The following is a 57,671-nucleotide window of genomic DNA, read 5'->3' on the forward strand; positions in this document are numbered from 1 at the left end:
CGATAATGAATTGACTGTGCCAAGTCTTTCGACTTGATTGGTCACTCAGTTCATTGAAAACCTAATTTGAAACCGAAATTTCTAATTTGATTATCATCAACGAGTGCCCACACAGATTGATAGGTCTATATTTTTAAAGAACATTTTCTAACTCTCAAGCCGCTTCGCGTCTCGTCGTTAGGGGTGCGTATCTTACGCTTCCCGTTTTGAGAGTCAAGCGTTTTTTTCAAACTTTCTTTTCTCTCTCAACCGGCTCCGCTTTGTGACTTTCGTCTCACTCCGTGTCGGTGAGGCGGCATTATAGAGATCACTCAAACTATGACAAGTGTTTTTTTGAATTTATTTTTCGCTCGCACAAAAAGCCATCGATACGGTGTTTTTTCGATAAAAATTCAACATTTGAAATACATCACACCAATTAATTGGAAAAATCACACTCAACTACGTAATATTCTTATATCTATTTGTTAACGATAGATGCCATTATTCGTAAATAAAAAAGTAGTACTTTAATATGGACTCCAATAAATCTCTTTTTCTGGTAGTAGCGATTGCTATATTAGGCGGTATTGTATTTTCTCAATTCGCTGACGTACCACCAGCTGTTGCTTTTGTCATCGGTGTAGTAGCCACCTTTTTTGTTGTTAAGTTTTCTACTGCTTCACCAACACCATCTGCAGAAACTACAAAGTCGACCAAAACTCTCTACGTCGGCAATCTTCCTTATAAAGCAAATGAATCTCACGTAAAGGAGCTCTTTGCTGAGCATGGTGAGGTATTTGCCGTTAGGTTAATGAAGGATAAACGCACAGGTAAACGACGTGGGTTTGGTTTTGTTGTGATGGCGAGCTCCGATGCAAAAGCGGCAATCAAAGCTCTAAATGAAAAGGATTATATGCAACGTACTTTGAAAGTGCGTATTGCTAATGATCCGAAGCACCCTGAATCGGCAACAACTGAACAGGAGTAAAACAGAGTTGTCGTAATGTTTTATTTAGTGCTTCTTCTTCAAAAGGAGGAGCACTACTAAACGCCTCCATGGCTCCTTGTCCCAAAGATGCCTCTTTTATCTCCAATAGACTTTCAACTCTTCTTGCAATTGCGGCTCCTGAATCAACTAATTCAACACAGTCTCCCAATACCAATGCTATTTCTTCCTTAATAAGAGGAAAGTGGGTACAGCCTAATACTGCTACATCAATTTTTCCTTTAATCGGAGAAAGTATGAGTTCCAACTCTTGAAGGTCGACCTGCTCATTCCTCAGCTTTTGCTCTGCCATTTCAACTAATCGGCTATCACCTATCAGCTTTACTTCTTTATCAGTAGCAAAGTTACGAATTAAGTCATGAGTATATTGGCGAGTAATCGTTGCTGGTGTAGCAATCAAGCCAACTGCTGTTTTAGAGAGTAGTGAAGCTGGCTTAATGGCAGGGACGACGCCAACCACAGGAATGTCTATTCGTTTTCTTAAATGAGGGAGCACAATAGTACTGGCCGTATTGCAAGCAATAACAACAATATCGACCGCTTTGCGCCGCATCATTTGTTGTATCAATGTACAGGTGCGGTTTACTAGTGTTTCCGGTGCCAATTCACCGTAGGGATAAGCCTCATTGTCGAATAGATAGATATAGTTTTCTTGAGGTAAGCGTTGGACTATTTCTTTAAATACAGAAAGTCCACCCACACCAGAGTCAAATATTAGTATATTTTTTCGATTCATTGATTAACGTATCACGCTCACTACTAACCTGTTCGCCAACATAATACTCATAACCCTATTATCGGTAAACTTATCCGCGAAGTTCTGACTCAACGCTGTATCTTAGATGACTGAATCTCGGCGCTGTCTCAATTTTAATCTGTTGAATGGAAATAGGGTGACTAAAATACCTCGAGTTACAGACTAAGGTATGGAATTCCCCATCTTCTCCACAAGGGTCAACGTTATTAGGTAATTCTTGAATAAGCTCGTCGGTATAAACTTTCCCACAGAATATTTCCGAAAGCACATTTCTATCGACGGTAACCAACACTGTCTCAATCCCTCTGGCAATAATCTCCTGTGCAAGCTTTGCGCTACTTTCACCAACCAAAGGAAAAACCGCTTCTAGCCCCGCTGGTTCGACATAGCTTTTTCTATATTCAACAATTCCATTACAGAACATGTCACCAAATGCTATCCCATCTACTGCTAAGCCAGAAGATTTTACCCCCTCAATAACGAGCGCTTGGTAAACATCGTTAGGTGGGAAAACTTCTGGTAGCTCTATCGTTACCAATGGCATCCCTAACCTATCTGCTTGCAATTGAACGACTTCTAATGGGGTTACTTGAAATGGAACCTCGCCTTTGACATGAGTAGTGTAAAGACCAACGACATTATAATCTGTAGATTCCATTAGTCGTTCGAATGTAAGGGTTGAATCTTTGCCAGATGACCAACTGATGATGATGTTTTTCATTTAGGACTACCTATTAAAAAGCGCCTCTTAATTGGAGGCGCTGTTTGCTATTAGAACTGATACATGGCATTCACGTAGTAATTACGTTCTGGTGTTTTATAGCCACTCACCGTTTCATACTCTTCATCGAATAAGTTGCCAACTTTCGCACCTAGACTTAGGCCGTTATCAAAGTAGTAGGTGCCGGCAATATCAACTAACGAATAAGGGTCTAATACTTGAGTATTGGCTGCATCATTATAGCGTTTCCCTTGATATAGGTAGCTTAGCTCGAATCTCCAAGAGGCAATATTATATGAGGCATTCCACTTCCCGCTATTGCGAGCTCGTCTTACTAAGTCCTTACCTGTGCTTTCATCTTTAGCATCTAGATAGTCGTACGACACCTCATGCTCAATCGCTCCGGTATCAAAACGAGTTACTAGTTCAATACCTTCAATCTTAGCTTTGTTTATATTGACATTCGTTGAACCATTACTGGCAATCATCTTATCCACATTACTGCGATAAGCGCCTAATCTAAATCCTAATAAAGCAAACTCACCCTCTAAAGCAATTTCAGAGGTAGCTGACTCTTCAGGGACCAGATTTGGATTACCTTCATAACAGCCCCATGGACCACACTCTTTAGGCCAATACAGTTCATTAAAAGTAGGTGCCTTAAATGCTGTTCCATGCATGGCTACAACCTTTAATTGCTCTGTGACATTCACACCACCACCTAACTGGTAAGTGGTGTAGTTTCCATAGGCACTATTGTCATCATGTCGAACATTAGCTTCTAGTGATAAGCGTTCTTGATTGTAGAGTGCACCTAAGAAGACGGCTCCATTGTCTCGAGTGTCTTTAGTCATAGCTTTAGTTGTGTTATCAACTTTATCTTTGTACCAATCAATGCCGCCCAAGAAACTCAATTCATCATTGATTTTTACGTTGTTATTCCAATTCACTGCAACGCGATTGGTCGAAATAGTCCCTTCTGGCTCTCCTTGACCATAAGATTTCGCTTTATCTTGATTCGTCGTCAGTGTCAGCGAAGAATCAAAGTTATTACGCATATAGTCACCAGCAACACTAAAACTGTACAAGTCACTATCTGACTTATCTACACCAGTCCAAGGGTTATCAAATTCAGTATTATGTTTTTGGTAATAACCATTGGCCTTTAGTTGCCAGTTTTGATCCAATCGTTTACCCATATCGAGGACTAGATATTGACTGGTATAGCCATCGTCATCCGCATCTATTGGATTAGTGCTGGTCGGCTGGACATTGTAGCCATTACTAGACTGATGAGTGGCTGTCAGATTGAGCCATCCATTCTCCGCATCACCTAACGATAATGTTCCACCAAGGTTGTAACTTCCAAAGCTTCCCGCTCCAGCTTTAACTCTACTTGGAGAGCCATTTTTATTAGTGGTGATAATATTAACCACACCGCTTACGGCATCAGAACCATATACCGCAGCACGGGCACCACGGATAATTTCGATACGTTGCACACCATCAAGAGGAATGGCTGACAGATTCGCAGCACCTGTTGTTGCACTCCCAATTCGAACACCGTTGATTAATACCAAAGTGTTCTTACTAGAGCGACCTCGAATATACAGTTCGGCATTTTGACCAATGCCACCTTGGTTTGCGATCTGTACGCCAGGTAAACGTCGTAATATCTCAGAAACTGATTTAGCTTGAATAGCGTCAATTTGCTCACGATCAACAACTTCAATTGGAGCAAGAACATCTTTCAGTTGCTGTTCAACACGGTTCGCTGTCACGACCATGGTTTCATTTGCGAGTTTGCTTTGTTCACTTGGGTTTGTTGCTTCTGCCAGTGAAAAAGAAGCATAAGAAGAGAGCGATGCAGCCACTGCTATCGCCAAAAATGATTTGTTCATTTGTTATGTTGTCCTAAATCGCGTAAGTCCTACCAAGCTAGCGTTGTTGGTTAACGAAGCTTGGCTGCTGGCAGGTATTCGGACTCAAGAGCGTAAGGATCACAGTGAACCTAAACCTACTGCCTCGACTTCCCGTAACTCGTACAGTGTCATTTGAGGGGTCGTTCTCTTTTACCGCTGCGCGTCAGTTCTGGATTTACACCAGATTCCCTTTTCAGTGAGATTCCTTTGTCATTCTCACACCAGCTAGGCGGAATGGTATTAACAACATGGTAATTTGTCTATAACAGATTGAACTAAGCTATAGATATCCAGCCATATTGAGAGACAATTCTGGGAAAAACTGGACAACGACGGGAGATTGAATAAAATCTGCCCTCCTTTTAAAAACTCATTACCGACGATAGGCAACCACAATGGCAAATCTCGACTTCACACCAGAAGGCTACCAAATTCAGCTCGACGAAAAATCTCAACGATTGATCGATATGATGGCGCCTTATTCTGCTCCTGAACTCGAAGTATTTACTTCTCCAGAGAAGCACTATCGCATGCGTGCAGAATTCCGCGTTTGGCACGAAGGAGAGGACATGTATTACATCATGTTCAATCAAGAAACTCGTGAAAAGTATCGCGTTGACCAATTTCCAGCAGCAAGCCGCCTCATCAACGATTTGATGCCATTGCTTATGGATGCAATGAAAGGTAATGACGTTCTGCGCAAGAAACTATTCCAAGTAGACTTTCTCTCTACACTCAGTGGTGAAATTCTGGTTTCGTTGCTGTATCACCGTCAATTAGATGATGCTTGGAAAGCAGAAGCAAAAGCCCTTAAGCAACGCCTTAATGATGAGGGGTTCAAACTCAACCTCATTGGCCGTGCTCGTAAAATGAAAATCGTCTTAGACCAAGACTATGTGCTAGAAACCTTGCATGTAAATGGTCAGCCATACCATTACCAACAAGTAGAGAATAGCTTCACTCAGCCAAATGGTCCCGTGGCTCAGAAAATGCTGGAATGGGCGGTGGACTGTACCCAAGAAAGCAAAGGTGACTTGTTGGAGCTTTACTGCGGTAATGGCAACTTTTCACTTGCATTGGCGCAAAACTTTGAACGCGTTCTCGCGACAGAGTTAGCCAAGCCTTCAGTTGACTCGGCACAATTCAATATCGCTGAAAACAAGATTGATAATGTACAAATTATTCGAATGTCTGCTGAAGAATTCACTGAAGCGATGGAAGGAAAGCGTGAATTTCGCCGTCTACAGCAACAGAATGTCGATTTGAAAAGCTATAACTGCAACACGATTTTTGTCGACCCACCGCGCGCAGGTATGGATATTGATACATGTAAAATGGTGCAAGGTTACCAACGTATTCTGTATATTTCGTGCAACCCAGAAACACTGAAAGACAATTTAGATGTACTAAGTGAAACTCACACTATTACTCGATTTGCGCTATTCGATCAGTTCCCGTTTACTCATCACATCGAAGCCGGTGTGTTGTTAGAACGTAAAGCGTAATCCGCCACAGCGTAAACAAAAAAACGAGCCCAAGCGGCTCGTTTTTTATTCGCGGACATTAATAATGCCTATTAGGCTTCTTTCATAATGTAGCCAAGTTTCTTACCAATCCAGAACAGTAGAACCAATACAACGATGATCGCGAAGAAGTTAGAGCCGGCATCTGGATACTGGGCCTTAGTGAAAGCCGAATGACCAAATGCGCCAACAAAAAACGCAGCCAAACCTACCATCGGGAAGTCTTCTGGAATTGGGTTCTTTAGGTACTCTTGATATAGCGCTTGAACAGATAGAACAAGAGCTATCAGAGGAAAAATAGAGAATGCAACTTCGCTAACAGTTAGCCAAGACAACATTGCATTACCACACATACCAGCAATCAGCGCTAGCACTAGAGTTTTCTTACCGCTATTACGGCTTTCGGAGGATACTTCATTGGACATTAGTTCAACCCTTCTTTTTGACGGTTTCTTTCACGTTCTTTGCGATACCAGTGTGCGCCTTTGGCAACTATCCTAAGTTGGACAATTAACCTCTCTGCCAGTTCATATCTTTCTTTCTTATTAAGATCGAGGGCTTCAGCACCAGAACTGAATACCAAGATAACCGAAGCTTCAGCTTGAGCGATCGCTTCATCACGGTCCATGCCCGTGCTCACAAGGTATTCGGTTAATTCTGCTGAAAAATGCTGGATCTCACGAGCGACTGCGGCTCGAAAGTCAAATGATGTACCCGAACGCTCTCGCAACAATAAGCGAAAAACGTTAGGACTACTTTCAATGAACTCCATAAAGGTTTCAACCGAAGTACGAATCACACTGCCTTCTTTGACAATACGTTGGCGCGCTTGTCGCATCAATTGTCTCAGCAACAAGCCTCCTTCATCTACCATGGTGAGTCCCAATTCATCCATGTCTTTGAAGTGACGATAAAAGGACGTTGGTGCAATACCAGCCTCTCGTGCCACTTCGCGTAAACTCAAATTTGAAAAGCTGCGATCAGCACTTAACTGGCTAAAAGCAGCATCGATCAATGAACGACGCGTTTTCTCTTTTTGTTGTGCACGGATACCCATTGATTTCATGTTTTACCTAGGTTTACTTGTTGACTACCATTCATACGGTAATTGAGGGAGTGCTGGTAATATAGCGCGAATAGCCTGTTTGTATAAGCCTATGCAATAGGATTTTTAATAAAACACTTTGTAAGTCTCACTTCACTTTGCAACTCAACATATTCTATAAAATTGGCAGCTTACAAAGGCTAAACCACGTAAGGTATGGCAACTTAAGACAAATCTCGTGATCTTTCACACCCTATCACGGCAACTTGGTTTACCAAGGTTAATAATCCGTTAGAATCTCGCTAACAAGAATTTAAGCAATGTTAACGCCGCAATGCCTGCTGTTGTGCCTAAATAGGCAAGCCTAACTGGAGGTCTTTTGCGTGATGCAGTTAGGTACAACGAGGATATACACTATGAGTCGCTCCAAACATTTTGATGCCATCGTGATAGGAAGTGGACCCGGTGGTGAAGGTGCTGCTATGGGACTGACTAAAGCAGGACTGAACGTTGCCATCATAGAAAAAGAAAGCAGCGTTGGTGGTGGATGTACTCACTGGGGCACTATCCCATCAAAGGCACTCAGACATGCGGTCAGCCGTATTATCGAGTTCAACAGCAACCCACTGTTCTGTGGCAATAACACCAGCCTCCACTCTACCTTCTCTAATATTCTTGGTCATGCCAAAACCGTGATAGATAAGCAAACTCGACTGCGCCAAGGGTTCTATGACCGAAATGAGTGTACGTTACTGTTTGGCACGGCTCGCTTCGTCGATTCAAATACTCTGGAAGTCACGAAAACCGACGGCACCGTCGATACCTACACGGCCGATAAATTTGTTATCGCGACAGGCTCTAGACCTTATCGCCCAGACGATGTTGACTTTACCCATCCTCGTATCTACGACAGCGACTCTATATTGTCACTAGAACATGACCCAAGGCACATCATTATTTACGGTGCGGGGGTTATTGGTTGTGAATACGCCTCGATCTTCCGTGGCTTAGATGTCAAAACAGACCTTATCAATACTCGCGAGCGTCTGCTTGCATTTTTAGATAATGAAATGTCTGACTCACTGTCGTACCACTTCTGGAACAGCGGCATGATGATTCGTAATGATGAAACCTACGCCAAAATAGAAGGGACCGAAGACGGCGTCATCATTCATCTGAACTCAGGGAAGAAAATGCGCGCTGACTGCTTACTGTATGCAAATGGCCGAACGGGTAATACTGACGCGTTGAACTTATCTGCAGTGGGCCTGAGTGCTGATTCTCGTGGGCAACTGAAAGTCGATAGTAACTATCAAACCGACGTTGACCACGTGTATGCCGTGGGTGATGTGATTGGTTACCCTAGCTTGGCAAGTGCAGCTTATGACCAAGGCCGTTTCGTCGCCCAAGCCATCACGCAAGGTGAAGCAGACGGTAAACTGATTGAAGACATTCCAACAGGTATCTACACCATTCCAGAAATCAGTTCAGTCGGTAAAACAGAGCAAGAACTTACCGAAGCAAAAGTCCCTTACGAAGTAGGGCGTTCATCGTTTAAACATCTTGCTCGAGCTCAGATTGCTGGCAAAGACGTAGGAAGCTTGAAGATTTTGTTCCATCGCGAAACCAAAGAAATCTTAGGTATCCACTGTTTCGGTGAGCGTGCTGCGGAAATCATCCACATCGGCCAAGCGATAATGGAGCAAAAAGGCGAAGCAAATACCATCGAGTACTTTGTTAACACTACCTTTAACTATCCAACCATGGCTGAAGCCTACCGCGTAGCGGCGCTTAATGGTTTGAATCGCTTATTCTAGTGTTTAACGAAAGTATAAAAAAAGGCGGCTTGATAGCCGCCCTTTTTATGCTTCGAGGAAGGTTTTGCTGCGCCATTGATGCAAAAAGATCATGGCTAACCCAAAGCCTCTTATTCCCATAAAACTCAGCATGGCTAACCAAAGTGCATGGTTACCCATTCCACTTGTTATATAGAAAATGGCAAAGAAGCTACAGGTCGCAACAAACATGCTGTTTCTCATATCTCGACCTTTGGTGGCCCCAATAAAGATGCCATCAAACAAGAAACACCACATCGACACCAAAGGCATAGCAATCAACCAAGGTAAGAACACCATCGCTTGTTGTTGGACATCGGGAATACTGGTAATTAAACCGATCAAATTACTGCCCCACGCCATAAAGACCACCGTCAGACCACTACAAATAATCAAACTCCAGAAGAAGGTAGCAAGCAGCGACTCGATTAGCGCCGTTCGACTCTTTGCACCGATCGCCTTACCGACCATGGCTTCCATCGCATAAGCAAAACCATCCATGCCATAAGAGATGATCATTAAAAAGCTCATCAACACAGCGTTAGCAGCCACAATGTCATCACCAAAAGCCGCACCTTGGAAGGTCATAAAGCTAAACGTCGCTTGTAGGCAAAGAGAGCGTAAGAAAATATCTCGGTTCAGTTTTACAAAACGACCAATATCACTTGCGACACCGGACAGCAATGAGCGTATAGCAGGCAACTGACGATGACTCCAAGTACGCCATACGCACCAAAGTCCGAAAGCACAACCCGAGTAATCGGCGATCACAGATGCTAACGCCGCCCCTTCGACTTTCCAGCCCAAGCAGATGACAAATAGAACATCAAGCACAATATTGACTACATTGGTGATGATTACCATCCACATCGGTGCTTTGGCATTTTGTGTACCCAGTAACCAACCCAGTAGTACAAAGTTGAGTAGTGACGCAGGCGCACTCCAAGCACGGATCGAAAAATACTGGTGACCATAGTATTTCACATCCTCACTAGCACTACTCAATGAGAAGACAAGGTCGGCGATGACGCTGTGCAGCAATAAAAATGCCAACGCAAAGCCCAACGCCATCAGTGTTCCCTGCAAAAATACTAAGGCGAGCTGCCGATTATCCTGAGCACCAAAAGATTGAGCTGTCAGCCCAGTTGTCGACATTCTAAGAAAGCCGAGTAACCAAAAGGTCACACTGATCATCGTGCTACCGAGTGCCACGCCTCCGAGATACCAAGAATGCTCTAAATGACCAATAACTGCGGCATCCACTAACCCCAGAAGCGGCACGGTAATATTCGAAAGCACCATGGGAATGGCTAATAGCAAGACACGGCGATGAAGTTCAATATTAGACAGAGTAGAGAAATATTGTCGAAACACGCAGACCCCAAAAACAACACCACCATAGAAACTATGGTGGTGGTTAAAAAATAGTTGGGACTATAGTAGCGTTAATTGACCTTAGGTTCCTACTCCTACCATTCAATATTGATCACGTTCGGTGTTAATCGATGCTTATAGAGTGGCAGCTTGGCGATAATACGTTGCCACTTAGACCAGCGCTGACAATGTTGGTCGATGGGTGAAAGGAGTGACACTTTATGAATCCACGGCAACCAATTCAGCAATTTCTGAGTTGGGCGGCGCAGACCATGTTGATAACGCTCGCCTCCCATCCTTTTACCCAACCGCGAGGTCGTCAAATCACCGGCCAACACCACACACGCCTGAGCATGTTGAAAATAGCAACCGATCGATTGGATAAAGTGTGCAATGCGGTTTTCTCTTCTTTCAAGTAGTGCTTGCTCACAAACCACTAGTACAGGTCTGTCATTTGGAACCGATAAAGATTGTAGCCAGCTCATATCATCAATAGATCCGCACCTTAATTGATAGCGTTCACTTTTATGGAACAATCGTTGTCGCCAAACAAGGTGTTCATTGGTATCCACTTCAACCCAATGACAACGACCATTATCAAGGCGATAGAATCGGGTATCGAGCCGAGCTCCAACGTTGATAACCCAGCCATCAGGGTTGGTTTCGAGAAAGCGTTTTACTTGAAGATCACAAATTTGTGTCAGAGTAGCATGGAGAAGCTGACTCTGATCTACATTACCGGTGAGGCAATCGGGAGCGAGATGACAACGACGGCAGGCATGAGCTGCTATAGGGTCATAAATAATGCCATCATCTAATAGGCTTTCGCGACTTCGAAACCAAAGAGGTCGAAGCAACTTAGTTGGCACATCAAAATGCTCTGACTCACGACTCGTTTGATTTTTCATTTCCCACCTCCGAAAGAGTGAAAATGATAATCGATATCAATTAACTTCACAAGACAAATGATAACTAATGTCATTTATCTTGTGAGCAGACGTAAAAAAAGCGACAGGAAGACCTGTCGCTTTCTATCGCCATACGGCGAAACTGTTAGCATCTTTTGATGCTTCACAAATATCCGTTTGTTATTTGTGCTTCCACTGCTAATTCTTGTTTGTCATCATCCTGATGCGTTTTCGCGTTCCCTAGCAAAGCCATTTGCGCGAGTTCTTCCTAAACCCTGTCCGTTTAAGTTCTCATCCTGAGAAAAGTTGACCATCCTTATCCGCCTGTACTCCTAGTACAAGCCAATCCGTTGTGTTTCTTTTAACCTTCCTAGTTAGACATCCTTGAAAACCATCTTGGTCTGAAATCCCTGTGTCTACTTCCTGTCGACAAGGAACAATTTACCCGAGCGAGGATTGAAAACAACCTGCAGAGCTCTTTTTTCATGTTGCCTTTACAGAAGAATGAATAAAAAATATTAATTTCAAATACTTAAATGTAGTTATTGGCAATTTAGTGACAGCAAGTATGGCAAATATCTCACAACCTCATCAGCCAAGTAGAACAATGAGAGCAACACGCTTAACGAGCAACTAGTGAGATAAGTCACCAAAAACAACAATGCCCCTTCATTCGAAGGGGCATTGTTCGCTCGGTTTGGCGTAAAGAAACTATTGTTGGGCTGCTAAGTTGTTGCAACGTTGAATTGGATTAGTGAAGACCACCTACATACTTAGATAGGGTGTCGATATCGTCATCATTCAGCTTCTTAGCGATATCACGCATCATAGCGTTCATATCGTTAGCACGGTCACCACTGCGGAATTTCTCTAACTGAGCTTTAACATATTCAGCGTGTTGACCAGAAATTTTAGGGAAACCAGAAAGTTCTGTACCGTTACCACGAGGGCCGTGACAAGCAATACAAGCCGTAATACCACGTTCTGCATCACCAGCCATGTAAAGTACTTTACCTTGGTCAACGACATTCTCAGGGGTACTATTTGGTGCTAGAGGCATTGAAGAGTAATACGCAGCAAGATCCGCCATATCTTGCTCAGATAGCGGCATAGCCATACCACTCATCACAGGATCGTAACGACCTTGTTTACCACTACTCGTCATACCGAGTTTCAGATCTTTTAGTTGTTTTTCAATATATTTGGCGTGTTGACCAGCAATGCTAGGGTACATGGTTAACTGACTGTTACCATCAGCTCCGTGACACGCAACACAGGTTTGGGATTTTGCTTTACCAGCTTCAATATCGCCTTGGGCCCATACTGAGCAGCTGACTACAAGACTCAAGATTAGCGCTAATTTTTTCATGACATTCCATTATAATTATCAAGCTTCCAGTACCACTACACGCCTCGCGAAACCCAACAGAATGGTGCCAAAAGGACAAAGTGAGGTAACACGGGCAATTAATACCGTTCATGGTACAATGTGTGGCCATATGCCGAGCACGGTTATTTTACACAATTTCACAAAAAAGTAATCAATCGACTACACAAAGTCGAGATGGAGTTAACAGTGAGCGTAAAAATTCATTATCAAAACACGCATTTCATAACAAGTGCACCTGATATTCGTCACTTGCCAGAAGATGAAGGAATCGAAATCGCGTTTGCAGGACGCTCCAATGCAGGTAAATCGAGTTCACTAAACCGTCTAACGAACCAAAGAGCTCTGGCTAAAACCAGTAAAACTCCAGGCCGTACTCAACTTATTAACTTATTTAAGGTTGATGAAGGTTGTCATATCGTTGACTTACCAGGATACGGCTTTGCTCAAGTACCCCTAGAAATGAAAAAGAAATGGCAAAAGTCACTGGGAGAGTACTTACAGAAGCGCAAATGTTTAAAAGGTCTTGTGGTCCTAATGGACATCAGACACCCAATGAAAGATCTCGACCAACAGCTTATTCAATGGGCGGTAGAATCTCATATTCCAGTACAAGTGCTACTGACTAAAGCAGACAAACTAAAGAGTGGTGCTCGTAAAGCGCAAGTGCTTAAAATTCGTGAAGCTGCACTGGCCTTTGGTGGCGATGTTCAAGTAGATGCGTTCTCTTCTTTGAAAGGAATTGGTGTCGACCAACTGCGCAGCAAACTTGATACTTGGTTTGCTCCAGCATTTGAAATGTTAGAAGACGATATCAACGACGATATCGAAGAGTAAGCCTTCAGAAACAAAACGCCCCGCCATCCTGGCAGGGCAATGGGAGAGAGAAGATTTAGTTATTGTTTGCAAAAAGAATCTATCAAGTCCGTTGATAATTCAATTGCCTACCACGCAAAATGTGAGCTAGTCTTCTCTACCACTCCAAATCCCTCTCGTAACAAAACCCACCTTAATCTTTACCTTTCAGATAGTTACACCTGAATTATAAACATCTAAATATGGCTTAGTTCTATGTGTAAATTATCAATACTGTGAAGGTCGTTAAATTACAAACTGGATGGTAAATGGGCGTCAAAACAGAAGAAAAATGACAAGGTGTCTAAGAGATGATGCGGTAGGGAAATTTTCTTTGCCACAAGAAAAAACGCCCCAGTCAAATACTGACTGGGGCGGCTGAATCAGCCTAATCCAATAACGTGAAACAAAAGGTCTGAAAGATAGAACATCTTACCTCTGTACCCTACGCGTTCTAATGTACAACAACTGATCAGAAAATGAAACCGTTTTTGTAGTTTTTTTTCATGAAAGTTTTGTTAATAGACATAACTGTTTTAGATATAAAAACTTTTTTAATGACAAAAAAAAGCCAACGACTGTGCGCTGGCTCATGTTAATTTGCTCAAATTGCTCAAAAATTGTCTAGTGAGCCTGATCCCAGTTGTCACCGTGACCAGCTTCCGCAACCAATGGAACATCAAGCTCTGCTGCTGATTCCATCAATTTTTGTATTTTACTTTCAATTTCGCTCAAAGATGACGATTCCACTTCAAATACCAGTTCATCGTGTACTTGCATAAGAAGCTTAACCTTACCCTCGCCTTCCGCTTGCACCCACTCATCAACGAGTAACATCGCTTTCTTGATGATATCTGCAGCAGTACCTTGCATAGGCGCGTTGATCGCCGCTCGCTCCGCTGCTTTACGACGCATACCATTACGCGATTTGATTTCTGGTAGATGTAGGCGACGACCAAAGATGGTTTCCACGTAACCTTTTTCAGCCGCCAACGAGCGCGTGTCTTCCATGTACTGCATCACTCCTGGATAACGCTCAAAATAGGTATCCATATATTGTTGCGCTTCACCACGAGGAATACCTAACTGCTTAGATAAGCCAAATGCACTCATGCCATAGATAAGACCAAAGTTAATCGCTTTTGCACGGCGACGTTGTTCACTGGTCACCTGATCAATATCGACACCAATGATCTCTGCCGCGGTTGCCGCGTGAATATCTTTGCCATTTTTGAACGCATCCAATAACGCTTTGTCACCAGACAGATGAGCCATGATTCGTAGTTCAATTTGAGAATAGTCGACTGCAAGAATCTTCCATCCATGCGGTGCAATAAACGCTTGTCGAATACGGCGTCCTTCTTCATTACGAATTGGAATATTCTGCAAGTTTGGATCAGTCGACGACAAACGGCCAGTCGCCGTTACGGCTTGGTGGTATGACGTATGAACACGGCCAGTCTCTGGATTGATCATCTTAGGAAGCTTGTCAGTATAAGTCGACTTCAGTTTAGCCAACCCACGATATTCCAAAATCAGCTTTGGTAATGGATAGTCTAGCGCTAGCTCTTGTAGCACTTCTTCATTAGTAGAAGGCGCACCGGATGGTGTTTTCTTGATTACAGGTAAGCCCATCTTCTCAAAGAAAATGGTTTGAAGCTGTTTTGGCGAGCTTAAGTTAAACTCTTGTCCGGCAATTTCAAACGCCTTTTGTTCCAGCTCATCCAGTCTTGCTGCAATTTCCTGAGACTGCGCGCCTAACAACATATCGTCAATCAGTACCCCCGTACGTTCAATACGAGACAGAACTGGCACCAGTGGTACTTCAATATCTTGGTAGATACGATTCAGCGCTTCATTCTTCTCAAGCTCTGCATTCAAACGCTGATGGAGTCGGAAGGTCACGTCAGCATCTTCTGCAGCATAAGGTGATGCTTGCTCAAGATCGATCTGGTTAAAAGTGAGCTGCGCTTTACCTTTACCTGCAATTTGTTCGAAAGAGATACAGCTATGTTGCAAGAAACGCAGAGCAAGGCTATCCATATCATGCTTGCCACCAACACTGTTGTAGACATAAGACGCTAGCATAGTGTCAAACTTGATGCCCTTAAGCTCAATATCGTAACGAGCTAGTACGCTGGCATCGTATTTTAGGTTTTGTCCAACCTTAGCAATAGCATCATCTTCTAATAGCGGCTTCAACTGTTCTAAAACCCACTGACGATCAAGCTGCTCAGGCGCACCAATATAGTCATGAGCTACAGGAACATATGCCGCCCCCCCTTCTTCAATCGCAAATGACAGACCAACAAGGTTCGCCACCATATAATCTAGGCTGTCGGTTTCAGTATCAAAAGCGATAACAGGAGCAGATTTCAGTTTCTCTAACCAACTGTTAAAGCTCTCTTCAGTCAGGATGGTTTCATAGGCACTGCGATCAATGGTGACTTGTGACGTGTCCATCTCAGATTGTTCATCACTTTGAGATGCACTGGTGGTTTTTCTTGCTGCGCTCTCCACTGCTTCAACTTCACCAGTACCACCTTCAAGTAGCTCATTTAACCATGACTTAAAGGTAAGCTGACCGTACAATTTTGTCAGTTCATCCACGTTCGGTTGCTGCTTTAAAAGAGACTCTGGCGTGCAGTCTAATTCGACATCAAGCTTAATCGTCGCTAACTCATAAGACAAAACTGCATTATCTTTATGCTCTGTAAGTTTCTTAGCCATGGTTTTAGAACCACGGAAACCAAGCGGTGCGATATCATCTAAGCGTTCATAAAGATCTTTGATCCCACCAATGCCTTGAAGCAATGCCGTCGCGGTTTTATCGCCGACGCCAGGGACACCTGGAATGTTATCCACTTTATCGCCCATTAGAGCGAGATAATCGATGATAAGCTCTGGAGGAATACCAAACTTCTCTACCACACCTTCTCGATCCATCACTACGTTGGTCATGGTATTGATCAGCGTAACATTATCATCCACAAGCTGAGCCATATCTTTATCACCCGTGCTAATAAGCACAGGCATACCTGCTTGCGATGCTTGATGTGCCAGCGTACCGATAACGTCATCCGCTTCCACGCCAGGTACACAGATCAATGGCAGACCCATTGCTTTAATCACATTATGCAGAGGCTCAATCTGACATCTCAAATCATCAGGCATTGGAGGACGGTTTGCCTTGTATTCCGGATACATATCATCACGGAAAGTTTTACCTTTCGCATCAAACACCACCGCAATTCGCTCAGAAGCAAATTGACGCATCATACTTCTCAGCATGTTCACTACACCGTAAACCGCATTGGTTGGTATTTCACCATTGCTCATCGTTTCTGGGTAGGCGTGGAAAGCTCGGTAAAGATAGGAAGATCCATCAATGAGAATCAGTGGGTTGTCTGGTATATGAGCCATGTCTAATTATCCAAGATTGCAGGTTATAAGCTATAAGAATGCCACGTCTCATGGCACTATGCCACGACCTTTCACTGGCTATATACACAGCTTAAGAATAATATTGGCGATTATGGCATCACCTTCTGTGGATAAGTCTGTTTATAGAGTTGTTTTAAATCGAAGTGGATAACTAAAAAAGAACAAAAACTTTATAATAAGCCTTTGTTTTATATGTAAATATATTCAGATCTACATGTATAACTATGATCCTTTCAGGATCAAGCCATGTGGAAAACCTTCTTTTACAGAAAGCAATCGTTGCAGAATTATGTTCTATTTATAACCGCTCAAATAATGCTCAATCACTAGGCAGAAAAAAAGCGACATCAAGGATGTCGCCTAGCAAAAATAGGAGGAGGTTATCTCATTATCTGAGTACATCTAACCGACCAAAAAGCTATAAATACACTGGAAGCAATGTGAGCAATGTCGTGTCAAAAAGAACCAAGCTTGATTGAAATCTGGTCACTAGTGCGACTGAAGTAATCAGAACCTTTTTCCTTAGGACAAGTTAATAGTAATCATTCTCATTTAAATCGTCAACAACTAATTGAGAATTTTTCTCATTAAATTTTTATCACCATCAGCCATCTTCTATTTGTTTATATTTTACAGATACTTAATAAAGTTAATTCTGGTTTCAATCACTAACGGCTTCGGCTCACAGTCATAGATAAAGTATCCATTTTTTATCAGCAGCCTTAACATGGATGGAAACTGATTACGCGATTTAACCGTAATGTGTTGGTAACCTTGTTGCTTCGCCCAGCGTTCTTGGTGCTCCATCAGAACTTGAGCAACACCCTGCTGTCTTGCCACAGGAGAGACTCCGCCGAACCAGCTGTAAAAATTAACCTCATCAATCTGATAGCCAATTTTAAAGCCCAGCAAGACTCCCGCTTTTTCTGCCACTAATATCAGGTGCTTGTGGCCATTCAAGCGTGCTTGCAGGCTTTCGATGGTTTCTTTGTGAGCAAATTCCTCGATAAGTTCAACGATACTCACCACCTCTTCAAGCGTTCCTTCACGAACCAACATATCATTCACTCCTAACTGTTATTGGCAAAACTAAAAAAGCCGGTTTATACAACCGGCTTTTCACACTCAAGAATGTCGCTAATCTAAGCTAACTATTTCAAGAAGGTCTTTGCTTGACCATTTTCTTCAGCTAGCCACTCCGCGACATCTTTAGCAAAGTAAGTAAGAATACCATCTGCGCCAGCACGCTTGAAGCAAAGCAAAGACTCTAAGACTGTCTCACGCTCTTTCAACCAGCCATTTTGAATCGCAGCTTTGTGCATCGCATATTCACCGGACACTTGATAAGCAAAAGTCGGTACTTGTAGCTCACTTCGTACACGACGTACTACATCCAAATAAGGCATACCTGGCTTCACCATCACCATATCTGCGCCTTCATTGATGTCCATTGCTACTTCATGCAAGGCTTCATCACTGTTAGCCGGATCCATTTGGTAGTTTTTCTTATTCCCGCCCTTCAAGTTCGATGCAGAACCAACGGCATCTCGGAATGGACCATAGTAATTTGACGCGTATTTTGCAGAGTAAGCCATGATTTGCGTATGAATATAGCCAGCTTCTTCAAGCGCTTCACGAATTCGACCAATACGTCCATCCATCATGTCAGACGGAGCAACTACGTCCGCCCCAGCCTCTGCATGAGATAGCGCCTGTTTGACTAGTACTTCTGTCGTCTCATCATTTTGCACGTAGCCGTCTTCATCGATGATGCCATCTTGACCATGCGTGGTAAACGGATCGAGCGCCACATCGGTAATCACACCCATTTGGGGTACATTCTGTTTTAGTAGGCGCACTGCACGTTGCACCAAACCTTCTGGGTTGTGTGCTTCAGCTGCACAAAGACTTTTCGCGTCTTGGGTGACGACTGGGAAAAGAGCAATGGCAGGAACACCAAGCTGAGCCAAATATTCCGCTTCTTCCAGCATCAAGTCTATAGATAGACGCTCAATACCCGGCATAGAATCTACCGTCTCTCTGCGGTTTTTCCCCATAAGAATAAACATTGGATAGATCAAATCATCCACCGACACTTTATTCTCCGCCATCAAACGTCGGCTGAAATCATGCTTGCGCATGCGGCGCATACGTCGTGCTGGGAATTGACCTTGAATCGATACAGACACCTTTCTCTCCTTGTCTGGACAAATGCGAAAACCAAGCATATCACTCTTGTTTCATCATGCTAGTAGTAAAATTGGAAAATGCTAAATCAGAAACGATATACTCAACCTATTATTTGATCAGTGAAACTACAATGACGCGACTATGATAGACACACACGCTCACATCTACGCTACAGAATTTGATAACGATCGCGACGAAGTCGTACAACGAGCTCGCGCTGCGGGCATCGAACATATCCTGTTACCCAACATTGATTTAGAGTCTATTGAGCCCATGCTGGCCACCGAAGCCGCCTACCCAGACATGTGTCGCTCAATGATGGGACTTCACCCTTGCTACGTGGATGGCGACGTCGAGCAGACCTTAAAAGCCATTTATTCTTGGTTTGATAAGCACAACTTTATCGCCGTTGGTGAAATAGGCATAGATCTATATTGGGACAAGACCTATAAAGCGGAACAAGAACGCGCTTTTATTACCCAGCTAAACTGGGCGAAAGAGGTCGACTTGCCAGTTGTTGTTCATACCCGAGACTCAATTGAAGAAACCCTAACTCTGCTAAAAGGTGAGCAAGATGGCAACCTTTCTGGCGTATTCCATTGTTTTGGCGGTAACTTGGATGAAGCCAAAGCCATAAATGACCTCGGCTTTCATCTCGGTCTTGGCGGCGTATCAACGTTCAAAAACTCCGGCATGGACAAAGTGATTCCAGAATTAGACTTAGACTGGGTGATTCTTGAGACAGATTGTCCTTACCTAGCGCCCGTCCCACATCGTGGTAAACGAAATGAACCAGCTTACACTGAGTTAGTCTTAAAGCGTATCGCAGACGTTCGAACTATGAGCGAACAGCAGATCTTGGACATCACGACACAAAATGCTAAATCACTATTTAGATTGTAAGTTTTTGTTTATTCATATCAAACTGTGATATTCCTCCAATTTTGATATGGTGTAGTTGCATATCAGGGAGTAGAATACGTGACCGTACTATATGCCAATGATTTGATAATAAAAAAGGCATATTCCCTAATACCAAGAACCTGGGGAGGTCGCTTATGTGTAAACATGGAAATTTACTACAACGACAAAAACGTACGCTATGGCAAAAGCTTAGGGGCATAAAAGAGATCTACGTATGCTCAAGGTGCGGACATATCGTCACGGTGAAATAAAAAATAGCGGCCAAAGTAGCCGCTATTTTTTATTGTTTTTGAATGGTTATGCGTCTTCTGCTTCAGACTCTTCCTCGTCATCTTTGCGAGTATAAAATCTTGCAAAGAACAACCCGACTTCAAACAGCAAACACATAGGTATAGCGAGCAAGGTTTGAGAAATCATATCTGGTGGCGTCAGCATCATACCGACAACAAACGCACCAACAATAATGTATGGTCGCTTCTGCTTGAGGCTGTCTACCGACGTCGCACCTGTCCAGCACAATAAGATAATCGCGACAGGCACTTCAAAGGCAATACCAAACGCCAAGAAGAGTGCAAGTACAAAGTCGAGATAGCTCGAAATGTCCGTCGCAAACTCTACCCCTCCTAAGGAAATGGCAGTAAAGAAGCCAAACACTAGTGGGAATACGACAAAATACGCAAATGCCACACCACAGTAAAACAGCAGCGAGCTTGAGAACATCAATGGCATCACCAGCCGTCTTTCATGCTTATACAAACCAGGGGCAACAAACGCCCATACTTGATAAAGGATGAAAGGAACCGCAATAAAGATGGACGCAATGAGCGTCAATTTCAGTGGCGTAAAAAATGGCGAAGCAACGTCAGTTGCTATCATCGTTGCACCTTCAGGTAGTCGCTCTACTAAAGGCTTAGAAACGAAATCGTATATATCGCCGGAGAAATAAACCAAAGCCAGAAAAACCACTAACACAGCCGTAATCGCGCGTAGTAGTCGATTTCTTAGCTCAAGCAGGTGACTGATCAAAGGCTGTGTCTGTTCGACGCTAGACATGAAAACCTCGAATAAAATAAAAGTGCTAAGAGAAGGTTTATCTCATTGGCACTTTCGGAATGAAAACGATAAGGGCTGAAGCTCAGCCCTTATTAAGATCTTTTTCTGGAGACTCATTCTCAACAGGCTTTGCCACTTCAGCAGCAGGTACTTCTGCACTGGCTTCCGATGTCGACGCTTTTGGTTTGTCACTCGCATAAGGACGAGTCACCTCTTGCGCGGCCTGTTTCAGTTCCTCCACCGAACTTTTCAGTTCAGGAGAGAGGTCTTCCATGCCCATTTTCTCAGCTTTTTTCAGGTTCTCTTGAAGCTCTTGCACCTTGAGTTCGTGTGAAAGCTCATCTTTGACATTATTTGCCATAGCCTTCGCAGAGCTGATAAAACGAGAAACACTTCGGATTGCAGTTGGTAGACGTTCTGGTCCTAGAACGACTAGACCAACTACTGAAATGAGTACCAGTTCCCAAAAACCGATATCAAACACGAATTATGCCTGCTCTTTATCTTTCTTCGCTTCTGTCGATGCGTCTGCTGTTTGCTTTTGCTCGATGTTCTTTGGCTCAAAATCAGCGTCTTTCGTGTCTGATTTCGCCGTTGTGTTGTCATCTTCACTCATAGCTTTCTTAAAGCCTTTCACCGCACCACCAAGATCGCCACCGATACCGCGTAATTTCTTAGTACCAAATAGCAAAACAACGATCACGGCAATAATAAGAAGTTGCCAAATACTAATACCACCCATTCTTTCTACCTCGGGTCTTGATTAACAAATAAAAAATTAATACGAGTTTATCGCTTAACGTCTGTAAGTACGCCAACTTAACAGCCAAAATGTGATACCAACAGCGCCTGACAATGCAGATAACTGCTGATATGGCCCTCCCAGTAATATGGCAGAGCATACGATTAAAGTTGCACCAACGCCAAACAAAAATTTACCTGTACCTTGTTGCCGTTTTGTTTCACGGTATCCTTGATACAGCATGTCCATGCGTTGATTCATAGCCTTACCTTGTTTAAGGCTATCGTACAGCAACTCTGGTAGTTCCGGTAACTTTTCTGCCCAAAACGGAGCGCGTTCTTTAATTCCGTTTATAACAGCTTGCGGCCCTACTTGGTTCGCCATCCATTTTTCTAAAAATGGTTTCGCCGTCTCCCATAAGTCTAGCTGCGGATAGAGCTGTCTGCCTAACCCCTCGACATAGAGCAAGGTCTTTTGCAGCAAGACAAGCTGGGGCTGTACTTCCATATTGAACCGGCGCGCGGTATTAAATAGATTCAGTAACACATGGCCGAAAGAGATTTCACACAAAGGTTTGGCAAAAATTGGCTCACACACCATGCGAATAGCAAACTCAAATTCATCGACGTTAGTATCGGTTGGTACCCAACCGGAGTCGACATGCAGCTCAGCCACTTTACGATAGTCACGGTTAAAGAAAGCAAGGAAGTTTTCCGCCAGATAACGTTTATCTTCGCTATTTAACGTGCCAACAATGCCGCAATCTAAACCAATCCAAAGTGGATTCTCTGGGTGCTCATAGCTAACAAACACATTGCCTGGATGCATATCGGCATGGAAAAAACTGTCACGAAACACCTGAGTAAAGAATACGCTCACACCACGTTCCGCTAACAGCTTCATATTAGTGCCATTCGCTTCAAGTGTCGGAATATCAGACACTTGAATACCGTAGATTCGCTCAGAGACCATTAAGCTTTCGCTACTAAAGTCCGGCATAACCTCAGGAACATAAAGCTCTTCACTGCCTTCGAAATTGCGACGCAATTGAATTGCATTGGCCGCTTCACGTCTTAAATCAAGCTCATCCAATAAGGTCTTTTCGTATTCGCGCACCACTTCAACAGGTTTTAACCTGCGAGCGTCCGGTAGAGCTTTCGACACTATCCTAGCCATGCGATACATCAGCTTAAGATCTGCATCAATAACAGGACGAATATCTGGACGAATCACTTTCAAGACGACTTCTTGCCCAGTGTCTTTCAGCTTAGCAGTATGAACCTGAGCAATTGAGGCCGATGCCAAGGGTTCAATATCAAAATCATCAAACCATTGTTCAATAGGGCCACCGAGAGCCAGTTCCATTTGCGACTTGGCTAAGTGTCCATCAAATGGCGACACTTGGTCTTGAAGTAGCGCAAGTTGATCAGCAATATGCGGAGGGAATAGATCCCGACGCGTTGACATCATTTGACCAAATTTAATCCATACTGGACCCAACTCTTGCAGTGCCAACCTAAGCCTTTCACCAAGCGGCTTGTCTGGATGTTTATTCTTCATCCAGAACAAAGATTTGCGCGCTAGCAACGGGGCTTTGGTGAGCTGATGCGTGGGCATCAACTCATCTAAGCCATACTCAAGCTGAACCTTTATGATTCGATAAAGACGTTTGATTTCACTTGGAGTCATGCGCGCTCCGCCGATGCATCATTAGAATCATCGCTTGATGTCGCTTCAATTAAACGCTCCAAACGCACACTCAGTCTATCTGCTTGGCTACGCACTTCATCAACGTCGTCACAAAATGCTGCTACCGCTAACGGTGGCGGAGCAATTTTCCACTCTTCCGTTAATACTTGACCAAAGTGGTCTTGGTGCTTTGCAGCTTGTGATGCGAAGAAAGAAAAGAGCCCTTTCGCTCCTTGAACCGCAGTATGTGCCACCACATCACCAGTTACACGGGATAACCACTCTTCTAGATCTGGTTTACAATCGGTTAGCAGAGCAGAAAACTTCTGAGCCAGCTGAATGTCGCCTTCCAATTGCAACTTATCCTGTTTGATAAGCTTGGTGATATTCGCCTGCTCTTTTAGTTCAGGAAGTACCGAAAGGTTTAAAGATAAATAACAGTCCGGCTCACCCTCATAATTGGAAAGAACATCCAACTGATGACTAAACACAAAAGTGAGTGACTTATTAAACTCACGCAAATGAACTTGAATAATCTGACCTTTAAGACGTGCAACGCGCTTAACCAACGCATCGTCATCTTTGATTAAGGTATTGAGCGTGGTTTCCACCACCGCGGTGACTAATGGGTCAAAGGGCATAGCTCAGTCCTTAGAATTTGTATCCACGGTGCAGCGCAACAATACCACCCGTTAGGTTGAAGTATTTGGTCTGCTCAAAGCCAGCGTCTTTCATCATGCCTTCCAGAGTCTCTTGATCTGGATGCATTCGAATAGATTCAGCAAGATAACGATAACTTTCTGCATCGTTCGCTACCAATTCACCCATTTTCGGCAACAGATGGAAAGAATACGCATCGTAAACTTTAGATAGAGGCTCAAGGATAGGTTTTGAAAACTCAAGTACCAGTAAGCGACCACCCGGCTTCAGTACGCGATACATAGAACGCAGCGCCTTATCTTTATCGGTCACGTTACGTAGACAGAAACTGATAGTAATACAGTCAAAGTAATTATCTGGGAATGGCAGCTCTTCAGCATTAGCCTGAACGTAATGAACGTTACCGACAATACCAGTATCACGCAATTTGTCGCGACCCACATTCAACATGGAGTTGTTGATGTCAGCGAGAATCACATGACCTTTGTCACCAACGATACGAGAAAACTTAGCCGTCAGGTCACCAGTACCACCACCAAGGTCAAGGATACGTTGACCCGGTCTCGCACCACTGCAATCAATAGTAAAGCGCTTCCATAAGCGGTGAACACCACCAGACATCAAATCGTTCATGATGTCGTATTTTGCTGCTACCGAGTGAAATACCTCAGCAACTTTTGTCACTTTTTCTTCTTTCGCGACTGTTGTGAAACCAAAGTGTGTAGTTTCGTCTTGTTGATTAAGCTGATTTGATTGCACGTTACTATCCGTCATTATTCTTCCTCTTAGGCGGCGCAACATCACCTACGCCGCAGACGGTCAGTTTACTTTATCCATGTCTGGTTGTCTTTCCACCAACGCATCATTTTGTGCAATTTCTGTCAGAGAAGGAGAAATGGAGCGTTTCACTTCCACACCAAGTTGCTTAAAACTCTCCGCTTGACGGATCGCATTGCCCCTTCCGGTGGCCAATTTGTTCATTGCACCTTGATAACTTTGGTTCGCTTTATCGAGTGCGCCGCCCAGCCCTTCCATATCATCAACAAACAAACGCAACTTGTCGTAAAGCTTGCTCGCCTTGTCAGCAATCACCTGTGCATTCTGATTCTGGCGGTCGTTGCGCCAAAGGTTATCAATAGTACGCAGCGCCACCAGCAAGGTGGTTGGACTGACCAAAATGATGTTGCTCTCCATCGCCTCTTTCACCAAACTCGGATCGGCTTGAATCGCCACTTGGAATGCAGGCTCTACCGGGATAAACATCAAGACATAATCGAGCGAACGGATACCTTTTAGTTGATGGTAATCTTTTTGCGACAATCCTCGAATATGATTACGTAGCGCAATCAGATGATCACTCAATGCACGATCGCGTTCGGCATCTGTCTCAGCATTAAAGTAGCGCTCATAAGCCACCAGCACCATTTTCGAGTCGATAACCACTTGCTTCTCTTGGGGAAGATGAACAATCACATCCGGCTGATATCGTTTACCCGCTTCATTTTGCAGGCTGACTTGGGTTTGATACTCGTGACCTTCACGCAGTCCTGATTCAGCCAACACGCGTGCCAGAACCACCTCACCCCAGTTGCCTTGCTGTTTATTATCACCTTTTAGCGCTTGGGTGAGGTTCATCGCCTCTTTGGTCATCTGATCGTTAAGACGTTGTAGGTTCTTTAGTTCATGAACCAAGGTATGGCGTTCTTTGGCTTCCTGACTGAAACTATCATTAACTTGCTTTTTAAACCCTTCCAACTGCTCTTTGAGTGGCGACAGGATGCCCTCTAAACTTTGTCGGTTTTGTGCGTCAACCTTAGCCGTTTTGGCTTCAAACACTTGGTTGGCTAGACGCTCAAACTGCTCTTTTAAGCGCAATTCAGATTGCTGTAGAAGCTCAAGCTTTTCTTGGTCAGAGCGCTGTTGTTGCTGATAAGTCGCTAACTGTTCACGCAGCTCGGCTTCAGACTGAGCCCGCTGCTGCTTCACATATTCAAGGTCAGTCGCATACTGCTGACGTTCTTGCTTCACTGCTTCAAAGTAACGCAGCTTTTCCATTGCAGCCATGACTTTGCCATGCGCTTGCTTAAGCTCAAACGCAGATTTATCTCGTTCGTCATCCAGTTCATCAAGCTCTTGCTTTGCGTCTTGAAGGTCGTGGCGTAAGCGTTCAATTTCTTGCTCTAAAGCGGTCTTTTCTAACTGCGCTTTTTGCTCAAACATCTGCTCCATCTGACGTGACTTAAAGTGCAGAATTGCAGCGGCGGAAAATCCGAGACAAGTTGAAATAGAAGTGATTGAAAGTAGGAGGGTTTGGTTATCAATTATCCATTGCATTGTATACGTGCCATCAGCCTAGGTTCTATAGCTAATGGTAATTTATACTGGATAAATGTCCAGATATTTACAAGGCACGCCGCTTGATACGTGAGTTGATGATATCTTCGATAAGCTTCTGTTCACGCTTTGCTTTTTCGTAGTTTTGTTTTTTACTCCAACGATCCAGCACTTGCTCTAGTCCGTGCACTCTTGCCGCTTTTTGTTGCAGCTGTTTCTGAACCGACTGACACTGTGCTTCCATCACCGCTTGCTCATGCTTTTGATGATTCAGCATTTTTTGCAGCATTTGGTCAACAAGGTTAAGGTTCATCAACCCCATGCTATTGGTTTGATTTGAGCCACTGTGATTTAATGTTTTCAGTTCAGACAATGCCAGTAGCTGCTTAGCCAAATGCTCATTTTGGTGGCGCATAGATTCCAAACGCGCACCAATCTGATCACGTCGTAATTCCTCTACTTGGGTTATTTTACCGACTGCACGAATTTTACTATCCATAGTTTTTGGTTAGCGTTTGGCTTCCTACTTAATTAGGGTTTTGAAATAGCTGCGCCAGCTCCGTTAACGATGTCTGAAAATCCACCGCATCATTGGCCGCTTGCAATAGATAGTTTTTGAGTTGAGGGTGCATCGCCACCGATTGGTCGAGTTCAGGGTCTTGGCCTGGCTGATAACCGCCTAAAGGAAGCAGCTCTTTCACTTGCAAATAGTTGGAATAAAGCTGACGAAATTGATTGGCTAGCGTACTGTGCGCTTCAGGAGTACATCCTGACATACAACGGCTGATCGATGCATTAATATCAATCGCCGGATAGTGTCCTTGCTCGGCCAATGAGCGAGAGAGCACCACATGACCATCTAGAATTGCGCGGGCAGAATCCACTACAGGATCTTGTTGGTCATCCCCTTCTGCTAAAACCGTGTAAATGGCAGTCAAACTGCCATCGGGATGCTCACTGTTACCGGCACGCTCCAACAGCTGAGGCAAGACACTGAAAACCGAAGGTGGATATCCTCTTGATGCCGGAGGTTCACCTAATGCTAACGCAATTTCACGCTGCGCCATGGCATAGCGAGTTAAAGAATCCATCAGCAACAACACATCGTTGCCTTTATCCCGAAAATACTCGGCAACTCGATGACAAAGTAATGTGGCTCGTAAGCGCATTAATGGTGACTCATCCGCAGGAGCCGCAATAATAATGGCTTTCTTACGCGCTTCTGGCGTCAAATTACGTTCGATAAACTCACGCACCTCACGGCCACGCTCACCAATCAAGCCAACAACAATGACATCAGCTTCGGTGTTTTGAGTAATCATCCCCATCAACACACTTTTACCCACACCACTACCTGCCATTAAACCAATGCGCTGACCCTTGCCGACAGTGAGTAAACCGTTGATCGCACGAACACCAACATCCAGTGGCGTATCAACGGGACGACGTTTTAATGGGTTTATTGGTTTCGGCTCTAAAGAGACACGATCGCCTCCTTTTAGCACCGCGCCATCATCCAATGCTTCACCAAGTCCATTCACCACACGCCCTAACCAATGGCTGCCCAAATTAACCGAGCTATCACCATCAAGCGGTATGACTTTGGCACCGGCAAATAATCCCCCCAACTGACGAACGGGCATGAGGTAGGCAATATTATGGTCAAAGCCCACCACTTGCGCTTCAATCATATCGCCTTCATCTGTCTCAACCAAACAACGTTGCTCAAGCTTAAATCGACAACCAACCGCTTGCAGCATTAAACCGTTTACCTTTACTAATCGACCTGTGACTCGCGCAACAGGTACTAGGTTAAGCGACGCAATCGCATCGTTTAGGCGGTCATGAAGTAGAGGGGAGGAAGCACTAGTCATCGTTACTCGCTAAATCAATAGGTGTCACTTCATCCAATAAGTGCTCTTTTACTGCATCCATACACGACTCCAATCGAGAGTCGCAACTGGCGTCAGCTTCAGCATCTTCTGTCACCAAATGACAGCCACCAACGGGCAGTTCTGGTTTGGCAACTAACTTCCAACCGTCAGCTAGCTCAGGGTTAATCTGGGTAATACGCTCAAGGTCTTGTGGGTTTAGGTGTACGGTGACCTTTTCGGTTTTACCCGGCATGGCCTCCAGGGTCTCATCGACTAATGCCAGAATTTGCTGAGGCATCAGCGTCAACTCAGCACGAATGACTTGCTGCGCCACTTTTTGCACCAACTCACAGATGATATGGCGTTGTTGCTGTTCTTTTTCTTCCTGCCAGCGAGACAGTGACACATAGATATCATTAACAGGTTTAACGGCATCAAGGAACGCTTGCTTGCCCGACTGTTCACCCGAGACAAAACCTTTTTGAAAGCCCTCTTTTTGACCTTCCAATAAACCCTGTTGCTTGCCTTGCTCAATTCCTTGGTTTAAGCCTTCTCGATGACCACGCTCTAGCCCTTGTTGAAAGCCTTCTTCAAGGCGTTCCTGCACGTCGATTTGTGTCGGTGCGTCATCCCAACTGAGTTCAGCGGTAAACTCATCCACTGCTGAAGGTTGTGCCAATGGCGGGAAGCGGTGCTGTCTATAACCACTAGGTGGCAAGGTAAATATCGCTTTTTCCTTCATGGCTTACTCCACCGTCTGCTCTTGGTATAGCGACAACTCGATCTCGCCTGCTTCCGATAGCTCTTTGATGATCTGCATAATGTCATTGCGAGCACGCTCAACCGCACTAACAGGCACTGCGCCGCGCAATTGCATATCGTCTTCCAGTGCTTTAACCATACGCTGTGGCATCGAACGTTTGATCGCTTGCTGCAAGGTAATTTCCGCCCCTTTTAACGCCACCGCCCAAAGCTCAATTGGTACTTGCTGAACCAACGTATCCATGGTGTCTTCACGCTGCCTACCTAGCACCATAAAGTCGAACATATTCTCTTCAATTTCACTGACGACGTCTTCATCATGCAGTTTGAGCATTTCCATCAACATTGCTCGGTCACCCGAGAAACGGTTGATGATGTCAGCCACTTGTTTAACGCCAGACATAGGTGCACTTTGACTTACTGATACCTGCTCAATACAGCGTTCTATTAATTCGTTAAGATCCGCTGCCACTTGATGGTCAATATCTTGTAAGCGAGCAATGCGATACAGCAACTCATCGTGATAATCTGCAGGAAGGTAACTCAGTACCGCAGAGGAGGTCTCTGGAGGTAAATAGGCTAAGAATATAGCCTGCATCTGAGGGTGCTCTTTCGCTACAAATCTCGACAAGATCTCCGCATCAACCCATTGCAATCGCTGCATGTTATTGCGAATTTCATCACCATACAGGTTATTAAGTAATCCCTTAGCTAAATCATTCCCCAGAGCTTTACGCAATGTGTTCGACAGGTATTCTTTTGAGGCACCACGAATACCACTGTGCTGTCTAAAGTCTTCGAAGAAGTGTTGAATCACCCCTTTGGCATTATCACTTTTGATGCCACTTAGGCGTGCCATCGCTCGGGTGACACGCTGTGTTTCATCGCGAGAGAAATGACGCAGCACCTGAGCAGCGGCGTCCTCCCCCATACCTAAGAGCACAAGAGCGGTTTTCTCAACATGACTAAGCGTTGCTGGCGTTGACTGTGCTGTTTTCATTCACATTTACCCATTGTTTAAGTACTTCCGCTACGCGCTCAGGCTCTTCATTGGCAATAAGCTGTAGATGTTTAAGTTGAATTTTCAACGGCGACCCTGGAGGGGGCAGCATGTCACTGCTAGCATCAAGACCTGAAGAGGTGGATTCTATGCCTTTCTCAGACAATCGACGATTCAGCATCTCTTCACGTTCGCGCTCTTCACGAGTCTGAATATTCTCTTGGTATTCCTCTTCTTGAGGCTCAGCGAATTCAAGTTCGTTGCCACGCTTGTCCGCTCCCGTTAGGTGCATAATCAATGGACGAAGTACAAAGAAGATCATCGCCATTCCGAGCATACCGCCAATGACATAACGCAGAGGCTGTTGCACTGTCGGGTCTTGCCACCACGGCATAGCCGGTGGCGCTTCGATTTCAATTGGGGTGAAGTTAAAGCTCATTAGACTCAAGCTGTCTCCACGATCGGCGGAGATACCTACAGCATCGGTGATCATCGTTGATATTTGTGCGCGTTCGGCTGGTGTCCATGCTGTACCATTTGGCGCAGCACTTTCATTAAGGAGTACAGAGACACTTAGCTTAGAGATTTGACCTTGCTGATATTGAGTACGGCGCACGCTGCTGCCTACCGCGTACTGACGATTTAGCTCACTGCGTGCATTGGTATTTTGACTATCATTGGTTGGCACTTCACCTGTCACTGGCGGTTGGTTACTCAGAGAGCCCGGAATACCAAGTGCTATTTTATCAATGGTATTGTTCTGAATGCTGTGCTCGTTGCGCACCACCGGATTAGTGTCGAGGATTTCTTGCGTTTCTTCCACTCGACTGAAGTCCATATCCGCCGCAACCTGGACACGATAGTTACTCGGACCTACAATCGGCGTAAGCATATCTGCCGCACGTTGAATGATCTGCTTTTCAACGTTCTTTTGATATTCCAGATATTTCGCATTGACCTTACCTGCTTCTGCCGAGCCAACATCGGCACTCAACAAACGGCCATATTGATCAATAACCGAAACAAACTCTGGTTTCATTCCCGTTACGCTACCCACTACCAAGTTGATGATGGCTTCGACTTGGTCAGGTTTCAGATCTTCGCCCGGCTTAAGCTCAATCATCACCGACGCCGACGGCTCTTCACCTTGTTGGCGAACAAACAATGTCTGTCTTGGAATGGCTAAGTGAACACGGGCATTAGAGATAGCATTAAGAGAAATGATGGTGCGTACTAGTTCACCTTCGAGTCCATGACGGTAACGGGCATTTTCCATGAACTGGCTCGTTCCCAAAGAACTGTCTTCTTTAAGTGAGTCCAATCCGGTTGGCAGCTGAGCTTTAACGCCCTTCGCCGCCAATAACATACGGATTTTCGCCACTTGACCTTCTGCGACTAACACTTGACCGTTCTGCTCTTGCAGTCGATAGGCAATACCTTCGGACTCTAATACCGAGACAATCTCACCAATATCAAAACGTTCTTGTTGGCTGTATAGCGGACGATAACTTTGCGAAGAACTCCACAGCGCCACCACAATAATGGCTGCAACAATAGCAGCCAGTACTGCTGACAATACCAAGTTACGCTGCGAGCTTGACCACAGCTGCTTCACCTTGGCGTTGATATCGTTCATATTCGATGAGTTTGCTGTTTTGGGGGCAACATCGATTGGTCCCGCTGCCGCCACAGTTTGAGGTGCTAATTCTGACATGTTCTACACCGGCATCTTCATAATATCTTCAAAGGAAGCAACTACCTTGTTGCGAACTTGCATTAGAGCAGAAAACGACAAGCTCGCTTTCTGGCTAGCAATCATGGCTCCAACAAGATCATCACTCTCCCCAGTCTCTACTGCTGTGATTTTCTGTGATGCCGTAGATTGATGCTGGTTCACCATATCAAGCACATTTTTCATTGCACCAGAAAATGCCATCGGTTCATTAACCTTGTTCACATCGATTGGGTTATTGGACACCACAAAATCAGGCTGCACGTGCTGCTGCATTACCTGCATTTTTGTCAGCATTAATTGCTCTGCGGATAACGCGTTATTTATAGGTTGCATCGCCATCAAATTTCTCCTTTACGCAGCCGAGCCAATGGCTGACTGTAGATCGATTCCTTGCTCTCGCATCGCAGCTAATTTGTAGCGCAGTGCTCGCGTAGAAACCCCTAGAGCGTCCGCCGTTTTAGTTCGGTTTCCGCCAAATTGACGTAGTTTTTCTAAGATAAATTGGAATTCCGCCTGCTTTTTGACTTCCACGTGTCCCATTAGGTTTTCATTGGACACCACAGGATTAAAAGCAGGTATCTCAATCGGCAACATCAAGTCGTGAGCCGTAATATAGTCGCCGTGGCGCATGACGAGCGCACGTTGAATCACGTTCTCTAATTCACGAATATTGCCGGGCCAGTGGTATTGACTAAGCGCTTGCTGCGCATCCTCAGATAAGTAGCAATTGGCTTGCTCTTTGTATTTATTAATAAAGAATTGGCTAATAGGTAGGATGTCATCTTTGCGATCACGAAGTGGCGGCCAATGCAGCGGCAATACGTCTAAGCGGTAATACAAGTCTTCTCTGAACGTCCCTTTTTGAACCTCTTCGCGAAGATCTTTATTAGTGGCCGCAATCACTCGAATATCTAAAGCAATCGACTTATGGCTACCCACACGCTCTACTTCTCTTTCCTGAAGCACTCGCAATAACTTAGCTTGAACGGCTGGTGACATTTCGCCAATTTCGTCTAACAAAATTGTGCCACCGTTAGCTTCTTCAAACTTACCGGTTTGTGAACCCGTCGCGCCGGTAAATGCTCCTTTCACATGACCAAACAGTACCGCTTCTAACATGGACTCAGGAATAGCGGCACAGTTAACGGCTACAAAAGGCTGCTGTGCGCGAGGCGATTGATCATGGACGTAACGAGCGAGTACTTCTTTGCCGGTACCCGATTCCCCAGTAATCAACACACTAGCACTGGTGCACGCCGCACGGTGCGCCAATTGCAAGACTTGTTTGCTTCGCCAAGACTCCGCCACAATATTGGCCATTGGTTTATCTAATGCCTCAACGCGACGAATCAAGTTAACCAGTTGCGCTGCTTCAAATGGACGCAGCAAGTAATCTGTCGCCCCCGCCTTCATCGCTTCTGCGGCTAATATACCTTGGTTTTGTTCGACGATGGCAATGGCTACACCAGGGTTAGCTTTTCGCTGATGACAGGCAATCCACTCACGAATACTCATATCGGGCAGATTGGAGCTGACTAAACTGATGGAGCTTGAAGCGGTTAACAACGCCGAACGACCAGTTCGAACATGATTTACGCTAAAGCCCTGCTCCGTTAATAGGTCGATAATAGGTTGAGCGTTTTGCTCACAAGGCTCAACGTAGAGAATATCCTTTTTCATTTACTGAACCTCCGTCTTCAGATCCGTTGAAGACGCTGTGTTGGTGGAAGGGTGACGAACCACTCGAACCGTAACTCGGCGGTTCTTAGCTTGACCAAACTCAGTCTCATTGCTGCTCACGGGGTAACGGGCGCCATGGGCTCGTACTTCGATCAGTTTGGCTGGCGTCCCTAACTCAGTGAGTACACTGGCGACGTCATCGGCGCGTACTCGTGACACCTGTAGGTTGCTCAATGACGAACCGACATTATCTGTGTGTCCATCCACCAGCACTTTTGATATGTGGCCATCTGCTTTGATATAGCTGGCTAATGATTGCAGTGTTTGACGCTGTTCACTGGTGACCACTCGTTGGCCAAAATCAAACTTCAACACCACATCTCTCGCTTGGCTGTAGTTCATTTCAGGTAATTTGGAGCGACACTGATTGAAGCTAAAGTACGCCGATTCAATTCGAGTGGAAGGTAAAACAAAGGCATCACCTACTTGATTGGCAGCTTGCATAGAACTCACTCTGATCCAAGCCCCACGAGTGGTGGCTGCTAATAAAGCATCAATATCCACATCAAAGATGGCGTAGCCACGCGTTGTTTTCGCAGCATCATCAATCATGGTGTGTTGCACTGGGGTATGCCATGGTGCTGATAACTGAAATAGCTGTGCTTGTTTGATGTTATTGTTAGGTAAATGAAGAACTGCCGACAGTTGGTTATTAGGTTCCGCGTGGAAATAAAACTTCCCCCTATTATTTGGCAAGGTCTGAACAAGCTGGCACTCAAATTCTCCCTCTACAAATTGCCAATTAACCAAATCCATCGGAATATTTACTTCCGCTGCGTGTGAGATCTTAATCCCAAAAAACATCCCCATTAATAACACCAATGGGTACATCTTATTAACAGCGAAAGTGTGAATTTGTATTTTACATTCTCTTGACCGAGAAAAATCTCGACATAATGAGAAATAATATTTTTTAACTAAGCCATAGATCATATTGCTGTCCATCTATATCTCTTTCACATAATACATAGAAGCCTACTTTCATATGAGAGAGACGTTTTATAAAATTCCTTGATAGGCGTTATAAAACATAAATTTAGATAAAATACTCACTCTGATTGTTGCTATATAAGGGCTGTGCGCATTATTTAGTCGCTATTTTGCCCATGAAATATAATTATTATTTAATTAAGCTACCTGTATTTATTTTATATTTAAAGATGCTTTATATAGCGAAAACAAACATATGAACCAAGTTCACAAATTTACATTAGAGGGCTAAAAATAAATAAAAAAACCAGAGTAGACTGACGAAAAATGACGTTTTGTTATTAAATAGCAACACATAATTACAAATGAAACCCCACTCAGATTACGTTTGGTAAAGATATGGATATGCAAAAAACAGAGATGCCTGAACAGGTGCAAACTCTTAATGTGGAATTATTAGGTAAACCCATTCATATCATTCGCAATAAGCTCGAAGAGCTATTGATTAACTCATGCCAACAGCTAAGCCTTGAACTACAAGCTTGGTTAAAAACACAACAAGTGTTAGTCGAATTGGACCATGTTTCGCTTACGGAACTACCGCAAACCAACGTAGATGTCACCAGTGTTTCAGTGCTCAAACATAGCGACGACGGCATGCTCTATGTGTCGATGGAGTCCACCATGCTAATGCGCTTATCTGACCAATTTTATAGCACTAGCATGGAACGCAGCGGTGGGGAGCTCACCAATAGCGACTTGCGACTATTACAGCGCATTGCCAAGTGCACCTCGCAATGGATAGCGCCAGAAACCGCATGGAAACAACATGAATTTGAGGTTATTCCGGGTATTGGCATTACTGCCACGCTATCCATTCATGTGCGTAACCAACAAGCTCTATTAGCCATCACACTAGACAGTGCCCTGATTCAGACGCTAATCGACGAACTGGAATTAACACCCAATCCACATATGGCAAGTGACTTCAATCATGCCTTGCATAAAACCCCAGTCCGATTGAATGTTCAATTGAGTAAGACCGTGTTGCCTTTAACACAAGTACTCAAACTCAAAGCCGACGACATTCTCCCTATTGAACTGCTCAATAACGCTCCAGTGAACATTGGTAAAGAGACCCTATTCACAGGGCGCGTGGCAGAACAAGAAGGACAACTCGTTTTAATTTTAAATGATGATAAGGAAACCAACCGATGAGCGATTCGCCAGAACAAAGTGTCTTCGACGGTGACGAACTGCGCTTCGATGACTTTCAACTTGAGGACTTTGATACCGACGCCCCTACGGCCGCTCCAGTTCAATCTGAGCGAGATCTTAGCTTCTTCAAAAATATTCCCGTCACCGTGACGCTTGAAGTCGCCAGCAAAGAGGTTGCACTAGGCGATCTGATGTCTGCCGGTGAAGGCAGTATTATCGAACTTGATAAGCTAAATGGCGAACCGTTGGATGTGAAGGTTAATGGTTCTCTAATGGGGCATGCCGAAGTCGTCGTCGTCAACGAAAAGTACGGCCTGAGACTGATTGATGTCGTTGATTCTGCGCTCACTTCTATGGGTAAGTAGCTCGTGAAACTGCGTTTAGCTGGTATCGCTTATCCTTCGAACCTACGCCTGCTCCTCATAGGCTTGGTCATCGTCATGCTCGGTTTGTTTGCTCATCCCGCTTTAGCGGATAACGGGCTGACTTTTCTAACCGTTAACGATGGTCAATCAGAACAAGAATACAGCGTAAAGCTGCAAATCTTGCTCTTGATGACAGCTTTGAGCTTTTTACCTGCGTTCATTTTGATGGCCACCAGCTTCACTCGCATCATTGTCGTGTTAGCGATTTTGCGTCAGGCTTTGGGCTTACAACAAAGTCCCCCCAACCGAGTATTAATCGGTATTGCACTCAGTCTGAGCATCCTCATCATGCGGCCCGTTTGGAGCGATGTGTATGAGCACGCTTTCGTTCCTTATGACCAAGGCGAAATCACTTTGATGCAAGCTTTTGCTACCGCAGAAAAGCCGGTACGCAATTTTATGCTCGCCCAAACTCAACGTAATTCACTCGAACAAATGCTGCGCATTGCCAACGAACCGGTGGATTCAAAGGTGGAGGATATTTCCTTTGCTATTGTTCTTCCAGCCTTTGTGATCAGTGAGCTAAAAACCGCGTTTCAGATCGGCTTCATGTTGTTTATTCCTTTTTTAATCATAGATTTGGTAGTCGCAAGTGTCTTGATGGCAATGGGTATGATGATGCTTTCGCCATTGATTGTCTCATTACCATTTAAATTGGTGGTATTCGTTTTGGTTGATGGTTGGGCGATGACAGTCGGAACCCTATCCGCCAGCTTTGGCAGTGGATGAGAGCGTGAATCATGACTCCAGAACTGACCGTTACTCTGTTTTCAAACGCCGTCTGGCTCATCATCAGCATCGTGATGGTACTGGTAGTGCCAGGACTGCTTGTGGGTTTGGTTATCGCGGTTTTTCAAGCTGCAACTCAAATCCAAGAACAAACACTCAGCTTTTTACCCAAATTATTGGCCACCCTGTTGATGGTCATTTTTGCCGGGCATTGGATGCTACGCAAAATCATGGAGCTGTTCGACTTCTTGTTCCATAACATTCCAGGGATGATTGGTTAATGCAAATTACGTTCGCCGAAATATCTCAATGGTTAGGTCAGTTATGGTGGCCCTTTTTCAGGATTGGGGCTGCCTTTCTGGCCATGCCATTTTTCGGTGATGCGTTAATTCCAGTATGGGTCAGAGCCCTACTTGCCTTATCGATTGTGGTGATCACGGCACCGCTTATGCCTGCAATGCCTGCCGTTGATTTGCTGTCGATGACCTCTCTGTTTTTGGCCTTTGAACAGGCTATGTGGGGACTTTTTTTCGGACTCATACTGCACCTTTTTTTCACCATTTTCACCATGCTAGGGCAAATCGTCTCGCTACAAATGGGGCTTGGTATGGCGATCATGAACGACCCAGTCAATGGACTCTCCGTTGCCATTTTGGGACGAATTTTCTTGCTGCTGTGTACGCTATTATTCCTTGCACTCGAAGGGCATCTTCTGGTCATTGATATTTTGGTGCAGAGCTTTGTGGTATGGCCGGTCGGCTCTGGCATCACTATCGCCTCTTTAGACAATATCGTTTCTTTGTTTGGTTGGATGTTTGCTTCAGCCTTAGCCTTGGCGTTGCCAGCCATCGTCTCCATGCTATTGGCGAACATCAGTTTTGGTGTCATGAACCGAGCGGCACCCAGCCTAAACGTTTACGCCCTTGGCTTCCCAATGACCATGTTGCTTGGTTTGTTTAGTATCTTGCTGACCGTTAGTGGCATTCCTAGCCGCTATACCGCGCTGGTACACGAAACATTGAGTCAACTTAACCTGTTTATGGTGGGGGGGGCATGAGCGAGCAGTCCAGCCAAGATAAAACCGAAAAGGCCTCGCCCCAGAAGATCAAAAAGGCGAGGCAGGAAGGTCAAATTCCTCGCGCCAAAGAGTTCACTACTGCGGTGCTATTTCTGATTGTTGCCATCTATTTTTATAGCCAAATCGGTCGTATTTGGGAGCACATTTCTGGTGTATTTCGTTTCAATATGGCACTAACACGTCAGGACCTAGAAAACCCTAAACAAATGATTGAGCAACTGGGTCAAAGCCTTGGCATCATCATCGAATTACTACTACCCATGTTTATGGTTATCGTCATTGCCGCTATCGGCAGTAGCATGATACTTGGCGGTTGGATGTTTCGCCCAGCGAATATCCAACCCAAGTTGAGTAAGCTCAACCCCATTTCCGGTGTTGGACGTATGTTTTCAACACGTTCATTGGTTGAATTGCTGAAGTCCTCGCTCAAGGTCACGGTGATTTTTGCCTTGCTGTATACCTATTTGGATAGCAACTTTTCTCAGCTACTTGGCATGCAAAAGCTCACCCTATCGCAGGGCATCACTATGGTGATGACGATTTTATTTGAAGGTTTGTTACTGATGGGTGTGGCTCTGCTTATCTTTGGCGTGATTGATATTCCTTACCAACGTTGGGAGCACCTCAAGCAGCTCAAAATGACCAAGCAAGAGCTGAAAGAAGAGTACAAAAATAACGAAGGGCGTCCGGAAGTAAAACAGCGTATTCGTCAGATTCAACAGCAGTTTGCACGCCGAAAAATCGACAAAGCCGTCCCCAAGGCTGATGTAGTGATCACCAACCCAACGCACTACGCCGTGGCTCTAAAATACGACACCTCTTTATCAGATGCGCCATTTGTGGTGGCAAAAGGTATCGATGAAACAGCGATGCACATTCAACGTATTGCCCGCGAAAATCAGGTGGAAATATTACACTCGCCGCCATTAACGCGCTCTATCTACTACACCACCGCCATAGAGCAAGCGATCCCAAGCCAGCTCTACATCGCCGTGGCACATATTTTAACTTACGTGATGCAATTAAAGGCGTTTCGCCAAGGCTCGGGAGACAAACCGCTACCACTTCCCGTGTTCTCAATACCTAAACAATTGCAACACTAACGGATAACTAGAACAAGTAACAAAGGAACTCTCATGTTGAATCGTCTTAAACAATTTAGACGCTCAGGAAAAGGCTATATTGGCATCCCTATTGTGTTGCTGATGATTTTGGCGATGGTAATTTTACCATTGCCGCCTTTGCTACTCGATGCGTTGTTCACGTTCAATATTGTTCTGGCTATTTTGGTGTTACTGGTCAGTACCACCGCCAAAAGACCGCTCGACTTTTCCATCTTCCCAACTATTTTGCTTATCGCAACCCTAATGCGACTCACCTTGAACGTGGCCTCGACTCGTATTGTTCTACTCGAAGGTCATAATGGTGGAGACGCGGCTGGTAAAGTTATCCAAGCCTTCGGTGAAGTCGTGATTGGTGGTAACTACGTCGTAGGTATGGTGGTCTTCATCATCTTGATGATCATTAACTTTGTGGTGATCACCAAAGGTGGTGAACGTATTTCTGAAGTTTCGGCTCGATTTACCCTTGATGCGCTACCAGGCAAACAGATGGCGATCGATGCAGACTTAAATGCGGGACTGATTGACCAAGAAGCGGCAAGACAAAGACGTAAAGAAGTCGCCAACGAAGCTGATTTCCATGGCTCAATGGATGGTGCCTCTAAGTTTGTGCGTGGCGATGCTATCGCAGGCTTAATGATTCTGTTTATCAACATTATCGGCGGTATCAGTATCGGTGTGTTTGAACACGGCTTACCCGCTTCTGAAGCATTCAAGACTTATGCACTACTGACCATCGGTGATGGCTTGGTGGCACAGATTCCATCACTGTTACTGGCAACAGCAGCGGCCATCATTGTTACTCGCATCAATGACAGCGATAACGATATGACCGATACCATGCATAAGCAGTTATTGGCGACGCCAGCAACGTTATACACGGTTGCCGCCATTATGCTGATTATTGGCCTAGTGCCAGGTATGCCACATCTCGCCTTCTTCACGTTTTCTGGTGTATTAGCGTTTGCAGGCTGGCGTCAATCCAAAGCTCCTGTTAGCAATCCGCAGCTTGATGAAGTTGAAGCGATTTCTGCTGCCATGCAAGCAGACAATGAGCAACCGCTATCTTGGGATGATATCCCACATGTACACAGCTTATCGCTAGCCTTGGGTTATCGATTGGTTCACCTAGTGAATAAAGAGCAAGGTGCGCCGCTGACACAGCGTATTCGAGGGGTACGTAAAAATCTTTCCGAACAAGTGGGCTTCTTAGTTCCAGAGGTGAGTATTCGAGACAACCTGAGTCTTAAACCTAACCAGTACACCTTATCGCTTAACGGTGAAATCATCGAAGAAGGCTTTATCGAACCCGATCGTCTGATGGCTATCGCTGTTGGTGAAACTTATGGCGAAGTGGATGGTATCTTAGGCAGTGACCCTGCTTATCATTTGCCGGCGGTTTGGATCGAACATAAAGACAAAGCCAAAGCACTTAATATGGGCTATCAAGTCGTCGATGATGGCACCGTTATCGCCACACACATTAGTAAGGTGATGAAGTCGCATCTCGCGGAGTTATTTACTCATGATGACGTGGATGCAATGAATCTGCGCTTAACCCAGCAAGCGCCTAAACTTTCCGAAGCGCTCGGTGCAGCTTTAAACCCAGCACAACAGTTAAAGGTGTACAGGCAACTACTGCTCGATCAGGTCCCTCTTAAGGACATTCGCACCATTGCTAATACCATGCTGGAATCAGCAGAAAATACTAAGGATCCTATTCTTATTGCTGCCGACGTGCGTTGTGCACTGCGCCGCACCTTAGTTAATCTTGTGGCTGGACAACGTAAAGAGCTAAGCGTGTACGCACTTTCTGATGAGCTCGAACAGATGTTGATGACGTCACTACAACAAGCTCAAGCCAATGGCAGCGTCATGCTAGATAGCTTCCCAATTGAGCCAAATATCCTAAGTCAATTCCAGCAAAACTTACCGCTGATAAAACAGCAGCTTAAACAACAAGGGCTGGCGCCTATCTTATTGGTCATGCCCCAGCTAAGACCTTTGATCGCTCGATATGCCCGCACCTTCTCGCAAGGATTGGCGGTACTGTCTTATAACGAAATCCCAGAAAACAAACAGATAAACGTGGTAGGAAACCTTGGATAACCTAACTTCAAACCAAGCGCTGTATCGCTACCTACATCAGCTAGTGGAGCAGCATGTCGTTACGGAAGACGACCAGATTATTTTTGACGCTTTTGAACAAAATGATATTCGCCATGCCTGTCAGGCCATTCGCGACACCAAAAACGGGGAAGTCGAGTTTCAGCATTTGACGCTGCGATTCGGCAGCCAAAGTGAGCAAAGCGTCTACCAGTTTGACCTTTCTGAAACGATGCGCTTTTGTCTCGATTTGTACAGTTTGTATCTCGCCTTGCGCCAAACCAAGTTCCAAATAGAGACCTTTCACCCAGATCTCACCAGTAATGTCGTCGTGCCTATTAGTAGTGATGCCCTGCTGTGGGAATCGGGTGAGCACTTTCTCAAACAAGTGATTCGATACCACGCAGGCGCGTTCTACCATATTACCCCTTCACTGCAACTGGGTGAGACCACCCCTTTGCATGAGCGGGTTAATGCATTAACCGAAACCCTCAAAGAGCAAGCTTTCGCATTATGGTTCGACGTTGACCCGAGCCAAGGTATGTTCGAACAGTTACTACCCTTCGAGCCCGATGCGCTCAAAGTAGCAGCAACGTTAGAAAACAAACAAGACCGAACACGGTTATTACCTTTGGTGAAATTCTGTCGTAATCATAAGTTAGCTTGGGTAGCAGGACGAATCAGTAATCAAGATGAACTCACCCAATTTAAGCGCCTTGGTGCCAGTCATTACTTTGGCTACTTCAGTGATATTCCGACCTCAATGTCATTTAAGTCATTCGGTGATGCCGGTAATGATGAGTACTAACCAAGCGCTTATTTAAACCACATCGGCGCCTCTCCTTTCACTCTTTCTAGCAGAAAAGAGAGGCCAACTTCCCTAACAAAATCGCTGTTTTTCGGAATAAACCTCACACTTTCACACCCAAAATCAATAATTTCCAAGTTTTTTTCATTTTCCAATTAATCCTAGAAATTAACCGACCGCCTCTTGTTAGTGAGCGGGGCGAATGTCCCACATTGATATAGATTCAAGGAGAATGACAATGGCTTTATCGATGCACACTAACTACGCTTCGCTAGTTACACAAAACACTCTGAACAACACAAACGGTCTGCTAAACACAGCAATGGAGCGTTTGAGCACAGGTTACCGCATTAACTCTGCAGCAGATGATGCGGCAGGTCTTCAAATCTCTACTCGTTTAGAATCTCAAACTCGCGGTATGAACGTTGCAATGCGTAATGCACAAGACGGTATCTCAATGATGCAAACTGCTGAGGGTGCGATGGACGAGATGACAAACATCGTTTACCGCATGAACGACCTAGCAACTCAAGCATCAAACGGTTCTGCTTCTACAGCTGACAAAACTGCACTGAACAAAGAGTTCCAACAGCTTAACGAAGAGCTAGTGAACATCATGGATTCAACTAACTTCGGTGGCCAGAAGCTGTTTAACACGACTGGTTTCGCTGCGGGTGCAGTTAACTTACAAATCGGTACTAATGCTGGTGAGCAACTAGCAGTTGACGTATCTACAGACATCACAGCGTTAAACACAGCAATCGGTGCGGCTAAAGGCTTTGCTCTGGGTGATATCTCGACAGAGGCTGGTGCTCAGACTGCACTTACTACTCTAACAGGTGCAACAGGTGACGCAGGTCTTCTTGCTGATATCGGTACTACACGTTCAAGCTTTGGTGCGAACATCAACCGTCTAGAGCACACTATCGTTAACCTTGGCAACATGGTTGAGAACACATCGGCTGCGAAAGGTCGTATCACTGACGCTGACTTCGCTGTTGAGTCTTCAAACATGACGAAGAACCAAATGCTAATGCAAGCGGGTACAACAGTTCTATCGCAAACTAACCAGCTACCTGGTATGGCGATGTCACTACTTCGCTAATAAAGCAAGCATCCTTAATAATTGGTGCGGTGATCGCTACCAGCCAACCGCATCGGTTATTTTTGGATATGATGAATTTTCCTTCGTTAACTATTCATCCGTCCTTTTAGCCTCCTTCGGGAGGTTTTTTCATTACTAGGTCGTGCTTGATGGGATGTGAAGAGATGAGAACAGAACCAACTCTGAACCCAGATCTCATATTGCCACTTATCTTATCACCAACGATTAATACCTCTCACCATCAAGTCGCCTTAAGCCTCTGAGTAATAGGCAGTTTACTGGTGGAAAAGCGGAACTAGCACAATGGAAACCCCGCTTCCGCCCACGAGACAAAATTAGCCTAACCAATTGAATTTTAATGTTTTAAATCATGGCATATATCTTGATTTAACCCACTAAGAATACTGTGCTGTCCATCCCTATTACACGGCGAGCAGCAAAACTAAGGAGCACTCCAATGAGTTCGTTTGACCCAATCACTATGGCGACCAACCTTGCCACTTATGATGTGCAGCCATTTCAGCAGCGCTACCAAATGCAAGCGGATAAGTATCAGGCTCAAATTACTGCGCTAGGTAAAGTGGAATCAGCATTGCGTGAGTTCCGAACTGCCGTAACCAACATGAACAGCAGTAGCTCGAACATCATTAAGAATACGGCAACGGTTTCACAAGAGGGTTTCCTTTCTGCGACGGCCAATGCCAGTGCCATGGCGGGCAGCTATCAGGTGTTTGTGGAACAAGTTGCCACCGCACACCAACTCTCAACGGGTATGCCAGCCGACCTAGATGCCAATACTGAGATTCCAACAACAGGCACGCTCGATTTAACAGTTGACGGTAAAACCCTATCACTCGATCTATCAACAGTTGATACCGACGGCGATGGCAAAGCAACCATGGCCGATCTGGTTTCCGCTATTAATAATGACCCTGATAACCCAGGCGTCAATGCCACTCTGGTTCGTTCCAATGGTCAGACGCACTTTATGTTATCAAGTACTGAAACGGGTGTTGCCAATAGCGTAAACGTGTCAGCTTCAGGCACTGGGGCATCCTGGTTTGAAGATGCCTTTACTAACACCAGCAATATCAGTACACCGCAAGATGCCGTCATTTGGCTAGGCGCTGAGGGTAGCGGCCTAAAACTGACCAACAGTAGCAATACCTTTACTGGCGTTATTGATGGTGTTGACCTGACGGTCAGTAAGGCGCAGGTCTCGGGAGAGCAACCGCTGACGCTGACTATTGGTGCCGATGATGAAGCGACAAAAGAACAAGTTAACGCCTTCATTGACGCTTACAACACTCTGATGTCTACCATGGATGAATACACTGGTATCGGCGGGGAGGATAAAGCACGTGGCGTGTTAGCGAGTGACCCAACGCTTCGCTCTATTGAAAGCCAACTCACCAGCATTATTCGTGGTGAATACAACGGAATGCGCCTAAGTGAAGTGGGTATTGAGATTGATCGCAGCGGAAAGATGACACTGGATGCCACCAAGTTCGAAGAGGCGCAAAAAAATAACAGTGCCGCGCTAGAAGCCATGTTTAACGGCGACGGTAATCTTCTGGATTCCATCGACACCATGGTTGAGCCATTTTTGAAGTCGACCACCGGTCTTTTCAAAACCCGTAAAGACTCCTTACAACAGAACATTTCGCGCATTGACGACAAACAAGCAACGTTAGAGCGCAAGTACGACATGGCGTACAGCCGCTACCTCAAACAATTCACTCAAATGAACACCTTAATGACACAAATGAACCAAACCATGAGCATGTTTGGTTAGGGCTAGGAGTACAAAATTATGCTAATGGATTCAGGCTACGACTCATATCAGCAGGTCGATTTAGATGCCCAAGCAGCAGCCGCAAACCCACATCAACTAGTGGTGATGCTGATCGACGGTTTACTTAATGAAATTGAACGTGTGCGCGGTCATATAGGCGCAGGGCGCTTAGCCGAAAAGGGTGATGGTATCAGCAAGTGTATGAACATTCTTGTCGGCCTCGATAGCGCACTTGATGATGAAAATGGTGGCGAAATCGCCGAGAACTTGCACCAACTTTATGACTTCTGCCAAATCGAACTCTATCAAGCCAGTATTCACAATGACGTGGAAAAACTCGCCGGTGTAGAGCGTGTGATGGGCAATATCAGAGAAGGATGGTTGAATTTTGGCAATCAAGCATAAGGTGTCCCCTGAGCGATTCCGACACCTCAGTAAACTTATTGAAATCGCGACAAAAACGGAAGATTGGCACGCACTAAAACGCTACGACGTACAGCTTCGTGAGCTTTTGGACACCCATAGACCTTACTTAAAGGATCCTAGGTTAGTGCCCGAAATTCGACATGCTAGACAGACTCATTTAGCGGCGTACGAAGCGTTGTCCGTTGCAACCAGTGAACTCAAAAAACGCCTCCACAGTGTGAGCGAGGAAAAAGAGCGAACGGTGGCTTATCAACTTGCGATGACATTGGAGTAACCCCATGCTAACCATGACCAATATTCAAAGTGGTGACAGTTCGGCGCGTGTTAGTGATGGTTCATCAAACCAGAGCATTAATGCAGCAAGTACCTCATCACCTAAGGACGCTGCTGTCCCTTTTGGCCAGCTCGTTAAAGCGCCAAAACAACACGATCAATCCGTGGTTGATGACCCTTTGTTAACCAACGAGGCAGATAACGCTGACGAAAGTGCTGTGCACGCTACACTAGCGACACTGATTACCGAGCCAGAGTTGCCTCAAGGTTCTGCCGTTGCAACAAGCCAAACACCTGCAACCTCACTGCAGCAACAAGCTTCCGAGCTACTTAGTCAGTTTGTGGTCAATGCCAATACACGCCATTCCGCGGCACCTCAAGTTGAGGCACATGTCGCTCACCCATCAATAGCGATAGGTAAAGAAAACTCACCACGTAGCTCGGTCAACTCGGCTCTGCTGGTGACACAAGCAGCTCCAGACAACACCGTCTCTCGCCCCATTAATGCAGAGATAGCTAACTCACTAACAAACTTAAGTAGCCAGCCAGTGACAGCCCAACAAACTCAAGGTCACCAGACTACTCCTGCGCCAGTATCCACCACACCTTCCACAACAGAATGGGCACCGGTTCGAGTGGACACTCAAGCAGGTAAATGGGGGGAGCAAATGCTGCAAGTGCTCAACGACCGAGTCACTCTACAAGCTCAACAAAACTTGCAAGAGGCTCGGATCAGATTAGATCCGCCTGATCTTGGCAAATTGGATCTTATGGTTCGTGTTGAAGGCGATCGCTTAAGTGTGCAAATCAATGCCAATGCCGCTGCTACACGCGAGGCATTAATGCAGGTCTCAGAACGTCTTCGATTTGAACTGCAAAATCAGAACTTTATGCATGTTGACGTTCAGGTCGGTACTGGAGAAGGCCAACACGAATCACCGCAGCATAGTCAGGAGGAAGAGTCGACGGTTCTCGCCTCTCGTCGCTTTAATGATGACTCTTCATTTCAATCCACCTTTACCACTGCTGAACACTGGCTCAGTACGCAAGCCTAGTGCTATGCACTAAGTACCTCATAGGAAATAAATTATGACTAAACCGCAACTCTTCGCCATGTTCATCGCCATGATAGTGACCAGTGCCTTGGTCTCTGCTGCTACTGTGTTTGGTGCAGCCTGGTATTTAAAGCAAGCGGGCGATGACCGCAGCATGATTGAAGACACTCCACTGTCGTTTTTGACCCAAGACAACCAAAGTAGCCAAGGCCCAAGCTTTCAATCATTGGACAAGGTAGTACTGAGTGTCAGAGGCAAGAAGCAAACTCACTTTGTAATGATCGAGCTAGCGGTAGAAACTCGCCGCCCAGATCGACTGCAGAACATCAATGACTACATGCCCATTGTCCGCAATGCCATGCTCAACTTGTTCAGCCAAAAAACTTATGAAGACCTTCATGGCGAACAAGCCCTTGCATCGCTACAGGACGAAGTAAAAAACACTGTGATGATGGCGTTTGCTAAAACTGAGGTGATACGCGATATCGACGATGTACTGCTTACCAAGTACGTCGTGCAGTAGAGGCCGCCTATGTTGGATATGAATTACACGGACAGTTATGGTGTCGCCGACGAAGTGAATTCGCCAACGACACCCATTGATGAAAATCGTCTTCTGAGCCAACACCAGATTTTGGTGAAACGAGTGGTCAATCAACTGCGTAACCATGCTACGACCCATTGCAGCATCGAAGACATGCAGCAAATAGGATTGATAGGGTTACTGGAAGCAGGGCGTCGCTATGGCAATATCGATGACCCCAACTTCCCTGCATTTGCTGTGTGTCGTATTCGAGGCTCTATTTTGGATGAGCTACGCCGACTTGATTGGCGTTCACGTAAAACACGCCAGCAAGCGCATGAGCTCAACGATATCACCCGCGATCTCACCAAAGCACTGAAACGAATGCCGACGGAGCAAGAGATCATTAAAGCCCTTGGCACCGATCAAGCGGATTATCACACTCGGCTCAGCGCCTCAATGGCTGGCGAGATGCAAAGTCTCGATCAGTTGATAGAAAAAGGGGCGGAAGGTCAGGTAGATAGTGCCTATGAAGGCATGAGCCATGAGCATATTCGCCGCAGTCTAGAGGTCGCTCTCGCAAAATTGCCAAAACGAGAACAACTGCTGATGACACTGTTTTATCAGCACGAACTCAACCTACATGAAATTGCCTTGGTACTCGAACTGACACCACCACGGATCTGTCAGCTCCACAAACAAGCGCTAAAACAACTCAACCAATTACTATCTTCTTAGGAGTCACATATGCAAAAGTTTATGGGCGCGATCATTATTCTGATGTGTGTCTTCGGCGGTTACGTTTGGGCCGGGGGAAGCATGATGGCCATTTGGCAGCCAGCCGAATTTCTGATCATCATAGGTGCCACAGTCGGTTCATTGATCATAGGTAACCCTCCGCAAGTCTTGAAGGAAATGCGCAGCCAGCTTCGCTCTATTATGTCACCTCACAAGGACGAGCAAGCGTTCTACATGGAATTAATGGCATTACTACAAGTCTTGTTAGAAACCGTTCGCAGTGGTGGCTTCAAAGCACTCGATAAACATATCGAGAACCCTGAACAAAGCCCGATTTTCAACCGTTACCCACTGGTTAGCCGTGATTATCGTCTTGTTTCTTTCATTACCGACAATTTGCGTTTAATGGCAATGGGACAAATGTCGCCTCATGAATTAGAGGGACTACTAGAGCAAGAGATTGAAGCGATTGAATCAGACCTGCTGCTTCCATCTCGCTCAATGCAACGTACGGCAGAAGCTCTACCCGGTTTTGGGATATTGGCAGCCGTTGGCGGGATCATCATCACCATGCAAGCTATTGATGGTTCCATCGCCTTGATTGGCTATCACGTCGCCGCCGCTCTAGTAGGTACATTTTTAGGTATTTTTGGTTGTTACTGCTGTTTAGACCCAGCCAGTAATGCCATGGCTCAACGCGTTAAGCGTGATATGTCAGCCTTCGATTGCATCCGCGCGACACTGGTCGCCTATGTAGCGAAGAAGCCGACATTGCTCGCGATTGATGCTGGCCGCAAACACATTCAGCTCGACATCAAACCAACCTTTAATCAAATGGAGAGGTGGCTAGCTGAACAGGAGGGATAATGCAAAAACAAGAGCAAGTCGTCTTTAAGCGTTCAGGACGCCGCCATGACCATGAGTACCATGGCGGTGCTTGGAAAGTCGCCTTAGCCGACTTTATGATCGCGTTAATGGCTCTGTTCCTCGTGTTATGGGTAATGCAAGTGGTCGACAAAGAAGAGCGCAAAGCGATTGTCGCCCACCTACAAATGGCCAGTGTTTTTGATAAGAGCACTGGCAGCCTTTTCGATACTTCACAAAGTATCTCCCCTATTGATCTTGCCTCCGACTCATCGGTGACCAGCCATCATGACTCAGTGCATACCGTGACCTCTTTTTTCCAGGGTGATCGCGATGGACCAGAGTCGGACTCGCTGATCAACGGCACCTTTGATACCCAAGAGCGCTTAGAAGCCTTGGCGAAAGTGGTCAATGAAATGATGCGCCAGATTAATGCTGATGGGAACGTTGACGTCACGGTCACCCCACAAGGCTTAAGAATCGTGCTGCAAGATGACTACAAACAAAACATGTTCCGACGAGGAGGTTCAACACTTACCCCTTTCTTTGAAGACCTGTTATTGGCATTAGCACCGGTATTCCAGCGTGTTGAAAACCCGATGATCATCAGCGGACACACCGACGCAACGCAATACCGCAAAGCGTTCAGTAGCTCCTCAAACTGGGAACTGTCCTCGTCTCGAGCCAATAGCGCCCGACAAACCTTGGTCGCTGGCGGAATGCCTGAGCAAAGAGTGCTACAAGTCACCGGAATGTCTGACCGAGCGCTGCTCAATCAACAGGACCCTAAATCGAGTGAGAACCGCCGTATTGAACTGTTTATCTTGACCACTCCAGCTGCCGAAGTGATCAGCACCTTATTTGGCGAACAGCCGACTAACGAGGTCGAAAAGGCACGTGAGAAGGCTCAGTTTAATCAACCTGTGTTCCGAACCGATACCATTCGCTTTGAGTCGGAAGGCACCTCTTCCGTCGAGCCACAAGCACTTTAGCTTGCGCGCTTAATCAAGTGTTCTATGCTTAGGTAGAACACCTAAATATGCTAATAATTTCTTATTGATTTCATCGAAGTAGAGCGTGTTATGCGTCAAACTCATCCTCACATTGCAGACAGCAAATCTGACCCGCTTCAAAAAGCATTTTTGTGGCTGATCATTATTGATTACGCGTTGCTTGCTCTGTTTTTAAGTCAGTTATCCACGCTGTCTTTAAAAGGAGGAACGGGGATCAGCTTGCTGCTCGTAGTCTATAACGGCCTACTGACTTTCCTCTGCTTCCGCCGAACCAATAAGCGCGACGCCTACATCATCTACCCCACTCTTTCAGCGACGCTGTTAGCGTTTATCTGCTTTTTGTATTTTTTCTTTTTGGTGTGACTTAAACCCTATTTAATAAGTCATTTACCTCAGGTGTCATCCCCCCCCCTAAAAAAACGTTCATCATTCCCTTGAAAAAGGGAGTCTCATACAGTGCATCTCAAACCTAAATAACATGACTTACTCTCTAATTTTCAGTCATCTACGCGAATTAGAAATTCTTCGTTGTCACGAAGATGACGGTCTATTTGAGATTGCAGGAGACAGGATGCTGCCGTGACAATTTTTCTTTTCACGGGCAGCTGCAAATCCTCACACCCGAGAGGAGAATGATTTGTTTCCGAGGTTTTTCGAAGGGATTATTTAAGCAAGGCAACTACAGTATGACGACGAACATTCGCTTGTGCGTTGAGGGCTTTAAATGTAGTGGTGAAGTCTTGAGAGAGCTGAGTGAAGTCATTGAGCTTTTGGGAAACTTGTTCTGAAGATGGCACATTAGACTGGCTTTGAATGCGCGTCATTTGGGTATTCAATTGAGATTGAAATTGTCTGGCTTCGTTTAAGCTTACTTGTGCTTGCTGTAGATGTTGATTGACCTTAGCAATGGACTGTTTGATTCCATCTCGAGACGCTAAGTCGAATTTTAACTCCGCCATGCCATCAGGCTCAGCTTGAATATTGAATGCGTTCGCTTGTCCGGCAGGGAAACGGTGTCCTTGCCCAGTGACCAGAACTTGTTGCTGCATGGCCGCATAAGCAGATTCATGGACATCAAACAAAATGCTGCCATCCTGCGATAAAGAGGCTCGCATACCCATAGGTATTAAGCTGCGATCGAGCTGTTTCACCGTTCGAACACCATCAGATTGGCCATCAAACTGCAACACAACCGAACCGCCACTTGGGAAATCCAGTCGAATTTGCTCGGCTCTTTCGCTCATACGATGGACGTTGAGTCCTGGAATAGAAAAACGGCGCACATCGGCGGTATCGAGCTTAAGATTAAGCTCATTATCTACCACTCGCTTGCCATCAAACCTCGCTTGATTCAATGTCGCTTCAATCGTGGCTTTAGAGCGTGCCAAAGAATCAGGCATGTTACTGTTAACACCATGCGAAAGCGCTTGGGTCAGTTGGCGTTTAACTTGGGTGAGCTCTTTACCGACACCTTGCAGTGCCTTAGTGGCAATCTGCACTGAAGTAGCGTGTTGCTGACCTTGTGTAAGCAACACGCCTGAAAGTGAATAAGCTGACGTAATGTCAGCTTGAGGTCTTAGCAGGCGCTTTGACAGTGAGGTACTGGTATCAGTGGACGCTTGTGAGGGCGCGATACTGGCCGCTTCTTGCCCTGTTAGCTTGATACTATGCGGTCTAACTTCAACCGTACTTACTGCCATAACACCTTTCCTTGTTAACTAATTCTTAGACCTAAATACGGTCGAAAAGCGAGAGATCGTTAATTTTTACATAGCTGGCTTGAGTTGCTTGTAATGCTGCCATGTAGTTGCTGAGACGAACGGATGCTTCACCATAATCCAACGCAGAAATATCACTGGTCACTTTATCAACGAATAGCTTGTTTTCACCGTGTGCGCCATCCATCAAATCAAGGTTATTGTGGCGACCACCGATCTCTGTCATCGCCCCAAGCACGTTACCCAAGGTATCATCTATGGCGTTCAGGCTAGCATCAACTTCAGCTTGGAAATTTGGACTCGGGTTCTTAAATTCAACAATCAACGCATCGATTTGATTAAGTACGTTGTTTCCTCCACCAAGTTCAAGAATATCCTTGGCCGTCATGTTCGACTCCATGGTGACGCCTTTAGCAACCGTCACCACTCGCTTATCGCTGTTACCATCCACGACATAACCTGCCCCAGAGTTTGACAGTGCTGGCGTATCAGTTTTGGTGCCTGAGAACAAATAGTGGCCTTCTTCATCCTGAGCATTAAACGAAGACTCAATGGAATCACGTAGACTTTCCAGCTCGGTGATCATGCCGTCGCGGTCTTCGTCCGTTAGCGTGCCATTAGAACCCCACAGCACCAATTCACGCATACTTTTTAAACTCTCATTGACCGAATCGAGATAAACCTCTTGGCTTGATAGCGTGGTTTTCACATTAGCAATATTGCGTTGATATTGATTAATTGCGCTGCCTTCACGGTCGAGGTTCAACAACTGAATCGAGGCCATTGGGTCATCAGACAATTTAGTTAACCGATCACCGGTCGCCATTTGTTGTAGCACTTTGCCAAGCCCAGCATTATTGGTCTGCAAGCTTTGCAGCATCATCTGGCTAAATTGAGTATCACTGATTCTCATACTAACTCCTTAAAATAACTGCAAAACGGAATCAAACAGCTGGTTAGCCGTACTGATCACCTTCATATTGGCATTGTGCGCATTGGCAAAGGTCATTAGGTTTGCTGCTTCTTCATCACTATTAACGGCACTGACGTTATCGCGCGCTGCCACCGACTGTTCAAACATTGACTGTTTCGCTTGGTAATCTGAATCCGCTTGGCGGGCTTTGATTGCCGTTTCTCCGACCATCGCAGTAAACGCGTCATTCAGCGACAGGGAACCAAAGCCAGTAATGGTCACTGGTTTGTTACTGATGGCAATCAAGTCCTTGAGGTTATCACTGTTACCTGGGTTACCATCGCTCGAAAATGCTAACTCATCCGACTTAATATCCGTGATAGTTAAGCTGGCAGCTGGGTTAGCTGGGTCGTAGCTAAATAAGGCTTTACCCGCATTGCTATTAAGATCCTGTCCTGCTGCCAAGACCGCATTCACTTCATCCGCCAAGCTACGCGCCATATCATCAATGGCATCTTGATAGGGTTTGAGTACATCCACTTGATAGTCATGAAGTGAGCCCAACTTACCGCCAAGGTCACCTTTAGCCGCAAAGGTTTGATTGCCAAACTCAATATGGATGTCGGCAAGATATGGATCGCTTGGGTCAGGAATCGCTTTAATCACACTGGCATCGCTGCCCATTACTAAAGGCTGCCCTGAAGCCAATGAGACTTGAATACTGCCATCCGCTTGATCGGTGGTCTTCACTTCCATCACTTTGGAAAGTTCTCCCACAAGCGCATCACGCGTGTCCATCAACTGCGCAGGGTTACCACCCGTGCCTTGCATTTCAACAATTTGCTTATTCACTTCCGCGATATTGGACATCAAGCTATTTGCATGAGAAATGGCGGCGTTACGCTGGTCATGTACATCTTTATGTTGATTGTGCAGCGATTCGGTCAAAGTATTGAAGCGGCGAGCTAAGGCCTCCGACTCATTAATCACCTGTTGACGCAGTGGGGTTGATTCAGGCTTTGTCGTTGCATCGTTCAGTGCTGCAAATAGAGAATCTAAGCCCGCCGATAAGCTAAAGCCATCAGCCCCTAACATGTTTTCCAACTGACTCATGGCGCTGGTATAACCCGATGCGTAGTTAGCGGCACTGGCCGTTGACCACGTTTGCTTCACCAAATATTGATCGGTCACTCGGCGAATACTGGTCACTTCCACCCCCATTCCGGGGTTAGTTTTATCGTATTTCCCCCCAGCCAACGACGCCATCACCGCTTGCTGACGGCTGTATCCCGGCGTATTAATATTGGCGACGTTTTGAGCGGTCACATCCAATGCCACTCGGTTGGCATTCATGCCTGAAAGCGCAATATTGACGAGGTTCATAACTAGAGCTCCGTTGTTCTAATAAGAGGCTGAGAAAACGCCATGGTCGTGGCCGCCTCGCTTGGGGACTGAATAGTGAAGGCGACGGAATGATCGATGCCATTAATCACATCGTCACTGTGAAGCGAAGCTGTTGTGCTAACCTGTGAAGTTGCTTCCATATCGTTAGCCGACCCTAGGGTGCGTGTTAAGCTAGGGTCGAACTGCACCTCGAGGTTCGAGGCTGACGCTTGAGTAGGGCTTAGCTGTTTCACCAGCATATCGGCAATGCCAGAATTCTGCTTTTTGGCAAGTTCGATAGCCAATTGTCCATCATGCATATCTCGAAACACGCCATGTTGCTGCGACGAGAAAGGGCTGTCTTCATCTGCCAGTACGTCACTACTGCTGCGCATTTGGCGCAGTACCATTTGCAAGAACATGGCTTCGAACTGCCCTGCGACTTCTTTTAGTGCACCTTGCTCATCGGCACTGTGTTTAATGTTGGTCAGAGCGGCATTATCGTGATAGAGCATGCTATTAATTCTCGTGCTGTCATTCATCGCGTCTATTTTCATCACACTCTCCTAGATCACTACCAACTCAGCATTGAGCGCACCCGCTTCATGCAAGGCCTGTAGAATGGACATCAAATCGGTTGGGGTTGCCCCTAAGCTGTTGACTGCATTCACAATGGTGTTGAGCTCTGTCCCTTCAGGCCAGATCACCATTTGCGCTTGGTCTTCACTGATATCAATTTTCGATTGATCGACCACAACCGTGTCACCGTCAGCGAAAGCATTCGGTTGGCTCACTTGTTGAGACTCAGTAATCGATACCGTTAGGTTGCCATGGCTTACCGCTGCTTCTGTCACTTTTACGTTTTGTCCTACGACAACCGTGCCGGTACGCGAGTTAAAGACGATTCGAGCAGGTTTGCGTCCCTCTACAACACTCATTTCTTCTAGCATCGACATCATGGTCACACGCTGCTGAGTATCTTTTGGCGCGCGCATATCGACACGCACTTTGTTGATGGCAATGGCCACATCTGGACCAAACGTACCATTGATTTCACGAGCGATATTTTTTGCCGTGGTGAAGCTGGCTTTACGCAGATTCAACGTGATTTGAGAACGAGAGTTAAAGTCCGACGGGATCTCACGTTCCAAGGTTGCGCCATTAGGCACTCGTCCCGCGGTGGGCGTATTTACTGCGATTTTAGAACCGCTGCGTCCTTCAGCAGACACTCCTCCAACCACCACATTACCCTGAGCGACTGCATAGACTTCACCATCCACACCTCGCAATGGCGTTAAGAGTAACGTGCCTCCACGTAAACTTTTGGCATCACCAATTGACGAGACCACTATATCCAACATTTGCCCAGGGCCTGCCATCGGGTCCACCGAAGCAGTGACACTCACCGAGGCGACGTTACGCAATTTTGGATTCGCATCATCACCGATTTGTACCCCAAATTGGCGCAGCATATTGGTGATAGACTGAGCGGTAAACTTCACTTGGTTTCGGTCACCTTGGCCGTCGAGACCCACAACCAAACCATAACCAACAAGCTGGTTAGTGCGCACACCCTGTACGTCCACCAGATCCATAATTGGGATTTCTACCTCGGCTCTGGCTGATGACATCATACCGAGAGCAAATGCCAGTAGAATTGAAGTAAAGAAATAGCGTTGTTGAGTCATTAGAACGGCATCCATTGGCTGGTAAAGAACTGAGTGAGCCAACCAGCAGAGTTGCTGTCAGCTAAAGCACCACGTCCAGAGTAGGTGATGCGCGCATCCCCTATGCGATGAGAAAACACTTGGTTGTAACGGTCCACATCGTCGGCACGAATAATGCCCGTGACGCGAATAAATTCATCGCCTTGGTTAAGACGAATCCATTTCTCACCGCTAATTTTAAGTACGCCATTGGGCATCACTTCATGTACCGTGACCGTAATAGCGCCTTCTAACTTATTACCTTGGGAGCTAGCGGCACTGCCATCAAAAGCTCGGCTGCCATTAAGACCCACCGCCGTCTCGTCAAAGGTGTTTCCACCAACGGTTGCCGCACCAAAATCCACTTTAGACGTCTTGCCGAATTTGGTATCCGCTTTCTTGCTCGATTGCGTTTCTTCCACCAGCAAAATCGTCAGTACATCACCCACTCGGTACGCCCGACGGTCTTGGAATAAGGTTAAGTTATATTGATGGCGATAGAGGCTTCCTCCCGTTGCTTGTGGCAGCGCGTAATTGAGCTCAGGCGGTGCATACTTTTGTTCATCCGGCTCTGGTGGTACAAACTCTGGTCGAGCTGCACAGCCAGTAAGCACGAGTAGCCCAATTACCACTCCCCAGCGAGAAAGCCATTTCATACCACTTATCCCTTTTCCGTTAATTCCCAACTTTACTAACCTACACCGCTTGTGCGACGAACTTCAGCATGTCATCGGCAGCCGACACCACCTTGGCGTTCATTTCATAAGCGCGTTGGGTGGTGATCATATCGACCATCTCTTCCACTACTTGCACGTTTGAGCCTTCTAATGCGCCTTGCTTGATACTGCCCGCCCCTTCTTCACCGGCAATCAGCTCTTCTGCTTGCCCACTGGCTTCGGTCTCTTTAAACAAGTTACCGCCAATGGCTTCTAAGCCTGCTGGGTTAACAAATTTCGCTAGGGTGATTTGTCCTAGATCCTGTGGCGCAGGACCGTCTGCCGTGGTCGCCGTCACCGTGCCATCAACACCAACAGAGAGTGTCAAAGCGTTATCGGGAATCTGAATTTGAGGCTCCAATGGCAAGCCTTGGCTATTTACCATCAGACCTTCTGAGTTGACATGGAACTGACCATTTCGGGTATACATGATCTGGCCATCAGAGTTTTCAATCTGGAAAAAGCCTTGTCCCATCACAGCTAGGTCTAGGTCTTGCCCTGTGTTTTGCGCGCTGCCTTGAGTAAAGACTTTTTGAGTGCCCACCACACGCACACCACTACCTAACTGAACCCCAGTCGGTAGTTGGTTCACTTGATCGACTTGCGCGCCTGGCTGGCGCTGAATGCTATAAAATAAGTCTTCAAACACCACTCGATCGCGTTTGAAGCCTACGGTATTAACGTTGGCAAGGTTATTGGAAATCGCCGTCATTTTTGTATCTTGGGCGGCCATCCCTGTTTTACTGACCCATAATGCTGAATGCATGGTTTACTCCTTGGCGCGAGCGATTAGCTCGCACTCATTAATTTGTTGCCGGATTGCGCAAGGGTTTCCGCCGTTTTCATCATGCGGATTTGCATCTCAAAGTTTCTGGTAAGTGACATAACGCTAAGCAGCTCATCAATGGCTGACACGTTACTACCTTCGATATGTTCCGGGGCAAGGTTTACCGTTGGATCAGCGGCAAAAGGTTGGCCATCAAGGCTATGCAGCAAACTATCGCTTTCCTTTTGCAGTTGATTCATATCCGGTTTGACCAACTTCAATGTGCCTGCTTCCACTTCGGCACCACCGCCTGGAGGAATCACCGAAACACGACCACGTTCACTGATCTCTACCTTTTGGAACTCAGGCAGTACCATCGGGCCATTATCACCAACCACGGCAAAACCATTGATGCTCATCGCACCCAGTTCATCGACTTTGATGTTACCGGCACGAGTGTATGCCTCATTGCCGATAGGGGTTTGTACACTGATGTAGCCTTCACCCATGATGGCAATATCTAGCGCTCGGCCCGTTTTCACCACATCGCCAGCATCAAAGCGTGTCGCTGCCGAGTTGGTGACCACCATAGTGCGGCCATCAAAACCAGAACCTTGTAGGGGAATGCTTTTAGCGCGTTCCATATCTGCGCGAAAACCTGCAGTGTCCGCGTTCGATAAGTTGTTGGAGCGAACGTGTTGCGCTTTGAGTACTCGGCTCGCCCCTGTGGTTGCTGTGAATAACAAGCTATCCATGCTCTACACCTTATACTGCGTTAAACAGAGCTTGAGTGAGCTTGT

The 57,671-nt window shown here is 45.7% G+C and carries 58 protein-coding genes and 1 riboswitch (1 of these 59 running past the window's edge); of the genes, 23 read left to right on the plus strand and 35 right to left on the minus strand.

What is annotated here, in order from left to right; genetic code table 11:
• Positions 1-514: 514 nt before the first annotated feature.
• Positions 515-970, plus strand: a complete 456-nt coding sequence (locus tag MMA19_RS22800) for an RNA-binding protein (protein WP_006075693.1) — start codon at positions 515-517, stop codon at positions 968-970.
• Here the strand turns inward: MMA19_RS22800 and murI are convergent.
• The 3 genes from murI to MMA19_RS22815 all read right to left on the minus strand — a co-directional run bounded on the left by murI (position 924) and on the right by MMA19_RS22815 (position 4,367).
• Positions 924-1,724: a glutamate racemase gene (murI, locus tag MMA19_RS22805; protein ID WP_240207307.1), complete on the minus strand. Its 801-nt coding sequence runs from the start codon at positions 1,722-1,724 to the stop codon at positions 924-926. The two genes, MMA19_RS22800 and murI, sit on opposite strands and share 47 nt — an antisense overlap.
• Positions 1,725-1,794: 70 nt before the next feature.
• The gene (locus MMA19_RS22810; protein WP_240207309.1) at positions 1,795-2,466 is read right to left on the minus strand and encodes an ATPase; all 672 of its coding nucleotides are present in this window, start codon (positions 2,464-2,466) and stop codon (positions 1,795-1,797) included.
• 50 nt (positions 2,467-2,516) lie between these two features.
• Positions 2,517-4,367 (minus strand): TonB-dependent receptor, encoded by a 1,851-nt coding sequence (locus MMA19_RS22815; protein WP_124940504.1) that lies wholly within the window; start codon positions 4,365-4,367, stop codon positions 2,517-2,519.
• Positions 4,368-4,418: 51 nt separating this feature from the next.
• A riboswitch (cobalamin riboswitch) is annotated at positions 4,419-4,629 on the minus strand.
• Positions 4,630-4,783: 154 nt separating this feature from the next.
• On the opposite strand from MMA19_RS22815, the gene trmA reads away from it, so the two are divergent.
• Entirely contained in the window at positions 4,784-5,893 is a 1,110-nt protein-coding gene (trmA, locus tag MMA19_RS22820) for a tRNA (uridine(54)-C5)-methyltransferase TrmA (RefSeq protein ID WP_031493059.1), read from the plus strand.
• Between the two features lie 71 nt (positions 5,894-5,964).
• Here trmA and MMA19_RS22825 read toward each other — a convergent pair whose 3' ends face one another.
• Positions 5,965-6,336: a YijD family membrane protein gene (locus MMA19_RS22825; protein WP_006075523.1), complete on the minus strand. Its 372-nt coding sequence runs from the start codon at positions 6,334-6,336 to the stop codon at positions 5,965-5,967.
• A complete protein-coding gene (fabR, locus tag MMA19_RS22830; RefSeq protein WP_006075522.1) occupies positions 6,336-6,977 on the minus strand; it encodes an HTH-type transcriptional repressor FabR in 642 nt (213 codons plus the stop codon). Before fabR ends, MMA19_RS22825 begins: the two co-directional genes overlap by 1 nt.
• A 395-nt stretch (positions 6,978-7,372) precedes the next feature.
• On the opposite strand from fabR, the gene sthA reads away from it, so the two are divergent.
• Positions 7,373-8,773: a Si-specific NAD(P)(+) transhydrogenase gene (sthA, locus tag MMA19_RS22835; RefSeq protein ID WP_038228742.1), complete on the plus strand. Its 1,401-nt coding sequence runs from the start codon at positions 7,373-7,375 to the stop codon at positions 8,771-8,773.
• A 45-nt stretch (positions 8,774-8,818) separates the two neighbouring features.
• Here sthA and dinF read toward each other — a convergent pair whose 3' ends face one another.
• From dinF to MMA19_RS22850, 3 genes are all read right to left on the minus strand, one after another.
• Positions 8,819-10,165, minus strand: a complete 1,347-nt coding sequence (dinF, locus tag MMA19_RS22840) for an MATE family efflux transporter DinF (protein WP_240207311.1) — start codon at positions 10,163-10,165, stop codon at positions 8,819-8,821.
• 95 nt (positions 10,166-10,260) lie between these two features.
• Positions 10,261-11,073, minus strand: a complete 813-nt coding sequence (locus MMA19_RS22845) for a class I SAM-dependent methyltransferase (RefSeq protein ID WP_038165398.1) — start codon at positions 11,071-11,073, stop codon at positions 10,261-10,263.
• A gap of 751 nt (positions 11,074-11,824) precedes the next feature.
• The gene (locus tag MMA19_RS22850) at positions 11,825-12,442 is read right to left on the minus strand and encodes a c-type cytochrome (RefSeq protein WP_031493056.1); all 618 of its coding nucleotides are present in this window, start codon (positions 12,440-12,442) and stop codon (positions 11,825-11,827) included.
• Positions 12,443-12,637: 195 nt separating this feature from the next.
• Here MMA19_RS22850 and yihA point away from each other — a divergent pair, with 195 nt between their 5' ends.
• The gene (gene yihA / locus MMA19_RS22855; RefSeq protein WP_031493055.1) at positions 12,638-13,297 is read left to right on the plus strand and encodes a ribosome biogenesis GTP-binding protein YihA/YsxC; all 660 of its coding nucleotides are present in this window, start codon (positions 12,638-12,640) and stop codon (positions 13,295-13,297) included.
• Positions 13,298-13,939: 642 nt separating this feature from the next.
• On the opposite strand, the gene polA is transcribed toward yihA, so the two are convergent.
• From polA to hemB, 3 genes are all read right to left on the minus strand, one after another.
• The gene (gene polA, locus MMA19_RS22860) at positions 13,940-16,738 is read right to left on the minus strand and encodes a DNA polymerase I (protein WP_240207312.1); all 2,799 of its coding nucleotides are present in this window, start codon (positions 16,736-16,738) and stop codon (positions 13,940-13,942) included.
• Between the two features lie 651 nt (positions 16,739-17,389).
• The gene (locus MMA19_RS22865) at positions 17,390-17,818 is read right to left on the minus strand and encodes a GNAT family N-acetyltransferase (protein ID WP_240207314.1); all 429 of its coding nucleotides are present in this window, start codon (positions 17,816-17,818) and stop codon (positions 17,390-17,392) included.
• Positions 17,819-17,910: 92 nt separating this feature from the next.
• Complete coding sequence (gene hemB / locus MMA19_RS22870) at positions 17,911-18,948, minus strand: porphobilinogen synthase (RefSeq protein WP_006072195.1); 1,038 nt, start codon at positions 18,946-18,948, stop codon at positions 17,911-17,913.
• A 142-nt stretch (positions 18,949-19,090) separates the two neighbouring features.
• Here hemB and MMA19_RS22875 point away from each other — a divergent pair, with 142 nt between their 5' ends.
• A complete protein-coding gene (locus tag MMA19_RS22875) occupies positions 19,091-19,852 on the plus strand; it encodes a TatD family hydrolase (RefSeq protein WP_240207316.1) in 762 nt (253 codons plus the stop codon).
• A 318-nt stretch (positions 19,853-20,170) separates the two neighbouring features.
• Here MMA19_RS22875 and tatC read toward each other — a convergent pair whose 3' ends face one another.
• The 15 genes from tatC to MMA19_RS22950 all read right to left on the minus strand — a co-directional run bounded on the left by tatC (position 20,171) and on the right by MMA19_RS22950 (position 34,272).
• Entirely contained in the window at positions 20,171-20,926 is a 756-nt protein-coding gene (gene tatC, locus MMA19_RS22880; RefSeq protein ID WP_006072191.1) for a twin-arginine translocase subunit TatC, read from the minus strand.
• A gap of 82 nt (positions 20,927-21,008) precedes the next feature.
• On the minus strand, positions 21,009-21,410 hold the full coding sequence (gene tatB / locus MMA19_RS22885) for a Sec-independent protein translocase protein TatB (RefSeq protein WP_240207317.1): 402 nt from the start codon (positions 21,408-21,410) through the stop codon (positions 21,009-21,011).
• Between the two features lie 3 nt (positions 21,411-21,413).
• On the minus strand, positions 21,414-21,668 hold the full coding sequence (gene tatA / locus MMA19_RS22890; RefSeq protein ID WP_006072188.1) for a Sec-independent protein translocase subunit TatA: 255 nt from the start codon (positions 21,666-21,668) through the stop codon (positions 21,414-21,416).
• A gap of 54 nt (positions 21,669-21,722) precedes the next feature.
• A complete protein-coding gene (gene ubiB, locus MMA19_RS22895; protein WP_063604233.1) occupies positions 21,723-23,357 on the minus strand; it encodes a ubiquinone biosynthesis regulatory protein kinase UbiB in 1,635 nt (544 codons plus the stop codon).
• Positions 23,354-23,998: an SCP2 domain-containing protein gene (locus MMA19_RS22900; protein ID WP_006072185.1), complete on the minus strand. Its 645-nt coding sequence runs from the start codon at positions 23,996-23,998 to the stop codon at positions 23,354-23,356. Before MMA19_RS22900 ends, ubiB begins: the two co-directional genes overlap by 4 nt.
• A gap of 10 nt (positions 23,999-24,008) precedes the next feature.
• A complete protein-coding gene (gene ubiE / locus MMA19_RS22905) occupies positions 24,009-24,791 on the minus strand; it encodes a bifunctional demethylmenaquinone methyltransferase/2-methoxy-6-polyprenyl-1,4-benzoquinol methylase UbiE (RefSeq protein ID WP_006072183.1) in 783 nt (260 codons plus the stop codon).
• A 45-nt stretch (positions 24,792-24,836) separates the two neighbouring features.
• On the minus strand, positions 24,837-26,351 hold the full coding sequence (gene rmuC / locus MMA19_RS22910) for a DNA recombination protein RmuC (RefSeq protein ID WP_038228722.1): 1,515 nt from the start codon (positions 26,349-26,351) through the stop codon (positions 24,837-24,839).
• 67 nt (positions 26,352-26,418) lie between these two features.
• Positions 26,419-26,850 (minus strand): flagellar export protein FliJ, encoded by a 432-nt coding sequence (gene fliJ, locus MMA19_RS22915; RefSeq protein ID WP_062462583.1) that lies wholly within the window; start codon positions 26,848-26,850, stop codon positions 26,419-26,421.
• Between the two features lie 28 nt (positions 26,851-26,878).
• The gene (fliI, locus tag MMA19_RS22920) at positions 26,879-28,225 is read right to left on the minus strand and encodes a flagellar protein export ATPase FliI (RefSeq protein ID WP_171390131.1); all 1,347 of its coding nucleotides are present in this window, start codon (positions 28,223-28,225) and stop codon (positions 26,879-26,881) included.
• Positions 28,218-28,967 carry a flagellar assembly protein FliH gene (gene fliH, locus MMA19_RS22925; RefSeq protein ID WP_006072177.1) on the minus strand — a complete coding sequence of 250 codons (750 nt, stop codon included), beginning with the start codon at positions 28,965-28,967 and terminating at the stop codon, positions 28,218-28,220. The genes fliI and fliH overlap by 8 nt, the downstream gene beginning before the upstream one ends.
• Before the next feature lie 3 nt (positions 28,968-28,970).
• Entirely contained in the window at positions 28,971-29,987 is a 1,017-nt protein-coding gene (locus MMA19_RS22930; RefSeq protein ID WP_006072174.1) for a flagellar motor switch protein FliG, read from the minus strand.
• The gene (fliF, locus tag MMA19_RS22935; protein WP_240207319.1) at positions 29,953-31,701 is read right to left on the minus strand and encodes a flagellar basal-body MS-ring/collar protein FliF; all 1,749 of its coding nucleotides are present in this window, start codon (positions 31,699-31,701) and stop codon (positions 29,953-29,955) included. The genes MMA19_RS22930 and fliF overlap by 35 nt, the downstream gene beginning before the upstream one ends.
• Before the next feature lie 3 nt (positions 31,702-31,704).
• Positions 31,705-32,061: a flagellar hook-basal body complex protein FliE gene (gene fliE / locus MMA19_RS22940; RefSeq protein ID WP_006072170.1), complete on the minus strand. Its 357-nt coding sequence runs from the start codon at positions 32,059-32,061 to the stop codon at positions 31,705-31,707.
• Positions 32,062-32,073: 12 nt separating this feature from the next.
• Complete coding sequence (locus tag MMA19_RS22945) at positions 32,074-33,402, minus strand: sigma-54 dependent transcriptional regulator (protein WP_240207321.1); 1,329 nt, start codon at positions 33,400-33,402, stop codon at positions 32,074-32,076.
• Positions 33,403-34,272, minus strand: coding sequence for an OmpA family protein (locus MMA19_RS22950; RefSeq protein ID WP_240207323.1), 870 nt, complete (start codon positions 34,270-34,272; stop codon positions 33,403-33,405). It abuts the gene before it with no gap.
• Between the two features lie 519 nt (positions 34,273-34,791).
• Here MMA19_RS22950 and MMA19_RS22955 point away from each other — a divergent pair.
• The 18 genes from MMA19_RS22955 (at position 34,792) to MMA19_RS23040 (ending at position 50,032) form a co-directional block, all read left to right on the plus strand.
• Positions 34,792-35,610: a FliM/FliN family flagellar motor C-terminal domain-containing protein gene (locus MMA19_RS22955; protein ID WP_038228713.1), complete on the plus strand. Its 819-nt coding sequence runs from the start codon at positions 34,792-34,794 to the stop codon at positions 35,608-35,610.
• On the plus strand, positions 35,607-35,975 hold the full coding sequence (fliN, locus tag MMA19_RS22960) for a flagellar motor switch protein FliN (protein ID WP_240207325.1): 369 nt from the start codon (positions 35,607-35,609) through the stop codon (positions 35,973-35,975). Before MMA19_RS22955 ends, fliN begins: the two co-directional genes overlap by 4 nt.
• 75 nt (positions 35,976-36,050) lie before the next feature.
• Positions 36,051-36,764, plus strand: coding sequence for a flagellar type III secretion system pore protein FliP (fliP, locus tag MMA19_RS22965; protein WP_050798619.1), 714 nt, complete (start codon positions 36,051-36,053; stop codon positions 36,762-36,764).
• 11 nt (positions 36,765-36,775) lie between these two features.
• On the plus strand, positions 36,776-37,045 hold the full coding sequence (gene fliQ / locus MMA19_RS22970) for a flagellar biosynthesis protein FliQ (protein WP_006072158.1): 270 nt from the start codon (positions 36,776-36,778) through the stop codon (positions 37,043-37,045).
• Positions 37,045-37,821 carry a flagellar biosynthetic protein FliR gene (gene fliR / locus MMA19_RS22975; protein WP_006072156.1) on the plus strand — a complete coding sequence of 259 codons (777 nt, stop codon included), beginning with the start codon at positions 37,045-37,047 and terminating at the stop codon, positions 37,819-37,821. The genes fliQ and fliR overlap by 1 nt, the downstream gene beginning before the upstream one ends.
• On the plus strand, positions 37,818-38,945 hold the full coding sequence (gene flhB, locus MMA19_RS22980) for a flagellar biosynthesis protein FlhB (RefSeq protein WP_240207327.1): 1,128 nt from the start codon (positions 37,818-37,820) through the stop codon (positions 38,943-38,945). The genes fliR and flhB overlap by 4 nt, the downstream gene beginning before the upstream one ends.
• A gap of 33 nt (positions 38,946-38,978) precedes the next feature.
• Entirely contained in the window at positions 38,979-41,072 is a 2,094-nt protein-coding gene (gene flhA, locus MMA19_RS22985; protein ID WP_240207328.1) for a flagellar biosynthesis protein FlhA, read from the plus strand.
• Entirely contained in the window at positions 41,065-41,877 is an 813-nt protein-coding gene (locus MMA19_RS22990; protein ID WP_240207330.1) for an EAL domain-containing protein, read from the plus strand. Before flhA ends, MMA19_RS22990 begins: the two co-directional genes overlap by 8 nt.
• A gap of 238 nt (positions 41,878-42,115) precedes the next feature.
• Positions 42,116-42,982, plus strand: a complete 867-nt coding sequence (lafA, locus tag MMA19_RS22995) for a lateral flagellin LafA (protein ID WP_240207332.1) — start codon at positions 42,116-42,118, stop codon at positions 42,980-42,982.
• Positions 42,983-43,439: 457 nt separating this feature from the next.
• Complete coding sequence (gene fliD / locus MMA19_RS23000; RefSeq protein WP_240207334.1) at positions 43,440-44,777, plus strand: flagellar filament capping protein FliD; 1,338 nt, start codon at positions 43,440-43,442, stop codon at positions 44,775-44,777.
• An 18-nt stretch (positions 44,778-44,795) separates the two neighbouring features.
• The gene (gene fliS, locus MMA19_RS23005; protein ID WP_240207336.1) at positions 44,796-45,182 is read left to right on the plus strand and encodes a flagellar export chaperone FliS; all 387 of its coding nucleotides are present in this window, start codon (positions 44,796-44,798) and stop codon (positions 45,180-45,182) included.
• On the plus strand, positions 45,166-45,477 hold the full coding sequence (locus MMA19_RS23010) for a LafD (RefSeq protein ID WP_240207337.1): 312 nt from the start codon (positions 45,166-45,168) through the stop codon (positions 45,475-45,477). The genes fliS and MMA19_RS23010 overlap by 17 nt, the downstream gene beginning before the upstream one ends.
• 4 nt (positions 45,478-45,481) lie before the next feature.
• The gene (locus MMA19_RS23015) at positions 45,482-46,531 is read left to right on the plus strand and encodes a flagellar hook-length control protein FliK (protein WP_240207339.1); all 1,050 of its coding nucleotides are present in this window, start codon (positions 45,482-45,484) and stop codon (positions 46,529-46,531) included.
• Between the two features lie 34 nt (positions 46,532-46,565).
• Complete coding sequence (locus MMA19_RS23020) at positions 46,566-47,054, plus strand: flagellar basal body-associated FliL family protein (RefSeq protein WP_006072139.1); 489 nt, start codon at positions 46,566-46,568, stop codon at positions 47,052-47,054.
• Positions 47,055-47,063: 9 nt separating this feature from the next.
• Positions 47,064-47,792 (plus strand): FliA/WhiG family RNA polymerase sigma factor, encoded by a 729-nt coding sequence (locus MMA19_RS23025; protein ID WP_240207341.1) that lies wholly within the window; start codon positions 47,064-47,066, stop codon positions 47,790-47,792.
• A 9-nt stretch (positions 47,793-47,801) separates the two neighbouring features.
• Positions 47,802-48,659, plus strand: coding sequence for a flagellar motor stator protein MotA (motA, locus tag MMA19_RS23030; protein WP_006072135.1), 858 nt, complete (start codon positions 47,802-47,804; stop codon positions 48,657-48,659).
• Entirely contained in the window at positions 48,659-49,648 is a 990-nt protein-coding gene (locus MMA19_RS23035) for a flagellar motor protein MotB (RefSeq protein WP_240207343.1), read from the plus strand. The genes motA and MMA19_RS23035 overlap by 1 nt, the downstream gene beginning before the upstream one ends.
• Positions 49,649-49,738: 90 nt before the next feature.
• Complete coding sequence (locus tag MMA19_RS23040) at positions 49,739-50,032, plus strand: hypothetical protein (RefSeq protein ID WP_006072133.1); 294 nt, start codon at positions 49,739-49,741, stop codon at positions 50,030-50,032.
• A gap of 299 nt (positions 50,033-50,331) precedes the next feature.
• Here MMA19_RS23040 and MMA19_RS23045 read toward each other — a convergent pair whose 3' ends face one another.
• The 9 genes in view from MMA19_RS23045 to flgE are tightly spaced (at most 40 nt apart) and all read right to left on the minus strand, a layout consistent with a single transcriptional unit that may run on beyond the window.
• The gene (locus MMA19_RS23045; protein ID WP_124940493.1) at positions 50,332-51,369 is read right to left on the minus strand and encodes a flagellin; all 1,038 of its coding nucleotides are present in this window, start codon (positions 51,367-51,369) and stop codon (positions 50,332-50,334) included.
• A 31-nt stretch (positions 51,370-51,400) separates the two neighbouring features.
• A complete protein-coding gene (flgL, locus tag MMA19_RS23050) occupies positions 51,401-52,300 on the minus strand; it encodes a flagellar hook-associated protein FlgL (protein WP_006072129.1) in 900 nt (299 codons plus the stop codon).
• A gap of 9 nt (positions 52,301-52,309) precedes the next feature.
• Entirely contained in the window at positions 52,310-53,683 is a 1,374-nt protein-coding gene (flgK, locus tag MMA19_RS23055) for a flagellar hook-associated protein FlgK (protein ID WP_240207345.1), read from the minus strand.
• A 2-nt stretch (positions 53,684-53,685) separates the two neighbouring features.
• The gene (locus tag MMA19_RS23060) at positions 53,686-54,240 is read right to left on the minus strand and encodes a rod-binding protein (RefSeq protein WP_062462608.1); all 555 of its coding nucleotides are present in this window, start codon (positions 54,238-54,240) and stop codon (positions 53,686-53,688) included.
• A 9-nt stretch (positions 54,241-54,249) separates the two neighbouring features.
• Positions 54,250-55,371, minus strand: a complete 1,122-nt coding sequence (locus MMA19_RS23065; protein ID WP_006072123.1) for a flagellar basal body P-ring protein FlgI — start codon at positions 55,369-55,371, stop codon at positions 54,250-54,252.
• Positions 55,371-56,045, minus strand: coding sequence for a flagellar basal body L-ring protein FlgH (gene flgH, locus MMA19_RS23070; protein WP_240207347.1), 675 nt, complete (start codon positions 56,043-56,045; stop codon positions 55,371-55,373). The genes MMA19_RS23065 and flgH overlap by 1 nt, the downstream gene beginning before the upstream one ends.
• Positions 56,046-56,085: 40 nt before the next feature.
• On the minus strand, positions 56,086-56,871 hold the full coding sequence (gene flgG / locus MMA19_RS23075) for a flagellar basal-body rod protein FlgG (protein ID WP_006072118.1): 786 nt from the start codon (positions 56,869-56,871) through the stop codon (positions 56,086-56,088).
• Between the two features lie 23 nt (positions 56,872-56,894).
• Complete coding sequence (locus MMA19_RS23080) at positions 56,895-57,626, minus strand: flagellar basal body rod protein FlgF (RefSeq protein ID WP_240207349.1); 732 nt, start codon at positions 57,624-57,626, stop codon at positions 56,895-56,897.
• Positions 57,627-57,636: 10 nt separating this feature from the next.
• On the minus strand, positions 57,637-57,671 hold the 3' end of the coding sequence (flgE, locus tag MMA19_RS23085) for a flagellar hook protein FlgE (protein ID WP_006072114.1). 1,162 nt of this gene lie beyond the right edge of the window; only the last 35 of its 1,197 coding nucleotides appear in the window; its start codon lies beyond the right edge, outside the window — the gene reads right to left on this strand; its stop codon occupies positions 57,637-57,639.

Origin of the sequence: Vibrio sp. CyArs1 (assembly GCF_022432925.1) — a bacterium.
GTDB lineage: Bacteria > Pseudomonadota > Gammaproteobacteria > Enterobacterales > Vibrionaceae > Vibrio > Vibrio mediterranei.

What these genes read in the sequence shown, in the direction of transcription:
- MMA19_RS22800 (WP_006075693.1), top strand. Translation starts at nt 515, where the DNA reads ATGGACTCCAATAAATCTCTTTTTCTGGTAGTAGCGATTGCTATATTA.
- murI (WP_240207307.1), bottom strand. Translation starts at nt 1,724, where the DNA reads ATGAATCGAAAAAATATACTAATATTTGACTCTGGTGTGGGTGGACTT.
- MMA19_RS22810 (WP_240207309.1), bottom strand. Translation starts at nt 2,466, where the DNA reads ATGAAAAACATCATCATCAGTTGGTCATCTGGCAAAGATTCAACCCTT.
- MMA19_RS22815 (WP_124940504.1), bottom strand. Translation starts at nt 4,367, where the DNA reads ATGAACAAATCATTTTTGGCGATAGCAGTGGCTGCATCGCTCTCTTCT.
- trmA (WP_031493059.1), top strand. Translation starts at nt 4,784, where the DNA reads ATGGCAAATCTCGACTTCACACCAGAAGGCTACCAAATTCAGCTCGAC.
- MMA19_RS22825 (WP_006075523.1), bottom strand. Translation starts at nt 6,336, where the DNA reads ATGTCCAATGAAGTATCCTCCGAAAGCCGTAATAGCGGTAAGAAAACT.
- fabR (WP_006075522.1), bottom strand. Translation starts at nt 6,977, where the DNA reads ATGAAATCAATGGGTATCCGTGCACAACAAAAAGAGAAAACGCGTCGT.
- sthA (WP_038228742.1), top strand. Translation starts at nt 7,373, where the DNA reads ATGAGTCGCTCCAAACATTTTGATGCCATCGTGATAGGAAGTGGACCC.
- MMA19_RS22845 (WP_038165398.1), bottom strand. Translation starts at nt 11,073, where the DNA reads ATGAAAAATCAAACGAGTCGTGAGTCAGAGCATTTTGATGTGCCAACT.
- MMA19_RS22850 (WP_031493056.1), bottom strand. Translation starts at nt 12,442, where the DNA reads ATGAAAAAATTAGCGCTAATCTTGAGTCTTGTAGTCAGCTGCTCAGTA.
- yihA (WP_031493055.1), top strand. Translation starts at nt 12,638, where the DNA reads ATGGAGTTAACAGTGAGCGTAAAAATTCATTATCAAAACACGCATTTC.
- polA (WP_240207312.1), bottom strand. Translation starts at nt 16,738, where the DNA reads ATGGCTCATATACCAGACAACCCACTGATTCTCATTGATGGATCTTCC.
- MMA19_RS22865 (WP_240207314.1), bottom strand. Translation starts at nt 17,818, where the DNA reads ATGTTGGTTCGTGAAGGAACGCTTGAAGAGGTGGTGAGTATCGTTGAA.
- MMA19_RS22875 (WP_240207316.1), top strand. Translation starts at nt 19,091, where the DNA reads ATGATAGACACACACGCTCACATCTACGCTACAGAATTTGATAACGAT.
- tatC (WP_006072191.1), bottom strand. Translation starts at nt 20,926, where the DNA reads ATGTCTAGCGTCGAACAGACACAGCCTTTGATCAGTCACCTGCTTGAG.
- tatA (WP_006072188.1), bottom strand. Translation starts at nt 21,668, where the DNA reads ATGGGTGGTATTAGTATTTGGCAACTTCTTATTATTGCCGTGATCGTT.
- ubiB (WP_063604233.1), bottom strand. Translation starts at nt 23,357, where the DNA reads ATGACTCCAAGTGAAATCAAACGTCTTTATCGAATCATAAAGGTTCAG.
- MMA19_RS22900 (WP_006072185.1), bottom strand. Translation starts at nt 23,998, where the DNA reads ATGCCCTTTGACCCATTAGTCACCGCGGTGGTGGAAACCACGCTCAAT.
- ubiE (WP_006072183.1), bottom strand. Translation starts at nt 24,791, where the DNA reads ATGACGGATAGTAACGTGCAATCAAATCAGCTTAATCAACAAGACGAA.
- rmuC (WP_038228722.1), bottom strand. Translation starts at nt 26,351, where the DNA reads ATGCAATGGATAATTGATAACCAAACCCTCCTACTTTCAATCACTTCT.
- fliJ (WP_062462583.1), bottom strand. Translation starts at nt 26,850, where the DNA reads ATGGATAGTAAAATTCGTGCAGTCGGTAAAATAACCCAAGTAGAGGAA.
- fliI (WP_171390131.1), bottom strand. Translation starts at nt 28,225, where the DNA reads ATGACTAGTGCTTCCTCCCCTCTACTTCATGACCGCCTAAACGATGCG.
- fliH (WP_006072177.1), bottom strand. Translation starts at nt 28,967, where the DNA reads ATGAAGGAAAAAGCGATATTTACCTTGCCACCTAGTGGTTATAGACAG.
- MMA19_RS22930 (WP_006072174.1), bottom strand. Translation starts at nt 29,987, where the DNA reads ATGAAAACAGCACAGTCAACGCCAGCAACGCTTAGTCATGTTGAGAAA.
- fliF (WP_240207319.1), bottom strand. Translation starts at nt 31,701, where the DNA reads ATGTCAGAATTAGCACCTCAAACTGTGGCGGCAGCGGGACCAATCGAT.
- fliE (WP_006072170.1), bottom strand. Translation starts at nt 32,061, where the DNA reads ATGGCGATGCAACCTATAAATAACGCGTTATCCGCAGAGCAATTAATG.
- MMA19_RS22945 (WP_240207321.1), bottom strand. Translation starts at nt 33,402, where the DNA reads ATGAAAAAGGATATTCTCTACGTTGAGCCTTGTGAGCAAAACGCTCAA.
- MMA19_RS22950 (WP_240207323.1), bottom strand. Translation starts at nt 34,272, where the DNA reads ATGGGGATGTTTTTTGGGATTAAGATCTCACACGCAGCGGAAGTAAAT.
- MMA19_RS22955 (WP_038228713.1), top strand. Translation starts at nt 34,792, where the DNA reads ATGGATATGCAAAAAACAGAGATGCCTGAACAGGTGCAAACTCTTAAT.
- fliN (WP_240207325.1), top strand. Translation starts at nt 35,607, where the DNA reads ATGAGCGATTCGCCAGAACAAAGTGTCTTCGACGGTGACGAACTGCGC.
- fliP (WP_050798619.1), top strand. Translation starts at nt 36,051, where the DNA reads ATGCTCGGTTTGTTTGCTCATCCCGCTTTAGCGGATAACGGGCTGACT.
- fliQ (WP_006072158.1), top strand. Translation starts at nt 36,776, where the DNA reads ATGACTCCAGAACTGACCGTTACTCTGTTTTCAAACGCCGTCTGGCTC.
- fliR (WP_006072156.1), top strand. Translation starts at nt 37,045, where the DNA reads ATGCAAATTACGTTCGCCGAAATATCTCAATGGTTAGGTCAGTTATGG.
- flhB (WP_240207327.1), top strand. Translation starts at nt 37,818, where the DNA reads ATGAGCGAGCAGTCCAGCCAAGATAAAACCGAAAAGGCCTCGCCCCAG.
- flhA (WP_240207328.1), top strand. Translation starts at nt 38,979, where the DNA reads ATGTTGAATCGTCTTAAACAATTTAGACGCTCAGGAAAAGGCTATATT.
- lafA (WP_240207332.1), top strand. Translation starts at nt 42,116, where the DNA reads ATGGCTTTATCGATGCACACTAACTACGCTTCGCTAGTTACACAAAAC.
- fliD (WP_240207334.1), top strand. Translation starts at nt 43,440, where the DNA reads ATGAGTTCGTTTGACCCAATCACTATGGCGACCAACCTTGCCACTTAT.
- fliS (WP_240207336.1), top strand. Translation starts at nt 44,796, where the DNA reads ATGCTAATGGATTCAGGCTACGACTCATATCAGCAGGTCGATTTAGAT.
- MMA19_RS23015 (WP_240207339.1), top strand. Translation starts at nt 45,482, where the DNA reads ATGCTAACCATGACCAATATTCAAAGTGGTGACAGTTCGGCGCGTGTT.
- MMA19_RS23020 (WP_006072139.1), top strand. Translation starts at nt 46,566, where the DNA reads ATGACTAAACCGCAACTCTTCGCCATGTTCATCGCCATGATAGTGACC.
- MMA19_RS23025 (WP_240207341.1), top strand. Translation starts at nt 47,064, where the DNA reads ATGTTGGATATGAATTACACGGACAGTTATGGTGTCGCCGACGAAGTG.
- motA (WP_006072135.1), top strand. Translation starts at nt 47,802, where the DNA reads ATGCAAAAGTTTATGGGCGCGATCATTATTCTGATGTGTGTCTTCGGC.
- MMA19_RS23035 (WP_240207343.1), top strand. Translation starts at nt 48,659, where the DNA reads ATGCAAAAACAAGAGCAAGTCGTCTTTAAGCGTTCAGGACGCCGCCAT.
- MMA19_RS23040 (WP_006072133.1), top strand. Translation starts at nt 49,739, where the DNA reads ATGCGTCAAACTCATCCTCACATTGCAGACAGCAAATCTGACCCGCTT.
- MMA19_RS23045 (WP_124940493.1), bottom strand. Translation starts at nt 51,369, where the DNA reads ATGGCAGTAAGTACGGTTGAAGTTAGACCGCATAGTATCAAGCTAACA.
- flgL (WP_006072129.1), bottom strand. Translation starts at nt 52,300, where the DNA reads ATGAGAATCAGTGATACTCAATTTAGCCAGATGATGCTGCAAAGCTTG.
- flgK (WP_240207345.1), bottom strand. Translation starts at nt 53,683, where the DNA reads ATGAACCTCGTCAATATTGCGCTTTCAGGCATGAATGCCAACCGAGTG.
- MMA19_RS23060 (WP_062462608.1), bottom strand. Translation starts at nt 54,240, where the DNA reads ATGAAAATAGACGCGATGAATGACAGCACGAGAATTAATAGCATGCTC.
- MMA19_RS23065 (WP_006072123.1), bottom strand. Translation starts at nt 55,371, where the DNA reads ATGACTCAACAACGCTATTTCTTTACTTCAATTCTACTGGCATTTGCT.
- flgH (WP_240207347.1), bottom strand. Translation starts at nt 56,045, where the DNA reads ATGAAATGGCTTTCTCGCTGGGGAGTGGTAATTGGGCTACTCGTGCTT.
- flgG (WP_006072118.1), bottom strand. Translation starts at nt 56,871, where the DNA reads ATGCATTCAGCATTATGGGTCAGTAAAACAGGGATGGCCGCCCAAGAT.
- MMA19_RS23080 (WP_240207349.1), bottom strand. Translation starts at nt 57,626, where the DNA reads ATGGATAGCTTGTTATTCACAGCAACCACAGGGGCGAGCCGAGTACTC.